Source organism: Pseudomonas sp. NC02, from assembly GCF_002874965.1.
Lineage (GTDB): Bacteria > Pseudomonadota > Gammaproteobacteria > Pseudomonadales > Pseudomonadaceae > Aquipseudomonas.
On record NZ_CP025624.1, the window covers coordinates 4393642 to 4451312 of the forward strand.

Annotated in this window: 27 protein-coding genes (2 of these 27 only partly in view); 14 read left to right on the forward strand and 13 right to left on the reverse strand. The window is 63.8% G+C overall.

Annotated features, from left to right (window positions below; all coding sequences use genetic code 11):
- The 11 genes from C0058_RS20710 to C0058_RS20760 form a co-directional block, all read left to right on the forward strand.
- A protein-coding gene (locus tag C0058_RS20710; protein ID WP_087693080.1) for an aldehyde dehydrogenase crosses the window boundary here: on the forward strand, window positions 1-1288 show its 3' portion. 224 nt of this gene lie to the left of the window's left edge; 1288 of the gene's 1512 nt are visible here — the last part of the coding sequence; its start codon lies beyond the left edge, outside the window; its stop codon occupies window positions 1286-1288.
- Window positions 1289-1306: 18 nt separating this feature from the next.
- Complete coding sequence (locus C0058_RS20715; protein WP_003219483.1) at window positions 1307-2383, forward strand: LLM class flavin-dependent oxidoreductase; 1077 nt, start codon at window positions 1307-1309, stop codon at window positions 2381-2383.
- Window positions 2383-3195, forward strand: coding sequence for an alpha/beta fold hydrolase (locus C0058_RS20720; RefSeq protein WP_102369460.1), 813 nt, complete (start codon window positions 2383-2385; stop codon window positions 3193-3195). Before C0058_RS20715 ends, C0058_RS20720 begins: the two co-directional genes overlap by 1 nt.
- The gene (locus C0058_RS20725) at window positions 3188-3583 is read left to right on the forward strand and encodes a carboxymuconolactone decarboxylase family protein (protein WP_003219479.1); all 396 of its coding nucleotides are present in this window, start codon (window positions 3188-3190) and stop codon (window positions 3581-3583) included. The genes C0058_RS20720 and C0058_RS20725 overlap by 8 nt, the downstream gene beginning before the upstream one ends.
- 179 nt (window positions 3584-3762) lie before the next feature.
- Window positions 3763-4959 carry a glycine betaine/L-proline ABC transporter ATP-binding protein gene (locus tag C0058_RS20730; RefSeq protein WP_174717789.1) on the forward strand — a complete coding sequence of 399 codons (1197 nt, stop codon included), beginning with the start codon at window positions 3763-3765 and terminating at the stop codon, window positions 4957-4959.
- Window positions 4952-5848, forward strand: a complete 897-nt coding sequence (locus tag C0058_RS20735) for a proline/glycine betaine ABC transporter permease (protein ID WP_102369461.1) — start codon at window positions 4952-4954, stop codon at window positions 5846-5848. The genes C0058_RS20730 and C0058_RS20735 overlap by 8 nt, the downstream gene beginning before the upstream one ends.
- Before the next feature lie 71 nt (window positions 5849-5919).
- Window positions 5920-6945: a glycine betaine/L-proline ABC transporter substrate-binding protein ProX gene (gene proX / locus C0058_RS20740; protein ID WP_023842851.1), complete on the forward strand. Its 1026-nt coding sequence runs from the start codon at window positions 5920-5922 to the stop codon at window positions 6943-6945.
- A gap of 226 nt (window positions 6946-7171) precedes the next feature.
- A complete protein-coding gene (locus C0058_RS20745) occupies window positions 7172-8659 on the forward strand; it encodes an NAD-dependent succinate-semialdehyde dehydrogenase (RefSeq protein WP_087693083.1) in 1488 nt (495 codons plus the stop codon).
- Window positions 8656-10041 carry an aspartate aminotransferase family protein gene (locus tag C0058_RS20750; protein WP_102369462.1) on the forward strand — a complete coding sequence of 462 codons (1386 nt, stop codon included), beginning with the start codon at window positions 8656-8658 and terminating at the stop codon, window positions 10039-10041. Before C0058_RS20745 ends, C0058_RS20750 begins: the two co-directional genes overlap by 4 nt.
- Before the next feature lie 139 nt (window positions 10042-10180).
- Window positions 10181-10669, forward strand: a complete 489-nt coding sequence (locus C0058_RS20755; RefSeq protein WP_003219468.1) for an Lrp/AsnC family transcriptional regulator — start codon at window positions 10181-10183, stop codon at window positions 10667-10669.
- Window positions 10670-10708: 39 nt separating this feature from the next.
- On the forward strand, window positions 10709-11290 hold the full coding sequence (locus C0058_RS20760) for a GNAT family N-acetyltransferase (protein WP_003219466.1): 582 nt from the start codon (window positions 10709-10711) through the stop codon (window positions 11288-11290).
- On the opposite strand, the gene C0058_RS20765 is transcribed toward C0058_RS20760, so the two are convergent.
- A complete protein-coding gene (locus tag C0058_RS20765; protein WP_087693085.1) occupies window positions 11268-12152 on the reverse strand; it encodes an EamA family transporter in 885 nt (294 codons plus the stop codon). The genes C0058_RS20760 and C0058_RS20765 overlap by 23 nt on opposite strands.
- A gap of 115 nt (window positions 12153-12267) precedes the next feature.
- Between C0058_RS20765 and C0058_RS20770 the strand changes: the two genes are divergently transcribed.
- Window positions 12268-13077, forward strand: a complete 810-nt coding sequence (locus C0058_RS20770; protein ID WP_102369463.1) for a helix-turn-helix transcriptional regulator — start codon at window positions 12268-12270, stop codon at window positions 13075-13077.
- 589 nt (window positions 13078-13666) lie between these two features.
- On the opposite strand, the gene C0058_RS20775 is transcribed toward C0058_RS20770, so the two are convergent.
- From C0058_RS20775 to C0058_RS20815, 7 genes are all read right to left on the reverse strand, one after another.
- Window positions 13667-15022, reverse strand: a complete 1356-nt coding sequence (locus C0058_RS20775) for an MATE family efflux transporter (protein WP_087693088.1) — start codon at window positions 15020-15022, stop codon at window positions 13667-13669.
- Between the two features lie 22 nt (window positions 15023-15044).
- Window positions 15045-15608 carry a DUF2239 family protein gene (locus C0058_RS20780; protein ID WP_102369464.1) on the reverse strand — a complete coding sequence of 188 codons (564 nt, stop codon included), beginning with the start codon at window positions 15606-15608 and terminating at the stop codon, window positions 15045-15047.
- A gap of 50 nt (window positions 15609-15658) precedes the next feature.
- A complete protein-coding gene (locus C0058_RS20785) occupies window positions 15659-16615 on the reverse strand; it encodes an AAA family ATPase (protein WP_102369465.1) in 957 nt (318 codons plus the stop codon).
- 3 nt (window positions 16616-16618) lie between these two features.
- Window positions 16619-17662, reverse strand: coding sequence for an aliphatic amidase (locus C0058_RS20790; RefSeq protein ID WP_003218599.1), 1044 nt, complete (start codon window positions 17660-17662; stop codon window positions 16619-16621).
- A 15-nt stretch (window positions 17663-17677) separates the two neighbouring features.
- Entirely contained in the window at window positions 17678-18025 is a 348-nt protein-coding gene (locus C0058_RS20795; RefSeq protein ID WP_008432727.1) for a zinc ribbon domain-containing protein, read from the reverse strand.
- 2 nt (window positions 18026-18027) lie between these two features.
- A complete protein-coding gene (gene fmdA, locus C0058_RS20800) occupies window positions 18028-19257 on the reverse strand; it encodes a formamidase (protein WP_076016701.1) in 1230 nt (409 codons plus the stop codon).
- Between the two features lie 900 nt (window positions 19258-20157).
- The gene (locus C0058_RS20815; RefSeq protein WP_008430161.1) at window positions 20158-20628 is read right to left on the reverse strand and encodes an Lrp/AsnC family transcriptional regulator; all 471 of its coding nucleotides are present in this window, start codon (window positions 20626-20628) and stop codon (window positions 20158-20160) included.
- A 124-nt stretch (window positions 20629-20752) separates the two neighbouring features.
- Between C0058_RS20815 and C0058_RS20820 the strand changes: the two genes are divergently transcribed.
- Entirely contained in the window at window positions 20753-21997 is a 1245-nt protein-coding gene (locus tag C0058_RS20820; protein ID WP_102369466.1) for a methionine gamma-lyase, read from the forward strand.
- Window positions 21998-22182: 185 nt separating this feature from the next.
- The gene (locus C0058_RS20825; protein ID WP_102369467.1) at window positions 22183-22872 is read left to right on the forward strand and encodes a helix-turn-helix transcriptional regulator; all 690 of its coding nucleotides are present in this window, start codon (window positions 22183-22185) and stop codon (window positions 22870-22872) included.
- Window positions 22873-22997: 125 nt separating this feature from the next.
- On the opposite strand, the gene C0058_RS20830 is transcribed toward C0058_RS20825, so the two are convergent.
- From C0058_RS20830 to C0058_RS20865, 5 genes are all read right to left on the reverse strand, one after another.
- Window positions 22998-24956, reverse strand: coding sequence for a MacB family efflux pump subunit (locus C0058_RS20830; protein WP_003212489.1), 1959 nt, complete (start codon window positions 24954-24956; stop codon window positions 22998-23000).
- A 3-nt stretch (window positions 24957-24959) separates the two neighbouring features.
- On the reverse strand, window positions 24960-26111 hold the full coding sequence (macA, locus tag C0058_RS20835) for a macrolide transporter subunit MacA (protein ID WP_032898521.1): 1152 nt from the start codon (window positions 26109-26111) through the stop codon (window positions 24960-24962).
- 839 nt (window positions 26112-26950) lie between these two features.
- Window positions 26951-38368, reverse strand: a complete 11418-nt coding sequence (locus C0058_RS20845; RefSeq protein WP_102369468.1) for a non-ribosomal peptide synthetase — start codon at window positions 38366-38368, stop codon at window positions 26951-26953.
- A complete protein-coding gene (locus tag C0058_RS20850; RefSeq protein ID WP_102369469.1) occupies window positions 38365-51288 on the reverse strand; it encodes a non-ribosomal peptide synthetase in 12924 nt (4307 codons plus the stop codon). Before C0058_RS20850 ends, C0058_RS20845 begins: the two co-directional genes overlap by 4 nt.
- Window positions 51289-52345: 1057 nt before the next feature.
- Window positions 52346-57671, reverse strand: partial view of a non-ribosomal peptide synthetase gene (locus C0058_RS20865; protein ID WP_102369470.1) — the 3' portion only. The gene runs 956 nt beyond the window's last position; 5326 of the gene's 6282 nt are visible here — the last part of the coding sequence; its start codon lies beyond the right edge, outside the window; its stop codon occupies window positions 52346-52348.

Below are 57671 nucleotides of genomic sequence, written 5' to 3' on the forward strand. Positions count from 1 at the left end.
ACGCGGCAAATTGTTGTATCGCCTGGCCCAACTGGTGGCCGAGCACGCCGAAGAACTGGCGCTGCTGGAAACCCGCGACAACGGCAAGCTGCTGCGGGAAATGCGCGCGCAAATGAGCGCCCTGCCCGATGCCTACGTCTACTTCGCCGGCATGGCCGACAAGCTGCAAGGCGAGGTGATCCCGGTCAACAAGCTCAACCAGCTCAACTACAGCAGCCGCGAGCCGTTGGGCGTGGTCGGCATGATCACCCCGTGGAACTCGCCGCTGATGCTGCTCACCGGCACCCTCGCACCGTGCCTGGCCATCGGCAACACGGTGGTGATCAAGCCCTCGGAACACGCCAGCGCCTCCACACTGGCGCTGGCCGAACTGATCATCGAAGCCGGCTTCCCGGCGGGTGTGGTCAACGTAGTCACCGGCAACGGCGCCGTCACCGGCGAGGCCCTGACCCGCCATCCCGACATCGCCAAATACGTGTTCACCGGCAGCACCGAAACCGGTCGGCGTATCGCTGGCAACGCCGCCAATAACCTGGTGCCGTGCCAGATGGAACTGGGCGGCAAATCGCCCCACGTGGTGTTTGCCGATGTGGATATCGAGAAGGCCGTGAACGGCGTGGTCTCCGGGATCTTCGCCGCCGCCGGGCAAAGTTGCGTGGCCGGTTCGCGCTGCTTTGTCGAAGCGCCGATCTACGACAAGTTCGTCGAGGCCCTGGTGGCCCGCACCCAACAGATCAGCGTCGGCCACCCGATGGAAGAACACACCGACATCGGCCCGCTGGCCCTGCAAGCCCAACTGCAAAAGCTCGAAGGCTACATCGCCAGCGGCGCCCAACAAGGCGCGCAGATCGCCGTCGGCGGCAAGCGCCCCAGCGCCGCGCACCTGTCCGAAGGCTGGTACTTCGAGCCCACGGTGATGGCCAACGCCACCAACGACATGCCGTTCATGCGCGACGAATTGTTCGGTCCGGTAGTGGGTGTGATGCCCTTCACCACCGAAGAGCAAATGCTCAGCCTGGCCAACGATACCCACTACGGCCTGGCGTCCGGAATCTGGACCCAGAACATCGACCGCGCGATGCGCTTTGCCAACCGCATCGACGCCGGCACGGTGTGGATCAACACCTACCGCAGCTCGGCCTACATGTCCGCCAACGGCGGCTTCAAGCACAGCGGATATGGCCGTCGCGGCGGCTTTGACGTGATGCGCGAATTTTCCCGGGCCAAGAACGTGGTCATCGATTACTCCGGCGAAATGCAGGACCCCTTCGTCATTCGCCTGCGCTGATTATTCAAGGAGCATCTTATGAAATTCGCCGTATCCCTGAGCATGGAACGCTTCTCGCCAGACGTGCCGATGCAGACCGTCATGGCCAACCTGCTGGAGCTGGCAAAGATCGCCGATGCCGGCGGCTTTGAAACCCTGTGGACCTCCGAACACCACACCCTGGAATGCACCATCGCGCCCAACCCGTTCCAGACCCTGACCTGGCTCGGCCAGCACACCGAGCGTATCCGCCTGGGCACCGCAACCCTCGCTGCCGCCTATTGGCATCCGATCCGCCTTGCCGGTGAAGCCGCGCTGTGTGATCACCTGACCCACGGCCGCCTGGAATTCGGCATCGCCCGCGGTTCCTACCAGTACGAGTTCGACCGCATGACCCCCGGCCTGCAACAGCAGGAAGGTGTGGGCTACATGAAGGAACTGGTGCCGGCGGTGCAAAAGCTCTGGACCGGCGACTACGCCCACGACGGCCACTACTGGAAATTCCCGCAGACCGCCGCCGTACCGAAGCCGCTGCAAAAAGGCCACCCGCCGATCTGGGTCGCCGCACGGGACCCGGGCACCTTCGACTGGGCAGTGAGCATTGGCGCCAACATCCTGTCCACCCCGCTCTCGCTGCCGGCGGCCGAAATCGCGGTGCTCGGCGAAAAATTCAACAAGGCCGTGGCCGACAACCCCCACGTGCCGCGCCCGCGCTTCATGATGCAGCGCCGCACCTGCGTGTACGCCAACGCCAACGACTGGGAACTGCCGGTCAAGCACAGCATGGATTTTGGCCGCGCCTTCGAGAACCTGATGCAGAACATCGGCACCGTGCACAACGGCTTCCCCGAGCCGGTGCCGTTTGAAAGCGTGCGCGGCAAAGACAACTACAACCCGGAAAACCTGCGGCGCAACTTGATGTTCGGCACCCCGGAAGAAATCATCGAAAAGCTGCTCGACTACGAAGCCGCCGGTGTCGACCAGTATTGCCTGGGCCTGACCTTCAACTTGCCGTTCGAACTGCAGAAGCAGACCCTGCGCCTGTTCATCGATGAAGTGATGCCATTCTTCGCCGAGCGCGAACGCGCCAGACAACGCAACCAGGTCAGCGCGTGATGGGCCAGGCACAACGTTTCAGCGTGGCCAACGTCACGCTCAATTATCGCCTGGACGGGCATGGACCGCGCCCGCTGGTGTGCATCCATGGCGTGGGTTCCAGCCTTGAGGCGTGGGCTGAAACGGTGGCGGGTCTGCAGGAGCAATTCACCGTGCTGACCTTCGACCTGCGCGGCCACGGCCAGTCGTCCCGCACGCCCGGGCGTTATGAGATTGATCATTTGGTGGGTGAGGCGCTGGCCCTGGCGGATCACGTGGGCTTCAAGCAGTTCGACCTGGCCGGGTTCTCGTTGGGCGGGCTGATCGCCCAACGCATGGCCCTGACTCATCCGTCGCGGGTTCACCGGTTGGTGCTGCTGTCGACCGTCGCCGGGCGTAACGCCGAGGAGCGCGAGCGGGTACACGCGCGCCTCGCCGCCTTGCAGGCCGGGGAGCCGGTGGCTCACTACGAGGCATCGCTGTCGCGTTGGCTGACCGAGGATTTTCAGGCGCGCAATCCCGAGGCTGTTACCCGTCTGCGCCAACTGAATGCCGACAACGACCCGGGCTGTTATGCCGCGGCGTATCGCATCCTGGCCGAGTCGGATTTCGGCGAACAGCTGTCACGGATCCGCTGCCCCACGCTGATTGCCACCGGTGCCGAAGACGCCGGCTCCAACCCACGGATGGCGACGTTCATGCACGATCGCATCGAGGGTTCGCAACTGCGGATTCTGCCTGGGCTGCGCCATTGCATCCTGATCGAGGCGCCGCAACAGGTGGCCGCCCTGATACGCGATTTTCTAACCCCTTCGGAGACTCACCATGGATAAATCATTGCAGGCCCAAGGCGAAAGCGTTCGCCGCCAAGTCCTCGGGGATAGCTACGTCGACCAGGCCCTGGGCCGCGCCGACGACTTTTCCCGGCCCTTCCAGGCGGTGCTCAACGAGTACTGCTGGGGCATGGTCTGGACCGACGACAGCCTGGACCTCAAGCAACGCAGTCTGCTCAACCTGGGAATGCTCGCGGCGCTGGGGCGCATGGACGAATTCGGTACGCATTTCTGCGGCGCCCTGCGCAACGGACTGAGCGACGACGAACTGCGCGCCGCCCTCGTGCAGATCGCGGTGTACTGCGGCGTGCCGGCGGGTGTCGAGGCGTTTCGCGTGGCCCGCAAAGCCCGGGAAAGCATGGCTCCATCGGATTCAACGACCGGTTGACGCCCAACCCTTGCACTCGCCACACCGCTCATGCTGTAAGTGCCTTGGCACCACAACAAGAAATTTTTGCGACTGCGCCTTGCGTCGCCTTAGCTCGAAGATTTTTAACTGCCAGTAGCCCAAAAATTTCTATTGATGAAGTTTTCCGCAGATTGCAAAACAACAATTGGAGGCAATTGGTGAGCGAACGACTAAAGATTGAGAACCTCTACAAGGTCTTTTCCTCAACCCCGGACAAGGCCATGCAGCTCTTGACCGCCGGGGCCAGCAAAGACCGGATCCTGGCCGAGACCGCCACCGTGGTCGGCCTCAATAACGTATCGCTGTCGATCCCCAGCGGGGCGATCTACATGATCATGGGCCTCTCGGGCTCGGGCAAATCCACCCTGGCGCGCTGTATCAACCGCCTGAATGAACCGACCGCGGGCAAGATCCTGCTGGACGGCGAAGACCTGGTGAGCCTCGACGAAAACCAACTGCGGGAAGTGCGCCGCACACGTATCTCCATGGTGTTCCAGCACTTCGCGCTGCTGCCGAATAAAACCGTGATCGAGAACACCGAGTTCGGCCTCAAGCTGCGCGGTGTCTCGGCGGCCGAGCGGCGCAAGCGGGCCCTGGAAGTACTGGCGATTGTCGGCCTGGCCAAGTGGGCCGACCACCATCCCAACGAGCTGTCCGGCGGCATGCGCCAGCGCGTCGGCCTGGCCCGCGCACTGGCCACCGACGCCGACGTGCTGATCATGGACGAGGCCTTCAGTGCCCTCGACCCATTGATCCGCACCGAGATGCAGGACGAGTTGCTGCGCCTGCAACGCACCCTGAAAAAAACCATCCTGTTCATCACCCACGACTTCCAGGAAGCCCTGAAGCTGGGCACACGCATCGCGATCATGGCCGACGGCCAAGTGGTGCGCGAGGGCACGCCCCAGGAAATCGTGATGGACCCGGGCAGCGATTACGTCGCGGCGTTCACCCGGGAGGTGGACCGTTCGCGGCTGTTCGATGCGCGCTCGATCATGGAAAAAGCCCACACGCTGCTGGTGCAGGGTGACACCCGGGTGGTGGGCAATGACGGCACGGCTGCATTCGTACTGAACACCAGCGGCAAGGCGGTCGGCGTGCTGGACTCGGCAGCGCTGCTGGCCGTGGGCGGCGGCGCCGACGCACTGCAACGGCTGTCGAGCCAGTTCGTTTGCGTGCCGGCCAGCGCCAAGCTGGTGGAAGCCGCGCGCCTGCTCAAACCGGGTTTGCCGGTGGCGGTGGTGGATGGCGACGGGCAGTTCGTCGGCACCCTCAACAGCGCGCACATTCTTGATTGCATAGCCAGCGTCCCGGCCCCGCGCCCTGCCGCTGCGGAGGTTGCACAGCATGCTTAGTTCAGAAGACCTCGCGGTTTTACCCGTAGACCAGTGGATCAGCCAGGGTGTGGAGTGGCTGGGGATTCACCTGCGGCCAATGTTCCAGGCGATTCGCTGGCCGGTGGAGCATTTGCTGGGGCTGAGTGACACGGTGATCCACGCGATCCCGTTCCCGGTCATGGTGTTGCTGATGTTCCTGATCGCCTACCGTGCGGCGAGCCTGGGGGTGGCGCTGTTCAGCGCCGTGGCCCTGGTGGTGATCGCCGCGTTGGGGGTGTGGGACGAGGCCATGACCACCTTGTCGCTGATCACCACGGCGATTGTGATCTGCATGGTGGTGGGCATTCCGGTGGGCATCTGGTGCGCCCGCAGCGAGCGGGTGTGGGGCGTGATGCGGCCGATCCTCGACATCATGCAAACCACCCCGACCTTCGTGTACCTGGTGCCGGTGGTGATGCTGTTTGGCGTCGGCACGGTGTCGGGTGAAGTGGCGGTGGTGATCTCCGCCTGCCCGCCGCTGATTCGCTTTACCTACCTGGGCATCCGCATGGTCGACACCGAACTGGTGGAAGCCGGCCACGCCTTTGGTGCGGACAAGCGCCAATTGCTCTGGGAAATCCAGCTGCCCCTGGCGATCCCGACGATCCTCGGCGGCCTCAACCAGACCGTGCTCACGGCCATGGTGATGTCGGTGGTGGTGGCGATGATCGGCGCCGAAGGCCTCGGCCTGGTGGTGCTGCAAGGCCTAGGCCGGATGGACGTGGGCCGCGCGGCGGTGGGCGGGATTGCCATTGTGCTGCTGGCGATGATGCTCGACCGGATCACCCAGAACCTGGCGCAACCGACCATGCGCAAGCGCAAGTCGCTGTTCAAGCGACTGCTCAATCCGAACCCGGTAAACGCATAACAAAAAGAACCTCATGAATGCCCGTTGTTGACTGCCAACCCTAACCATAACGAGAAAAAAAAGAGGAAATCATGATGCATCCATTCAAAGCCTTGCTTGGATTTGCAGCAGTGTTGTACCTGGCAAGTACGCAGGTGTGGGCCGAGGATTTGCCGGGCACCGGCAAGACCATCCGCTTCGTGCAATCGGAAAGCACCGGCGGCAACTACGTACTGACCAAAATCGCGATCGAGGCCACCAAGCGCCTGGGCTACGCGAGCAAGTTGAGCACCGTCAACACCACCCTGTTCTTCCCCGCCGCGGCCCAGGGCGACCTGGACCTGTCGATGGACGTGACCTTGCCGATGCTGCAACCGAGCTTTGACAAGGTGAAGGACCGTACCGAAGTGGTGGGCTCGGGCTTCATTACGGGCGCTGGCTATAACGGCTACATGATCGACAAGAAAACCGCCGACGCGTACGGCATCACCAGCCTGGAACAAATGAAGGACCCGAAAATCGCCGGGTTGTTCGGCAAGGACGGCAAGGCCAACCTGATCAGTTGTGATCCGGGCTGGGGCTGTGGCGATGTGGTGGATTACCAGCTCGACAAGTTCGGTCTCAAGGACACGGTTAACCCGGTACGCGGCAAATACGAAGCACTGATGTTCGAAAACGTCGCCCGGCTGAAACGTGGCGAGCCGGTGTTTTTCTATGCGTGGGCACCGTCGTGGATGACCAACACCATGGTGCCGGGCAAGGACGTGGTGTGGCTGCCGACGCCGTTTGATGCGTTGCCGGGCAATGTGCCGAGCACCACTTCGGCACTGACGCCCGGGGTTGCCGGGTGCGCCGGCGGGGCTGATCCATGCCGCATGGCGATGGCGGCGTGGAACTGGTATGCGATTGGCAACAAGCAATTCATCGCGGCGAATCCGGCGATCAAGAAGTTGGTGGAGCAGATGACGTTTTCCCAGGCAACCTGGAGTTATTGGGAAAAAACCATCAGCGCCGACGGCTCCAGCGAACGCAACATTCGCAAGCTGGCGGAGGACTGGATGAAGGAAAACAAAGCGACGTTTGACGGCTGGGTGGCCACCGCAAAAACCGCCAAGTAGCACCGATTCAATGTGGGAGCTGGCTTGCCTGCGATAGCGATGTTGAATTCACCGTCGCCATCGCAGGCAAGCCAGCTCCCACAGTCGATTTTCACCCGCCGCAAAAATAACTGTTTTGGCGGGCGCAATCAGAAAAAACCCACTGCCCCACCCCCACCAAACCACCAATCCCGCGCCTGCTCCTGCCCTAGCATTGCACCCACTCAGCCCATCCGGAGTGACCCCGATGACCTACAAACACCCGCTGCTGTTCAAAGCCCTGTGCTACGTCGACGGCCATTGGGTCCACAGCGCCAGTGCCAGCACCATCGCCGTACATGACCCGGCGAACCAACAGTTGATCGGCCACGTGCCGATGCTGGAAAAACCGCAAATTGTCGCCGCAATCGACGCCGCCCACCGCGCGTTTTCCGCCTGGCGTGAACAGAACCTCGATGCCCGCGCCACGATCCTGCGGCGCTGGGCGGCACTGATCCTCGAACACCAGGAGGATCTCGCCCGCATCCTCAGCCAGGAGCAAGGCAAACCGCTGGCCGAAGCCCGCGGCGAAATCGCCTATGCCGCAAGCTTCATCCCGTGGTTCGCCGAAGAAGCCCGCCGCCTGTACGGCCAGAATATCCCCAGCCATATCCCCGGTGCGCACCTGGGCACAGTCAAGGAACCCGTAGGCGTCTGCGCCCTGCTGACCCCATGGAACTTCCCCTCGGCCATGATCACCCGCAAGGCCGCCGCCGCCCTCGCCGCCGGGTGCACGGTGGTGGTCAAGCCGGCCCATGAAACGCCCTACTCGGCGTTGGCCCTCGCGCAACTGGCCGAAGAAGCCGGCTTCCCGCCGGGCGTGTTCAACGTGGTGCTGGGCGAGCCACAGATGGCCATGCAAACCCTGGTGCAGGACACCCGCGTGCGCTCGGTAAGCTTCACCGGCTCGACCCGGGTCGGCAAGCTGGTACTGCAGGCGGCGGCCCAGGACGTGAAGAAGGTCTCGCTGGAACTGGGCGGCAATGCGCCATTTATTGTCTGCGCCGACGCCAACCTTGAGCTGGCAGTGAGAGTCGCGGTCGAGGCCAAGTTCCAGACCTCCGGCCAGGACTGCTGCGCGGCCAACCGGATCATGGTCGACCGTTCGATCTACTCCGAATTCCTCAGCCGCTTCGCTGCCGCCGTGCGTGAGTTGCGGGTCGGCCCGGCATTGGTCGACGGGCAAGAGCAAAGCGTCGACATCGGCCCGTTGATGCACCAGGCCGCCTTCGACGTCACCGCCGAACGCGTGGCCGACGCCCTGGAGCTGGGCGCGCAACGCCTGGTGGGCTGCGAAGGCCACGCCCTGGGCGGGCTGTTTTACCAGCCAACGGTACTCGCCGACGTGACCCCACAAATGCGCATCTACCGCGAAGAAAACTTCGCGCCGATTGCCGGGGTGCTGCCGTTCGACTCGATTGACCAGGCCATCGAAATGGCCAACGACACCGAGTACGGCCTGGCCGCCTACATTTGTTCCAACCGCCTGGACCTGATCTACCCGCTGATCCGCCGCCTCGACCACGCCATGATCGCGGTCAACGGGGTGAAATTCACCGGTCACCCGATTCCCTTCGGCGGCATGAAAGCCTCGGGCCTGGGCCGTGAAGGCGCCGCCGAGGGCTTCGAAGCCTTTGTCGAAACCAAATACTTTTGCCTGCATCACCAAGGCCAATTCCAAGGAGAGCAACCATGAGCCAAGCATTCAACAGCCTGTTCGAACAAGACCGCGCGCACTTCATGCACCCATCCACCCACGCCCATGATCACGCCAGCGGCGCACTCAAGGGCCGCATCATCAAGAGCGCCTCGGGCATCCGCATTCGCGACCAGGAAGGCCGCGAATTCATCGATGCGTTTGCCGGCCTGTACTGTGTGAACATCGGCTATGGCCGCACCGAAGTTGCCGACGCCATCTACAAGCAAGCCAAGGAGCTGGCCTACTACCACACCTATGTCGGTCACTCGACCGAGGCAATCATCGAGCTGTCGAGCCGCATCATGGACTGGGCGCCCGAAGGCATGAAAAAGGTCTACTACGGCCTGTCCGGCTCAGACGCCAACGAAACCCAGATCAAGCTGGTGCGTTACTACAACAACGTACTGGGCCGTCCGCAGAAGAAGAAAATCATCTCCCGCGATCGCGGCTATCACGGCTCAGGCATCATGACCGGCAGCCTCACGGGCCTCGCCGCCTTCCATCAGCATTTCGACCTCCCGGAAAAAGGCATCCAGCACACCATTTGCCCGCACTGGTACCGCAAGGCACCGGCGGGCATGGACGAGGCTGCGTTCGTGCGTCACTGCGCCGATGAGCTGGAAAAAATGATCCTCGCCGAAGGCCCGGACACGGTCGCGGCGTTCATTGGCGAACCGGTAATGGGCACCGGTGGCATCGTGGTGCCCCCGGCCGGTTACTGGGCGGCGATCCAGGCGGTACTGAACAAGTACGATGTGTTGTTGATCGCTGACGAAGTGGTCTGCGCGTTCGGCCGGCTGGGCTCGAAAATGGGCAGCCAGCGCTACAGCATGCGCCCGGACCTGATCACCACGGCCAAGGGCCTGACCAGCGCCTATGCCCCGCTGTCAGCGGTGATCATCGGTGAGAAGGTGTGGGACGTGATTGAAAAGGCCTCGACCCACGAAGGCGCCATGGGCCACGGCTGGACCTACTCCGGGCACCCGATCTGCGCCGCGGCGGCGCTGGCAAACCTGGATATCCTGGAACGGGAGAACCTCACGGCGAACGCCGACGAAGTCGGTGGGTACCTGAACCGTCGCCTGCGGGAAACCCTCGAAGGTCACCCGCTGGTGGGCGAAGTACGCGGCGACGGCCTGCTCGCCGCCGTGGAATTCATGGCCGACCGTGAGCAACGCACGCCGTTTGATCCTGCGCTCAAGGTCGGCCCCAAAGTCTCGGCGGCCTGCCTGGAACGCGGGATGATCGCCCGGGCCATGCCACACGGCGACATCCTCGGCTTTGCGCCGCCGCTGATTTTGACCAGGGCGGAGGCAGACCTGATCGTCGACATCACCAAAGGCGCGATCGACCAGGTGGCCGGGGAAGTGTTGGGCTGATGAGTTTCCCTTAGGAGCAAGCTTGCTCGCGATGGTCGTGAACGATAACGTGCTAATCCTGAATTAACGCGTCGTCCTCAGGCTCATCGCGAGCAAGCTCGCTCCTACAGGGTCCGTGCGCCTTTGGAGTTCGTTGCCGATGCACAAGCTTGACCGCTACGACCTGAAAATCCTGCGTATCCTCTCCGAGGACGGGCGCATCACCAAATCGAGCCTGGCCGAGGCCATCAACCTTTCGGTAACGCCCGCCTGGGAGCGCGTGCGCAAGCTGGAAAGCGCCGGCCTGGTCAAGGGCTACCGCGCGGTGATCGACTGGAATCAGGTGTTCAAGAGTCAGCAACTGCTGGTGGAAATCACCCTCGCCCGGCACACCGCCCAGGACATGCGCCGCTTCGAACAACGCATGAGCGACGCCCCCGACGTGGAGTTCTGCTACGCCACCGGCGGCGGCGTGGACTACATCGCAATGATCCGCGCAGCCGACATCGACCAGTACCAGCGTTTCATCGATCAACTGCTGATGGAAGACCTGGCCATCGAGCGCTACTTCACCTATATCGTCACCAAAACCATCAAGACCACCGGCGCGCTGCCGGCCCAGGCGCTGGACGATACGGCCTGTTCCTGATGCTTGTATAACGCCCGTAATCCCGGCAGGATTGCGCCCGTGATCTTCACGGACGAGCACATGATGACCCTGCCCTTTTTCGCCCCCGTACTTCTCACCACCGAACGCCTGGGCCTGCGCCCTCCCCATCAGGATGACTGGCGCGCGCTGTTTGCCATTTGGTCCGACCCCGAGGCCATGCGCTACTTTTCCTTTCCCACCATGACCCGCGCCGAGCAAGCCGTTGAACGCTTCGGCCAACTGATGGAGGCATCGATTGCCGGTGAAGACCTGGTGTGCATGGTGGAGTTGCTGGCCACCGGCGAGGTGATCGGCAGTTGCGACCTGTTCAATGTCGACGAGCAATGCCGCCGCGCTGAAATCGGCTTTACCCTGGGCCGCCAGCATTGGGGCAAGGGCTACATGAGCGAAGCCGCCCGCGCCGTGATCGACCATGGGTTCAACACCGCCGGGCTGCGCCGCCTTGAAGCCGACATTGACCCACGCAACCTGGGCTCCGCGAAGCTGCTTGAGCGCCTGGGTTTCGTCCGCGAAGGCTTGCTGCGCGAGCGCTGGGTGGTCGGCGACGAGATCTCGGACAGCGCGCTGTATGGCCTGCTCAAGCGTGACCGTCCTGCCTGACCCACAACGGGCGCCCCTTCTTCAGGCCGACGATCAGGGCCAAGAGGATCAAGCCCATGGCCTGCCACTGCGAAACCCCGGGGCGCTCACCCAGGATCAGCATTGAGCTGACGATGCCGAACACCGGGATCAGCAGTGACAGGGGCGCCACCCGGGAAACCGGGTACTCGCGCAACAGCAGGTTCCAGCCCCAGTAACAGAAGTGCGTCGCGCCATACACCTGAAACGCCAGCGAGAACAACGCCACGCCGTTCAGTTGAGCAGGCAAAGCGATAAAGGCTTGCGAGCCATCCAGCAGCCACGTCAACAGCACCAGCGGCAACGGCGCAAACAGGCTGGCCCAGACTACGAAGGCAAAGATCTCCCGCACCCCGGAGACCTTGATGATGATATTGCCGATGCTCCAGGCCAACGCGCTGAACAGCACCAAGGCAAACCCCAGCAGCGTGGCCGCGCCCTGCACACTCAACAGCATGCCCACCAGGCCCATGGCCGCCAGCGCCACGCTGATCAATTGCGGCACGGACAGGCTTTCACGAAACAGCAGCACGCCCCAGCCCATGGTGAAAAATGCGCTGAACTGGATCAGCAACGACGCGCTGCCGGGCGGCACGCCCATGGCGATCCCGAGGTTGATCAAGGCCCACATCGCCACCCCGAATATCAAGCCATAGGCCGCCAGCCACTTCACCGCGACCTGGGGCCGGCGCACCAGAAACACCCAGGGCAACGCCGCCAGGGTGAACCGCAGGGCCGTCAGCAACAGCGGGTTGATCTCGGCCAGGCCGAGTTTGGTAATGGGGAAATTGAGTCCCCACACAGCCGTCACCAGGACGGCCAGTAACAGGTGTTTTTGCTTCATCGTGACGGGTCCATTGACTCGGTGGCACGACAGGAGGCCGTGCATCCGACAGATTTTTTCGTAAACCGCGATGGCCCGCCTGCGATTGTGGGTCAACAAAGGCTAGAATCAGGCCATGCCCGATATTCATCCCTACGAAAACACCCCGCGCGACGTGGTCGTGACCGCCATCGACTATGCCGACGGCGAGCTGTTCCCCGCCCACGCGCACCCGCGAGGTCAGTTGGCCTATGCCAGCCAGGGTGTCATTACCGTCTACAGCGCCACCGGTAACTGGGTGGTGCCGCCTCGCCGCGCGATCTGGGTGCCGCCGCATGTGTCCCACGCCATGCTGATGCGCGGGCCGGTGACGATGCTCAACACCTACATTCGCCCGCAGGCGGCGCGGCGGCTGGAGTTGCCGCAACAGTGCCAGGTGTTGGATGTGTCGCCGCTGCTTGGGCAGTTGCTGGAGAAGGCCGTCGAGGTACCTGCGCGTTACGCGATGGGTGGCCGCGACAGCTATTTGATGGGCTTGCTGCTGCACGAGATCGCCCGGATGCCGGTGCTACCGCTGTGTGCGCCGTTGCCGGCCGAGCCTCGATTGGCGAAGGCCTGCGAAGAGTTCCTGGCCGGGCCTTCGATGGAAATCGGCATTGATGCCATGGCCCTCTGCGCGGGTATGAGCCGCCGGACTTTTACCCGCCAGTTCCGCCAGGCCACGGGGATCAGTTACCTGCAATGGCGCCAGCAAGCCTGTTTGCTGGCGGCGATTGTGCGGCTGGGCAAAGGGGAACCGGTGACCAGGGTGGCGCTGGATCTGGGGTATAGCAGCCCGAGTGCGTTTGCCACGGTGTTCAAGCGTGTGTTGGGTGAGGTACCAAGCCGTTATTTCACCAGGGAGTTGCGGGGGGTGGGTCGCGGTACATATCCGTTATTTAGGTAACAACCACCTAGGATTCCGCTCTTACAGCGGCTCACTTTTGAACAGCCGGAATGCGGCCCAGTCAAAAGCAAGCAAAACGCTCTTGCCCCACCACTCGGCACCTCGCCTAGGCTCGGTGTGCCTAAGATCAAAATCAAAAGCTAAAGCGGGCACGGTTCAAATGTGGGAGCTGGCTTGTCGGGTCGCCGCATCGCTGCGATGGCATCAACTGGGTGTACCTGATGCACCGAGGTGTCTGCATCGCCGGCAAGCCAGCTCCTACAGAAGAGCAGCTCTACCTTCGCTCTGGCTTTTGATCTGGCTTTCAACACTCAGGTCGGCTTTCAGGCCGCCGTGCTTTTGATCTTGATCTTGATCTGACTGCCCCAATAAGCCCGAGGCCGAACGCAGGTATTGCGGAGCGGGTAAACCGGCAGGACGCCGGTTTAGCCGCGCCGGGCCATGGATGGCCCGTCGCGGCGGCCCGCTTCGTGCTGCCGGAGTGAGGGAACACCGAGCCTAGGCGAGGTGCCGACAGGCGGGGCAGAGCGCTTTGGTTACTTTGCCGCTTTTTGTACACCCCGCCCCGCCCCGCCCCGCCAAAAAAACCTCACACCAACCGCTTGATCTGCTTATGCCGCCAAACCAGCCGGTAATACGCCGTCTGCAACCCCAACATCGCCAGATACGTCACCGGAAACGCCATCCACACCCCTTCCAGCCCAAACCGCGTATTCAGCAGATACGCCACCGGCAACTCCACCCCCAACACGCAAACGATCGAGATCCCCACCGGCACCAGCACCACCCCGCTGGCCCGCATGATCCCGCCCACCACGGCCTGGAAGCCGAACACCAGGATGCTCCAGAGCATGATATGCAGCAGGTGCTCGGCCTTGACCCGCGCATCCACGTCGGTAATGAACAACCCCAGCAGCCAGTGCGACAACACATACCCCAGCACTATCAACCCACCCGTCAGGCACAGGTTGATCAAAATCCCCGTACGCAGGATCGGCCCGATCCGCTCCAGGCGCCCCGCCCCGATCGCCTGCGCCCCCAGAATCGACGCCGTGATCGCAATCGACAACGCCGGAAACTGCACATAGTTGACGATCTGCGTCACCGCCCCATACGCCGCCGTCGCCTGGGAACCATGGCTGTTGACCAGCGCCAGAATCACCAGCTCCGACAACGACAGCACCACCATCTGCAACCCGGTGGGCAACCCGATACGCAGGACCTTGCCCAGGATCACCCGATCCAGCCGCAGCGCCGCCATCAACTGGCGATCCGGCGCCATCACGTGGTTTTTATGGCGCAGGCGCAGCACCAGGAACGTCATCGCCAGGGCATTACCCACCAACCCCGCCACCACCGCGCTCTGGATACCCATCGGCGGCAGGCCCAGCCAACCCTTGATCAGCGCAGGGGTCAGCACCAGGCCCACGGTGGTCGACACCATCAGCGCCAATAAGGGCGACACCGTGTCACTCACGCCCCGCAGCAGTTGGGTGAACAGGATGAACACCAGCAACAGCGGCATGATCAGCATCATCATCTGCGCATAACCCACCGCGTCATCCAGCACATCCACCGGTGTGCCCAGGGCCTGCATTGCCGGGCGCGCAAACACGCTGCCCAGCACCGCTGCGATCACCCCGATCAGGGCGCCGAGGGTCAGGGTGGCGCCGGTGATCGACTTGACCATCGAGGTTTCCTGCGCGCCCCACGCCTGGCCGATCAGCACCGAAGCGCCCGCCCCCAGGCCGATCACCAGGGCGATAAAGAAAAACACGATGGGGAACATCCCCGACACCGCCGCCAACGCCTGGGTGCCGAGCATCTGCCCGACATAGATCCCGTTCAGCGTGCCGGAAAAGCTCTGGAGGAAATTGGACAGCACCATGGGTGCCAGAAAGATCAGGTAGATCTGCCACAACGGTCGTTGCTGGGTGACTTCCATGAAGGTTCGGATCTCAATGCAATTAGGCAGGGAAAGCGTTGCGTGACAACCAGGCCAGGTACAACTTCACATCCACCGGCCAGTGCGCAATCCTGTTGGAAAATTCCGCGCCGTCCTGGGCAAACAACGCCCGCGAGGCTTCTTCAAAACCTGGCAGGTCGCCGCCGATGGCGCTCATGAAACGATAGCTGGACTCCTTCGCCTGGCGCCGCTCATCGTGCTCGGCATGGGCGTTGCGCGCTTCGTCCACCAACCGGCGCAAGGCCGCCGAGGCGCCGCCGCGTTGTTGTCCCAGCCACTCCCAGTGCCTCGGCAACAAGGTCACTTCACGGGCGACCACCCCCAGCTTCGGACGGCCTACAGTAGGTGACGCCGGCACGTCGGCCTCCGTCACCGCGAGGGTCGGTTGCTGCGGTGCGTAACCGGCGGGCCAGGGATAGTCGACTTGAACACCGCTGGCGTCATCAAACACCAGCAAGCTGCCCGTCGCCAGGTCGAGGCTTTTCAGGTTTTTGGCGACGTCGGCATAAGAGCCGGCAGCCACGCGTTGGTGGCCAAGGAAGGCGGTGCAGTGTGATGCGCTCATGACTTTTACCCGGATTATTTTGTTTTACCCGGATCATATTAGTCTGAAATTTATTGGATGCAAGCCGCTTGTTGCGAAACCACCAAACGATCACCGTCGACAGTCGCGCCCATGGGGCCCACACCCGGGTCGCGCAATACGCATTCGGCAATCGCCGGCTCCAGCTCCACCCGCAATCGGCGGCCCAAGGCGCGGGCGCCGAACCGTACGTCATGGTCGCGGCACAGCCAGGCACGTGCCGATTCATCCAGCACCAATGATCGGTGCTGCGCCGCCAGGCGTTGATTGAGTTTGCCGAGTTCCACCTTGAGCAGCGCCTCAAGCCACTGATGGTCGATGGGCTCGAACATCAGGATACGATCGATGCGATTGAGAAATTCCGGCTCGAAGTGGCGGTGCAAGGCGTCCTCCAACACCCCCGCTTCACCGCGCCCCCACCAGCGCAACGGGGCAAAGCGTTGCCGGTGCCGACGCGCCTGCTGGGCGCCGATATTGCTGGTCATGAAGATCAGGCTGTTGCGAAAGTCCAGCGTACGAGCGCCGCCCGCCAGCGTCAGCTGGCCGTTTTCAAGGATGCCCAGCAGGCTGCGCACCACTTCCTGGCTGGCTTTCTCCAACTCGTCGAATAGCACGATACCAGGGCGGCTGTAGCTACCCTGGATCAGTTCGCTGTTGAACAGGCTGATGCCCTCCTTGCTGCCGACATAACCCGGCGGTGCACCGGTGAGTGCGGCGGCATAATGCTCCTGGGCCAGGGTGTGCATGTCGATACGGCAGAACCCGTCGGCACGCCCGTGCAACGCCTGCGCCAGCAGCCGGACGATTTCCGTCTTGCCGACCCCGGTAGGCCCCATGAACAGGTTGACGCTCAACGGCCGCTCACGCTCACCGATATCGGCCTTGACCACCTTGAGCAACCCTTCCATTTGGGCCAGGGCTGCGTCCTGGCCAACGATACGGCTGCGCAGCAAGGCCATGACCTGGGCCGGTTCAAAAGTAAACCGCATGCCTCAACCCGCCGTTTTTTCTTTACCGCCATGGGGCAACTGCCCCACCGGGCATTCGGCGACACCGACGGTGCTGCGGGTGAAGGCCTCGACATTCTCTTGGGCCTTTTGCGCGTCCAGCACCCAGGTGCGATAGAACTCGAATGGGCAATCCGCCACGCCCTTGTCCCCATCGCCCGAGGCATGCATGCCGGTGTAGCCACGGTGCAGCAACTTGAACAGATGGTTCTGCGACTGGTCGTTGGCCCGCGCATCGCGGATCTGCGACACCGACAGCTGGGCGTACTGAATGCCCATCTCTTCCTCGCCGCACTCGCCCAAAGTACGGCCATCGAAGCCGATGATCGCCGAGTGCCCGAAGTACGAATACACCCCGTCGAACCCCGCCGCATTCGCCACCGCCACGTAGCAGTTATTGGCCCAGGCCATGCTCTTGGACATCTGCACCTGCTGCTCCTTGGCCGGGTACATATAGCCCTGGCAGCGCACGATCAGCTCGGCGCCTTTCATCGCACAGTCACGCCAGATCTCCGGGTAGTTGCCGTCGTCGCAGATGATCAGGCTGACCTTCATGCCCTTGGGCCCGTCGCACACGTAGGTGCGGTCGCCGGGATACCAACCTTCGATCGGACACCACGGAATGCACTTGCGATAACGCTGGACGATCTCGCCGAGGTTATTGATCAGCACCAGCGTGTTGTACGGCGCCTTGTGCGGGTGCTCCTCGTGGCGTTCACCGGTCAGGGAAAACACGCCCCAGGTATTGGCCTGGCGGCAGGCCGCGGAGAAAATCGCCGTCTCCTCGCCGGGAATACTCGCGGCGGTCGCCATCATCTCGTCGTGGTCGTACATGATCCCCATGGTGCTGTATTCGGGGAACACCACCAGGTCCATGCCGGGCAAACCCTGCTTCATGCCGACAATAATCTCGGCAATCTTCTTCGCGTTATCAATGACCTCGGCCTTGCTGTGCAGGCGCGGCATCTTGTAGTTCACGACAGCAACGCCGACCGTATCCGGGCTGCTGGAAATGTCGCCATGGCGCATTGCAAATCTCCTCGGTCAGTGACTGATCATCCAGGGCCGTGGCCCGGTCCTGGTCTTGAGCCCCAGCGGGTTGGCCTTGCTCGGCACCACCGGCTTGCTGGTGCCACAGCAACTGCAGCCCGCCGGGTGCTTGCGCGCTGCCTGATATTCGCCGACGGTTTGCGGCGCATGGGCGCTGCGCTCGTTACCGGCTATGGCCTTGCGCTGATTGGCCGACAGCGTGGTCAGCGCCGGCGCCGACAGCAGCAACTGCCCGCCCGGGCCGTCGCAATACGGACATTGGCTGGGTTCGTGACGCTGGGCCATGGGCCGCAGCATCGTGAAGGTGCCGCAGGACTCACAGGCATATTCGTAGGTCGGCATGGCTACAGGTCCGGTGCGATGGGCAGGTCAATGCTGCCGTCGAGGAATTGGGTCGGGCCGTTGGCGTTGGGGTTGATGTCGAACTCGAAGATTTCAGTCGGCAGCCACAACGTCGCGCAGGCGTTGGGGATGTCCACCACGCCGCTGATATGCCCCTGCACCGGCGCCGAGCCGAGCAACGCATACCCCTGGGCCGGCGAGTAGCCGAACTTGGTCAGGTAGTTGATCGCATTCAGGCAGGCCTGACGGTAAGCGACATTGACGTCCAGGTAATGCTGCTGGCCCTGTTCGTCGACGGAGATGCCTTCGAAGATCAGGTAGTTCTTGTAGTTCGGGGTGATCGGGCTTGGCTTGAACACCGGGTTCTTGATCCCGTATTTGGCCATGCCGCCCTTGATCAGCTCGACCTTCATGTGCACCCAGCCGGCCATTTCGATGGCGCCGCAAAAGGTGATTTCGCCGTCGCCCTGGCTGAAGTGCAAGTCGCCCACCGACAGGCCGGCGCCGTTGACGTACACCGGGAAATAGATCTTCGAGCCGCGGGACAAATCCTTGATATCGCAGTTGCCGCCATGCTCACGGGGCGGCACGGTGCGGGCACCGGTGGCCGCGGCATCATCACGGGCCGAGCCCTTGAGTTTGCCCATGTGCGCGGTGGCGGCCAGCGGGGCGTTGGCCAGGGGTGGGACGCGGGTCGGGTTGGTGTCGATCAGCTCCTGCTCGCGACGATTCCAGTCGGCGAGCATCACCGGGTCGGGCAGGCAGCCGATCAGGCCGGGGTGGATCAGGCCCGCAAAATTGACGCCCGGGATGTGCCGGGAACTGGTGAACATACCCTTGAAATCCCAGATGGCTTTTTGCGCGCTGGGGAAGTGATCGGTGAGAAAGCCGCCGCCGTTCTGGCGCGAGAAGAAGCCGTTGAAGCCCCACTGGGAGTCGGCCTTGGCGCCGATGTCGAGCAGGTCGACCACCAGCAAGTCGCCGGGTTCGGCGCCGTGTACGCCCACCGGACCGGAGAGGTAATGCACGGTGGAGAGGTCGACGTCGCGCACGTCGCTGGCGTCGTCGTTGTTCTTGATGGCGCCGGCGGTCCAGTCGTAGGTTTCGAGGATGAAGTCATCGCCGGGTTTGACCCAGCAAGCCATCGGGATGTCCGGGTGCCAACGGTTGTGGATCTGTTCGTTTTCGGTGACGGGTTGGTTGAGGTCGACTTTGATCAGGGTGTCGGTCATCGAGGTGCTCCCGGAGGGTGGGTTGGCTGTCGGGAGCAGTCTCACGGGGATGGGGTTGGGCGGGGAATACGTTGGATGACGTATGCGTCTTTGGGGTTGGGGGGCATATCCGTTTTTTGGGTGATGGCTGATATCGGTTCCGCTCTTACAGCGGCTCACTTTTGAACAGCGCAAAAGTAAGCAAAACGCTCTTGCCCCACCACTCGGCACCTCGCTTAGGCTCGGTGTGCCCTCACTCCGGCTTTGGACCGTGGGCCGCCGTCATGGGCCATCCTTGGCCCAGGACGGCTAACCCGGCGTCCTGCCGGGTTACCCACGCTCCAAAGCCTGCGTTCGGCCAGCGTGGTTTAACGGGGCGCCCAAGATCAAGATCAAAAGCAGATCAACAGCACAGCGGCCTACCGGCCGGCTTGAGTGTTTAAAAGCCAAATCAAAAGCTAAAGCGGGCACGGTCCACTGTAGGAGCTGGCTTGCCGGCGATGGCATCAACTGGGTGTGCCTGATGCACCGAGGTGTCTGCATCGCCGGCAAGCCAGCTCCTACAGAAAAGCAGCTCTGCTTTCGCTCTGGTTTTTGATCTGGCTTTTAACACTCAGGTCGGCTTTCAGGCCGCCGTGCTCTTGCTTTTGATCTTGATCTGACTGCCCCAATAAGCCCGAGGCCGAACGCAGGTATTGCGCAGCGGGTAAACCGGCAGGACGCCGGTTTAGCCGCGCCGGGCCATGGATGGCCCGTCGCGGCGGCCCGCGGAGTAATGCCGGAGTGAGGGCACACCGAGCCTAGGCGAGGTGCCGACAGGCGGGGCAGAGCGCTTTGGTTACTTTGCCGCTTTTGCAAAGTGACTCGCTGTAAGAGCGAAACCATAAGCAGCCGTTACCCAAATAACGGATATGCACACCATCACTCCGGCAAAGGAATCACCCGCAACGGCCGCACCGACTTATAAGAAAAACTCGAGTAAATCTCCTTAACACACGGCAACCCCTGCAACACCTCCCGCGCAAACTCTCCAAACGACTCCAGATCCTTCGCCACCACTTCCAACAAAAAATCATACCGCCCCGAAACGTTATGACACGCCACAATCTCGGGAATCTCCAGCAACCTTTGCTCAAACGCCCGGGCAACTTCCCGGGAGTGCGTATCCATCATGATGCTGACAAACGCCGTCACCCCATACCCCAGCGCCTTGGGCGACAGGATCGCCTGATAACCGCCGATCACCCCGCTGTCCTCAAGGTTCTTCACCCGCCGCCAACACGGCGAAGTGGTCAGCGACACCCGCTCCGCCAACTCCGCCACCGTCAACCGCGCATTACCCTGCAAGGCGTTTAAAAGTGCCTTGTCAGTCCGATCCAGATGCATGGGCATATCTTGCCTCAAAACGTCGTTTTTATTGTTTTTCATCCCAATCTACCGGCCTTTCCCAGCAAACTATGGAACGTTCGGCCGCCGTTATAAGCATAGCATTGTAGGAAATAAGGAGCGTCCGACCATGAAAAATAAACACAACACGTTCGGCTTTTCCACCCGCGCCATCCATCACGGCTATGACCCCCAGGACCACCACGGCGCCCTCGTGCCGCCCATCTACCTGTCGGCAACCTTCGCCTTCCCCACCGCCGAATACGGAGCCGCGTGCTTCGCCGGCGAAGAGAGCGGACACTTCTACACCCGCATCTCCAACCCCACCCTGGCCCTGCTGGAATCGCGCATGGCTACCCTGGAAAACGGCGAAGCCGCCGTCGCCTTCAGCTCCGGCATGGGCGCAATTGCCGCGACGTTCTGGACCCTGCTGCGCCCCGGTGATGAAATCATCGTCAGCCAGACCCTCTACGGCTGCACCTTCGCCCTGCTGCACCACGGCATCGGCGAATTCGGCATCAAGGTGCGCCACGTCGACCTCACCGACCTGAACGCCCTGAGCGAGGCCATCAACCCGGCCACGCGCATGATCTACTTCGAAACCCCGGCCAACCCCAACCTGCAACTGGTGGACATCGCCGCCGTCGCCGAGATCGCCCACCGGCAACCCGGGATCACCGTGGTGGTGGACAACACCTACTGCACGCCCTACCTGCAACGCCCGCTGGAAATGGGCGCCGACGTGGTGGTGCACTCGGCCACCAAATACCTCAGTGGCCACGGCGATATCACCGCCGGCATCGCCGTCAGCAGCCAGGCCCTGGCCCAGCGCATTCGCCTGCAAGGGCTCAAGGACCTGACCGGTGCGGTGATGTCACCCCAGGACGCCGCCCTGCTGATGCGCGGCCTCAAGACCCTGGCCCTGCGCATGGACCGCCATTGCAGCAACGCCCTGGCCATCGCCGAAGCCTTGCAGGCCCATCCCCTGGTGGAATGGGTGACCTACCCCGGCCTGCGCTCCTTCCCTCAATACGAACTGGCCGCGCGGCAGATGAAACAATCCGGCGGCATGATCGCGTTTGAACTCAAGGGCGGCATCGACATGGGCCGACGCTTCATGAACGCCCTCAAGCTGTTCACCCGGGCCGTGAGCCTGGGGGACGCCGAGTCACTGGCCCAGCACCCGGCCAGCATGACCCACTCCACCTACACCCCGGAGCAGCGCGCCCACCACGGGATTTCCGAAGGGCTGGTGCGACTCTCGGCGGGCCTTGAGGATGTCGCCGACCTGCTGGCCGACGTTGCCCAAGCCCTGGAGGCCTGTGCCGTAAAGCCGAAATCCCGGGCGGTGCAACACAACGTTCATCACGCTTGAAGTAAATTCACAGGCAGGCGCGACGTTTATCAATAGCCCGGCCTGAAAAGGTCGGGCTTCTCCCGTTGCGCCCTGCACCGCAAAAAATTTGATCCATTCATTGGCCCGTTTGCGAAAGCCTGTACTAGCATACGAGGCGGCAGTCATGGAGATCACTGCCCTGTACGCCGCCCTCATTGAAACTCATGGATGAAATGATGAACTCACACCTGTTCCCCCACATTGGCAAAGTCATCGCCAGCACCGGCAGCCGACATTTCCCGCGCATGCTGCACGACCTGATCCTCACCCAACTGGCGGTCGACGCCACGCACATCACGCAAATGCCTGTGAGTTCACCGCGCAAGGCAGGCAGTTCGCGAATGACGGGGATCAGCCCGGTGTACACCGACCCGCTGCCAGGGCAGGAAGAGGCCCAGGCCGCCGCCCAACTGCACCTGACCCGGCGCAAGGATGACGTCAGCTACGTGCTGTCGGTGTATCGCTCCAACCCCTGCGAAAGTTTTTCCCAGCAGGAGCGGATCATCCTGCAAGACTTCTCCTCCCTGCTGCTGCCGATGGTTGAAAAACACATCAGCGCCCTGCAACCCAGCGGTCCGGACAGCGAAGCGCCGCAGCAACAAGGCATCGACACCTTGCGCCGGCGCTTTGAAGAGCGCCTCGCGCAATCGGGGCTGGCCCTGTCCACCCGGGAGCTTGAGGTGTGCGTGGGGCTGCTGGCCGGGCGTACCGCACCGGAACTGGCGGAGCAGTTGGCACTGAAGGTCAATACCATCGAGAGCTACCTCAAGCGGGCAGCGATCAAGATGGGCATCAGTGGCCGGCATTCATTGATGCGGTGGATGTATTCCACAGAAGAAAACGCCACTCTCTAGAACACCGAGGAACAAATGTGGGAGCGGGCTTGCTCGCGAATGCGCAGTGTCAGTCAATACATGTGTGACTGATCCAGCGCATTTGCGAGCAAGCCCGCTCCCACATTTTTTGATCTCTTCCCGGCCTAATCCCGGGCCAGGGCTTCAATCGGATCCAACCGCGCCGCATTCCGCGCCGGCACAAACCCGAACACAATCCCGATCAACGTTGAACACGCAAACGCCGTCACCACCGACCCCAGGGAAAACACCATTTCCCACTCTTTCACAAACAACGAAAACAGATAGCCGATGGCGAATGACAGCGAGATGCCGATCATCCCGCCAATCAGGCAGACCATCACCGCTTCCACCAGGAACTGCTGGCGAATATCCGATTGCCGCGCGCCCACTGCCATGCGAATCCCGATTTCGCGGGTGCGTTCGGTCACCGACACCAGCATGATATTCATCACCCCGATGCCGCCCACCAGCAACGAAATCACTGCAATCAACGACAGCAGCAACGCCAGGGAACGGCTGGTTTTCTGCACCGTCTGCATGATGCTGTCGAGGTTGTTGGTAAAGAAGTCCTTGGTGCCGTGACGTTGCAACATCAGCTTGGTGACGTTCTCTTCCACCACCTTGCTCGGCTGGCCGTCCTTGATGCGCACCGTGATGCTGTCCAGATGACGCTGGCCCAACAGCCGCCCCGCTGCCGTCTCGTACGGCACCCACACGTTCAACGCCTTGCTGGCGGCGAACATGTTTTTGTTGTCGGCCGTCACCCCGATCACCGTACAGGGCAGATTGCCCACCAGGATCACCTGACCCAGCGGATCCACGCCTGGCGCGAACAGTCGATGGCGCGCGTTGTGGTCGATCACCACTACCTGGGCCTGGCGCCGGGCGTCGCTTTCGCTGAAGGTAATTCCAGCTTCGAGCTTCAGGCCCTTGACCTGGAAATAGCGATCGCTGACCCCATTGACCTGGGCGTCCAGGTCGATATTGCCGTAACGCAGCAACAGGTTGCGCCCCACCACCGGCGTGGCGCTGTCGACGTAATACAGCTGGTTCAGCGCATCCACATCCGACGGCAACAACGTCTCGATGGCTGACGCACGGCTGTCACCAAAACTCTTGCCGGGAAAGATATCAATGGTGTTACTGCCAATGGCCTGGATGTCCTTGAGCACATAGCGCTTGGCGCCTTCGCCGATGGCCGAGATCGACACCACCGAGGTGATGCCGATGACAATGCCGAGCATGGTCAGCAAGGTGCGCATGCGATGAGAAATCAGCGCGACCCAGGCCATGTTGAAGGCCTCCTTGAACAGCCCGAGGCTCGCCACCAACTTGCGCGCACCGCTGCGCTTGGGCTCGATGGGCGCTTCGGTGGGCAGGTCGAGGCCGACACTCTGATTGGCGCGGTCACTGACGATCTCGCCATCGCGCACCTCAATGATCCGCTGGGCATTGGCCGCGACTTTCGGGTCATGGGTAACGATGATCACCGTGTGCCCGGCGGCGTGCAGCTCGGCCAGGATGCGCATCACCTCCTTGCCGCTGTGGGTATCGAGGGCGCCGGTGGGTTCGTCGGCGAGGATCACTTCGCCGCCGTTCATCAAGGCCCGGGCGATACTCACGCGCTGTTGCTGGCCGCCGGACAGCTGGCTCGGGCGATGGGTCAAATGCCCCGACAACCCCAGGCGTGCCAGCAATTCCCCGGCGCGGCTATGCCTGGCGGTTTCCGGCGTACCGGCATAAATCGCCGGCATTTCCACGTTGTGCAACGCGCTCAGGTGCGCCAGCAAGTGGTAACGCTGAAAGATAAAACCGAAGTAGTCGCGGCGCAGCTCGGCCAGTTGCTCATCCCCCAGGGTGCGGGTTTCGATGCCATTGATCTTGTAGCTGCCGGCGGTGGCGTAGTCGAGGCCACCGAGGATGTTCATCAGGGTGGATTTACCCGAACCCGAGGCCCCGGTGATCGCGACCATTTCCCCGGCGTGGATGGTCAGGTCGATGCCCTTGAGCGCAATGAATTCGCGGTCACCGGCCATGAAACTGCGCACGATGCCTTTAAGCTCCAGCAGTGGCTGAGTCATCAATCAGCCCCCCGCCACGGCAGGCGATGGGTCGCCGATCACCACCTTGTCGCCTTCGGCCAGGCCATCGAGGATCTGCACCTTGACGTTGTTGTTGATGCCCGTCTGCACCTGCCGCGTGTTGGCCTTGCCCTTGGCGTCCAGCACCCGCACCGGGAAACTGCCATCGGCATTGCGCGGGCCGAGTGCGGCCACCGGCACGGTCAGTGCGGCCTTGGCGGTGTCGAGCACGATGCGCACCTGGGCGGTCATGGCGATGCGCAGGCGGTGGTCGGGGTTGGGTACGTCGAACAGCGCGTTGTAGAACACCGCGGTGTTTTGCTTGGGGGTGCCGGCGGTCTGGGTTTCGAGGAAATTCTGCGGGGCAGGTTCGGTACCGCGCAATTTGGCGTAGTAGCGTTTGTCGGCCTCGCCGAGGATGGTGAAATACACCTGCTGGCCCGGACTGATGTGGATCACGTCCGCTTCGGAGACCTGGGCCTTGACGGTCATGGTGTCCAGGTCGGCGAGCTTGAGCAGCACCGGTGCCAGTTGGCTGGCGATCACGGTCTGGCCTTCCTGGGTGACGATGCCCACTACATCGCCGTCGATTGGCGCGACGATGCGGGTGTAGGCCAGGTTGATCTTGGCGGTGTCGATCTGGATGTGGGCGCTTTTGATCTGGGCGTCGAGGGACATCAGGTTGGCGCGCTGTACCTCGTAGTTGGACTCGGCGGTTTCGAAGTCCTGGCGGGACACGGATTCGTCCTCTTGCAGGCCCTGATAGCGTTCGTAGACGGATTTGGTTTCCTTGAGTTGCGCGGCGGTGGCGCGGCGTTGGGCCTGGAGGTTTTCTTCGTCGACCTGGGCTTTGCGCAGGGTGTTCTGCAGGATCAACGGGTCGATTTCGGCCAGCCATTGGCCCTTCTTGACCTTGTCGCCGACCTTGACCTTCAGGGATTTGAGTTGGCCGGAAACCTGGGCGCCGACATCGACCTGCTTGACGCCTTCGAGCAGGCCGGTGGCCAGGACGGCGTTTTCGATGTCACTGCGTTCGGCGGTGGCGGTCAGGTATTGCGGCGCGTCTGCGGGGGCCTGCACGGTGTAGATGGTCAGGGCGGCGGCGATTGCCAGGGCCAGGGCCATTCCTGTTTTGCGAAGCTTTGACTTTTCCATAAGTGACCACAGAAGACGTTGAAGTTGGTCCGGCTTTTGGCTCGGAGTACATATCCGTTTTTTTGGTAACGGCTGATATTGGTTCCGCTCTTACAGCGGCTCACTTTTGAACAGCGCAAAAGTAAGCAAAACGCTCTTGCCCCACCACTCGGCACCTCGCCTAGGCTCGGTGTGCCCTCACTCCGGCTTTGGACCGTGGGCCGCCGTCATGGGCCATCCCTGGCCCAGGACGGCTAACCCGGCGTCCTGCCGGGTTACCCACGCTCCAAAGCCTGCGTTCGGCCAGCGTGGTTTAACGGGGCGCCCAAGATCAAAATCAAGATCAAAAGCAAGAGCACAGCGGCCTGAGAGCCGGCTTGAGTGTGGTGAAGCAAAGGCACAAGCCAAATCAAGAGCGGGCACGGTCAAATGTGGGAGCTGGCTTGCCTGCGATGGCATCAACTGGGTCTGCCTGATCCACCGAGGTGTCTGCATCGCAGGCAAGCCAGCTCCTACAGAAAAGCAGCTTTTGCCTTTGCTTCTAACACTCAGGTCGGCTTTCAGGCCGCCGTGCTTTTGATCTTGATCTTGATCTGCGGGCCCCGTTAACCACGATGGCCGCAAGTAGGCACGGTGGAGCGGGTAAATCGGCAAGGATGCCGATTTAGCCGCGCCGGGCCATGGATGGCCCGTCGCGGCGGCCCGCGCAAGCGTGCCGGAGTGCGGGCATGCCGAGCCTAGGCGAGGCACCGAGTGGTGGGGCAAAGACCTTTTGGTTACTTTTGGGGCGTTTGCCAAAAGTGACCCGCTGTAAGAGCGAAACCCTAAGTGGCCGTTACCGCAGCAACGGATATGTACACTCACGAAACCCGCTCCCCAACCACAACCCCATCCCGCCACCAAGCCGCCAAACTAAAGACGTTCGGCGCCTTGAGCAGCGAAAAATGATTCCCCGGCCCATGCCAAACCTCCAACACCCCCACGCACCCGCGCCACCCCTCAACCATCAACCCCTGCTCCCGCTGATTCCCCGCCGCATCCAGGGTCGGGTCCTCCGCCAACACCAACCGCACCACCCCCTCATACCGCCGGGCAGGCCGATAAACCGTACGCAACGCCGACGCATACGTGCGCGCCGGCCCATCCATCGCCTCCACCGAAGACCGCGCAGGCAACAACCCAACCCCCACCATCCCCCCATGCAACAACCGCCGCTGCTCCACTTCATCGCGCCCGGCAAAATCCACCGCATCAATCCCAAGCGACTTACCCGAAGCCACCTGCATCGACTCCACCAACCGCAACAACGCCGCCGTCGTGGTATAGGGCCGGCCCACCACCCCATTGCCCCCGGGCGCCTCGCTGTCGATCAATGTCAACGACGCCACCTCACGCCCCTGAGCCTGCAACCGCGTGGCCATCTCGAACACCACCCAACCGCCAAACGAATGCCCCACCAAATGCACCGGCCCCGAAGGACATTCCTGCTCCAGGGCCTGCAAATAACAGCGCGCCGCCGCCTCAACCTGGCTATGGGGCACCACCTCCCCATCCAGCCCACGGGGCTGCAAGCCAAAGATCGGCCAGTCCCGGCCCAACGCCTCGGTCAACCCCACAAACCCGGTCACGCTATCCCCCGCCCCCGGCACACAGAAGATCGGTGCCTGCCCGGCGCGACCACTCTGGATCCGCAACAACGGCTGATGCACCGCCACCGCCGGCGCCTCACTCAACGCCAGGGCCTCAACCATCGCCTGCCCCAGCGCCTGGATATGCGGTGCCTGCATCATGCTCTGGTGATCCCCCGGCACCTCAATGCGGCGCAATTGCCCCGCGGCCAGTGCCTCATCCCATCCCAAATCCAGGCTGCGCCGCGACAGCTCCGTCGGCCGCTCGGCGGCGCTGAACAAGTGCACCGCCAACGGCATCGGGAACAGGCTGTAATGCGCCAACGCATGCCCATGCCCGACTTCCCGCTGGATAAAACTCAACAGGTCCGCGTCCGAAGCCGCCGCCATCTGCGCGTACAACAAATGCCGATCGCGGCAGCGTTGCAGCAAACCCGCAAAGTCCAGCTGTCCAATGTCCGCTTCCAGTTGCTCAAGGCTCGCCAACTCATCCACACCTCCCTGTGCCTTCCAATACGCCGTGCACTGCAACAGCAAATGCCGCTTGAGGGCATCCGGCCCGCTCCAGCGCGCCTTGCCCTGGTCGGTCATGCGCGGCACGTAGCTGTCGATCAACCCGAGGAATGCCACCGGTTCGTCCAGCCCCTGCAGTTGCATCGCCACTTCATAGGCCAACACCCCGCCGAACGACCAACCCGCCAGCCGATACGGCCCATGGGGCTGCACCGAGCGGATAATCCCCACCAGCCGCGCCGCCAGGCCTTCCATGGTCTGCAACTGCACCTCGCCAAGGGGTGCACCGGGCAGGCCATAGATCGGGTAGTCCCCCGGCAGGTGCCGACCCAGCGCCGGGAAATACACGTCCATGCCGCTGAACTCATGCACCAGGAACAACGGCGGCTGGCTGCCGCTGGCGCGTACGGTGATCAGCGAGCTGTTGTCCTCCCGCGCCGTGCGCTGACCGAGCATCGAGGCAACCGAGGCCACGCTGGCGTGCTGGAACAGCTCGGCCAACGACACCTCAAGCCCCGCCTCTTCCATCAGGTTGACCAGCCGGATCGCCAGCAACGAATGGCCACCCAGTTCAAAGAAACTGTCATGCCGACCGACCTGCTCCAGCCGCAACACCTCGGCCCAGAGGCGTGCCAGGGTCTGTTCCAGCTCGTTCGCCGGCGCCTCGAACACGCGGCTCGCCGATGCCTCCAGCGCGGGCACCGGCAGGGCCTTGCGGTCGACCTTGCCGTTGGCTGTCAGGGGCATTTTTTCCAGCGGTACATAGGCCGATGGCACCATGTAGTCCGGCAGGTGCTGCAGCAGATGACTGCGCAACACTTCGATGGCCAGCGGCTCGCCGGTGTAGTACGCCACCAGGCGCTTGTCCCCCGGCGCATCTTCTCGTGCCAGCACCACCACATCCTTGATGCCGCTGCAGGTGGCCAGGCGTGCTTCGATCTCGCCCAACTCGATGCGGAAGCCGCGGATCTTCACCTGGTCGTCATTACGCCCGATGCACTCCAGCAGTCCGTCCGCCGACCAGCGCCCAAGGTCGCCGGTGCGGTACAACAAGCCATCGCCAAACGGATCATCGACAAACTTCTCGGCCGTCAGCTCCGGCCGGTTCAGGTACCCCTTGGCCACGCCATGCCCGCCAATGCAGATTTCCCCGACCACGCCCAGCGGCACCGGCTGCAAGTGCGCATCCAGCAGGTGGATTTGCGTGTTGGCAATCGGCCTGCCGATCGGCACGCTTTCAGCATCGGCGGCGATGGCCTGCACTTCATGCGTGGTGGCGTAAGTGGTGGTTTCCGTCGGGCCGTAGCAATGCACCAGCCGCAGTGCCGGCGCCTGGGCCAGCAGGCTGCGGAACGCCGCCGGATCGGCCCGTTCGCCGCCGCACAACAGGATGCGCAGCCCGGCCAACGCGTCGGGAATCAATTGCACGTACTGGTTGAACAGCGCAGTGGTGACGAACAGGATCGTCGCCCCGCCCGCCTTCAGTGCCCGGCCAAACGCGCCGGGGTCGAGCAAGGTCGCATGGTCGATCACCAGCACCTGGCCACCGTTGAGCAGGGGGCCCCACACGTCCATGGTGCTCGCGTCGAACGCCGGGTTGGAAGCGAACGCCACGCGGTCATGGGCGTTGAAATCGGCGTAGCCGTTATTGATCACCAGCCGCGTGACGCCCCGGTGCGGTACCAGCACACCCTTGGGGGTGCCGGTGGAACCGGAGGTGTACATGATGTACGCCACGCGCTCCGAGGACTGCGACAGGTCCGGGTTGTGGCTCGGTTGCGGGTCCAGCGCCAGGGTGTCGAGGTCGATACGTCGGGCCGGGTAAGCGACAGGCTCGCTGCTGTGGGTCAACAGCCACACTGCGCCACTGTCCTGCACCATAAAGGCCTGGCGCTCGGCCGGGGCGTTGATGTCCAGCGGCACGTAGGCCGCCGCGCATTTGAGGATTGCCAGTTGGCTGAGCAACAGGTCAATCGAGCGCGGCAACAGGATCGCCACATGGTCGCCGGGCTGCACGCCCAGGTTGCGCAGGTGGTGCGCCAACTGGTTGGCTCGGGTGTTCAGCGCGCCGTAACTCAGGGTGTGTTCACCATGCACCACTGCGATAGCACCCGGGCGTGCCTGGGCCTGGGCTTCGAACAAACGCTGCACCGTATGTTCGTGAGGGAATTCGCGCTGGGTGGCGTTGAATTCCATCCGCAGTTTTTCACGCTCCGCCGCCGGCAGAATCGACAGTTGGCTGATTGAGCCCCCTGCATTCTGTTCCAGGGCCTGCACCAGTTGCTCCAGGGCAACATGCAGGTACTCGCAGAGGCGTGGCGCGCCCTGCCCCATGGCGTCAAAGCCAAACCCGTCGCCCAGGTCATCGACACTCAGGGACAGCGCAAAGTTGGTACGTTCCTCGGCCTTGAGCACCTGCATGCCCTGCCACGCCTCGGCTACGCCGCCAGCGTGCGGGGCGCTGTGGCGATAGTTGAACAGCACGCTGAACAGCGGCGTATTGGCCGGCAGCCCGCTGCAACGCTGGGCCAGGGCCAGTGGCGCATGTTCGTGACTGAGCAACCGGGTCAGGCTTGCGTGGGTGGCCATCAGCGCTGCGTGCACCGTGCGTTCACCCAGGTCGACCCGCAGCGGCAAGGTGTTGATGAACACACCCAAGGCACGTTCGGCGCCTTCGCCGCCTTGCAGCCGGCCCAGCAATACGGTGCCGAACACCACCTGCTCGCGGCCGGAAACCTTGCCCAGCACTTGCGCCCAGGCCAGGTGCATCAGGCTCGCAGCACTCACCCCAAGCTGCCGTGCCAGGGTGCGCAGGCGCCCGTTCAACAGCGGGTCGACGCGCAAATGTGCCTGTTGCGCTTCACCCGGTGCACTCAATGCCAGCGTCGGCTCATCGACCTCCCCGAGCATCTCGCGGAAGAACGCTTCGTGCTCTTCCTCGCGCATGCCCAACCGCGTCTGCGCCACATAATTGCGATACGGCACCGCCACACCCAACTGCTCGCGCCGGCCGAGCAAGCACGCCTGCATCTCGTGCTGCAGCACCTCCAGCGCAACGTGGTCCATCACCAGATGATGGAACAGCAACAACGCAACCACCCGCTGGTTGGCCGGGTCCTCGGCGTACACCAGGCGCATCAGCGGTGCCTGAGCCAAGTTCAGCCGATGCTGTTCGAAGCGCACCTGCAATTGCTCCAGCACATTGCCCGTCGCCTGAATCGCCTCAACCCGCAGCGAGGCCTGGCGCCACACCACCTGCACCGGTTCTTCCAGCCCGTCCCAGTGCATCGACGAGCGCAGGATATCCTGCCGCTCGATCACCGCCTGCAACGCCTGGGCAAACGCTTCAAGGCGCTCGACGCTGGCGAAGGCAAACTGCGCCTGTAACAGGTACGCGTCACCCTGTTGCACTGCGCGGTGGTGATACAGGATCCCGGCCTGCAACGGCGCCAGCGGGTAAATGTCCTGAACGTTGGCTGCGCCGCCGGGAATGCTCGCGACAAGGCGGTCGATGGCGGGTTGCTTCAGGTTCACCAGCGGGAGCATGTCCGGGGTGATCCGCGTGCAATCCGCGGCGATCCCATTGGCTGGCACCACCACTTCGCGACCACCACCCACGGCACCCGCCAAGGCTGCAAGGGTGGGTTGACCAAACAGGACTTTCACATCCGCCGACAACCCGACCCGACGCATGCGGCCGATCAGGCTGGCGGCCAGCAGCGAATGGCCGCCCAGCTCGAAGAAATGGTCGTGCCGACCGACACGCTCCACCTTGAGCAAATCCGCCCAGAGGCCGGCCAGGGTGATTTCGGTTTCCCCCACAGGCGCGACGTACTCCCGGGCGCTCACCGATTCCAGGCCCGGCGCCGGCAGTGCCTTGCGGTCAAGCTTGCCATTGGGGCTCAGGGGCAAGGCCTCCAGGTGCATGAAGGTCGCCGGCACCATGTAGTCCGGCAACTGCTCCAGCAGATGGCTGCGCAGGGCGTCGATGTCGGCCTGCGTGCCGGTGTAGTAAGCCACCAGCCGTGAATCGCGGGCGACCACGGCGGCTTCGTTGATCTGCGGGAATTGCAGCAGTCGCGCCTGGATCTCCCCCAGTTCGATGCGCAAGCCACGGATTTTCACCTGGTCGTCATTGCGGCCCAGGTACTCGATGGTGCCGTCCGGCAGGTAGCGCCCGACGTCGCCAGCGCGATACATCCGGCCCGCGCTGAACGGGTCCTTGAGGAAGCGCTCGGCGGTCAGCTCAGGACGGTGCAGGTAACCCCGCGCCACTTGCACGCCACCGATGAACAGCTCGCCCACCACACCCAACGGAACAGGCTGCAACTGCCCGTCCAGCAGGTACATGCGGGTGTTGGCAATCGGCTTGCCGATGGGGGTGTTGTCCGGCGTGACGGGCCCGGCACAATCCCACGCCGTCACGTCCACCGCCGCCTCGGTCGGGCCATAAAGGTTGTACAAACCGATGCCCGGCAACTGCTGCTTGAAACGGCGCACCAGGTTGCCGGGGAGCGCTTCACCACTGCACATCACCCGCACCAGCCCGACGCCCTGGCTGACGTCGCCGTGGGCCAGGAACACATCGAGCATCGATGGCACAAAGTGCAGCGTGGTGATCTGCTCCGCCTCGATCACCTCACACAGGTAGGCCGGGTCTTTATGCCCGCCAGGACGCGCCATCACCAACCGCGCGCCGGTGAACAGCGGCCAGAAGAACTCCCACACCGAGACGTCGAAGCTGAATGGGGTTTTCTGCAACACCCTGTCCTGGGCAGTCAGTCCGTACTCGTCCTGCATCCACAGCAGGCGGTTGACCACGCCCGCGTGCTCGTTGATCACGCCTTTCGGTTGGCCGGTAGAACCCGAGGTGTAGATCACGTAGGCCTGATGCTGCGCGGTCAGCCCATCCACTCGTGGGTTGGACGTTGATTGGTGCTGCCAGGTGTTCCGGTCCAGGTCCACCAGCGGCACCGTGACGTCGCCCAGCAACGAACGGGTTTCGCCCTGCACCAGCACGGCGGCCGGGGCGCAGTCCTTGAGCATGTAGGCGATACGTTCCAGCGGATACGCCGGGTCCAGCGGCACATAACCGCCGCCCGCCTTGAGGATTGCGAACAGGCCGATGACCATCTCCAGGCCGCGCTCGACGCAAATCGCCACCCGCGAATCCGGCTGTACACCCAGCTCCCGCAGATGGTGCGCCAACTGATTGGCCCGTTCGTTCAGCTCGCGATAGCTCAGGCACTCCGAGCCCGTCTTCACCGCAAGCGCATCCGGCGTTCTCGCCACCTGGGCTTCGAACATACCGTGCAGCGTCTGGTCGAGGTTGTAATCCACTGTGGTGTTATTGAAGTCGAACAGCAGATGCTGGCGCTCCTGATCGTCCAGCAAGTCAGCCTGCTCCAGCACCGCCTGATCGTTATCCACCATGGCCTGCAGCACGCGGGTGAAATAGCCGACATAGCGTTGCATGGTCGACTCGTCGAACAACGCGATGGCGTATTCCAGGGTGCCGCGAATTTCGCCCCGGGTCTCGCCGAGGTTCAGGGACAGGTCGAACTTGGCAAAGTGACTGTCCTCCACGATTCCTTCAAGGCTCAGGTCGCCGAGGGCCAGCACCGGCGCGTCACTGTCCTGCCAGGTCAACATCGTCTGGAACAGCGGGCTATGGGCCAGGCTGCGCAATGGCCGGGTGATTTCCACCACCTGCTCAAACGGCAGATCCTGATGAGCCTGGGCGTCCAGCGCCAGCCCCTTGACCCGCGCCAGCAGCGCCTCGGCGCTCAGCTCGCCCGAGGTATCAATGCGCACTGCCAGGGTGTTGACGAACAACCCGATCAGGCCTTCCACCTCGGCCCGCTGGCGGTTGGCGACCGGCGAGCCGATCACCACTTCCTCCTGCCCGGCCAAACGCGCGAGCAACGAGGCCCACGCCGTCATCATCACCATGTACAGCGTGGTGCCGTGGCGCTGGCTGAGGGCCTTGAGCCCGGCGCTCAGGCGCTCATCCAGGTGCACCTCGACGCTGCTGCCGGCGTAGTCCTGCTGGGCCGGGCGTGGGCGGTCGGTCGGCAACATCAGCAACGCCGGCGCACCGGCCAGGGTGTGTTGCCAGTAGCTGCTCTGGCGATGCAGCACTTCGCCGCTCAGCCACAGGCGCTGCCATACGGCAAAGTCGCTGTACTGGATCGGCAACGGCGGCAGTGGGTCAGCCTCACCGTGGCTGAACGCCTGGTACAGCGCCATCAGTTCGCGGGTCAGCACGCCCATGGACCAGCCATCGGACACGATGTGGTGGATAGTCAGCAGCAACACGTGGTGATCGTCGGCCATGATCACCAGGCGCCCGCGCAACAGCGGGCCGCGCTGCAAATCAAAAGGCGCCGAGGCTTCGCCCTGGATCAACGCGTCGAGCACCTGCTGTGCTTCGGGGTGGCGGCGCAGGTCCTGGACTTGCAGGGGCATCACTTCTTCAGGCGGCACGATCAGCACCTGGGCGTCGTCATCCTGCTGGGCAAACCGGCTGCGCAAGGTCTCATGCCGCGCGACGATCCGTGCCAGGGCCCGTTGCAGCGCGTCGACGTGCAACTGCCCGCGCAGGCGCAGGCCGATGGGAATGTTGTAGGCGGTGTTGGCGCCCTCCATCAACGCCAGGAACCACAGGCGTTGCTGGGCAAACGACAACGGCAACTCCGTGTCCCGCGCCGCCGGCAGGATATCCGGCAAGGTGCTGCGCCCGGCCTGGGCCACGACCTGCGCCACCGCCGCCAGTTCGGCATTGGCGAACAGTTCGCCCAGTGCCAGGTCGACCCCCAGTTGCTGGCGAACCTGGGACACCATGCGCATGGCCAGCAACGAATGGCCGCCCAACTCAAAGAAATGATCCTGGCGCCCCACGCGCTGCACCTGCAGCACATCCGCCCAGATCTGCGCCAGCATGGTTTCGATGTCGCCGTGGGGCGCCTCGTATTCGCGGGTGAAGACGGCGGCCAGGTCCGGCTTTGGCAGGGCCTTGCGGTCCAGTTTGCCGTTGGCGGTCAGGGGCAACGCATCGAGTTTCACGTAGGCCACCGGGACCATGTAGTCCGGCAGGTGCGCCACCAGATGGGCGCGAATCGCGCCCACTTCAAGCGGTTCGAACTGCGGGTTTTCGGTGAAGTAAGCCACCAGCCGGGGCTGGCCCGGTTGGTCTTCACGGGCCAGCACCACGGCTTCCTGGAGACCGGGCAGCTGGTTGAGGCGGGTTTCGATTTCCCCCAGTTCGATGCGCACACCGCGGATTTTCACCTGGTCGTCGTTGCGGCCCAGGTACTCGATATTCCCGTCCGGCAACCAGCGCGCGAGGTCGCCGGTGCGGTACATGCGGCCCGAATTGAATGGGTCATCCAGGAAACGTTCGGCGGTCATTTCCGGGCGATTGAGGTAACCCCGCGCCACGCCCTTGCCGCCCACATACAGTTCACCGGCAACACCCAAGGGCACCGGGCGCTGCTGTTCGTCCAGCAGGTAAACCGTGGCATTGGAAATGGGCTTGCCGATGTGCAACGGCTGCCCGGGCTCGATCCGCCCGGAGGTCGCCACCACCGTGGCTTCGGTGGGGCCGTAGTTGTTGATCACCTCGAAACGCTGGGCCCGGGTGAACTGGCGCAGGCGGTCGCCGCCAATCAGCAAGGTGCGCAGGGTCGGGTGCTCGATGTTCTGGCTGAACGCATATTCGGCCACCGGCGTGGGCAGGAAACACACGTCCAGCGGTTGCGCGCGCCACCAGTCCAGCAGCGCGTCGATATCTTCAGCGCCGTCGTGGGCCGGCGGCAGGTGCAAGGTGGCCCCCACGCACAGTGCCGGCCAGACTTCCCAGGCCATCGCGTCAAAGCCAAACCCGGCAACGCTCGCGGTGTGGCGGCCTGCGCACAGGTCAAACGCCGTGCAATGCCAGTCCACCAGGTTGGCCACGGTGTGATGTTCCACCATCACGCCCTTGGGCAGGCCGGTGGAGCCGGAGGTGTAGATCACGTAGGCCAGGTTGGTGGGCGTGACGGCCACCTGCGGGTTGCTCGCCGAATGGTGGTGCCAGGTAAAACGGTCCAGGTTGATCACCGGCACATCGAGCGCGGGCAGGCGCTCCAGCAATGCATGTTGGGTCAGTACCGCGACCGGGGCGCTGTCGCCGAGCAGGTAGCTCAGGCGCTCGGCCGGGTGCGACGGGTCCACCGGCACATAGCAGGCACCGGCCTTGAGGATCGCCAGCAACCCGGCCAGGGTGTCCAGCCCGCGCCGGGCAACGATGGCCACGCGATCGTCGGGTTTTACCCCCAGCGCCAGCAGGTGATGGGCCAGCAGGTTGGCTTGTTGATTCAACTCGGCATAGGTCAGCTGGCGGCCTTGATACACCGCGGCCACCGCGTCCGGGGTCAGCAGGGTCTGGGCCTCGATACGCCCGTGCAGGGTGGTGCCTTGGGGGAAGTCGATGGCTGTCGCGTTGAACTGCTCCAGCAAGTGCCGCTGCTCCGCCTCGGGCAACACCGACAAGCGATTCAAGGGTGTTTCGGGTGCCTGTTCCAGCGCCTGTACCAAATTCTCCAGGGCAGTTTGCAGATAAGCGCACACCCGCTGAGAATCAACCTGGGCACTGGCCAACAGGCTCAGGCTGAAGTCTTCGCCCAGGTCGTCGACGCTCAGGGTCAACGGGTAGTTGGTGCGTTCCTCGGAGCGCAACGCTTGAATACCCTGCCAGGCCGAGACCGCTTCGGCGCTCGCGCCGCCTGCGCTATGGCGGTAGTTGAGCAACGCGCTGAACAGCGGCGTCGGCGCCACTACACCGCTGCAACGCTGGGCCAGGGCCAGCGCCGCGTGTTCGTGACGCAGCAAGGTGGTCAGCCGGGCATGGGTCGCCTTGACCCCGGTGCGCACGTCTTCGGCGCCTACATCCACCCGCAATGGCAAGGTGTTGATAAAGATCCCCAGGGCACGGTCGGTGTCGTGGCTGCCCTGCATGCGGCCCATCAGCACCGTGCCGAACACCACCTGTTCCTTGCCCGCCAGCACTCCCAGCACCTGGGCCCAGCCCATGTGGAACAGGCTCGCGGCGCTGACGCCCAACTGCCGGGCCTGGGCGCGCAAGCGCCGGCTCAACTGCGGGGCCAGCGGCAGGCTGATCTCCTGGATGTTATCGCCATCGCCCTGCACATCCTGCAGGCCGTAGGGCAAGGTCGGCTCGCTGATGTCGCCGAGCATCTGCCGGAAGAACCCTTCGTGCTCCTGCTCGCTGATGCCCAGGCGCGCCTGGGCGACATAGTTGCGAAACGGCACCGCCTGGCCCAGTTCAGCCGCCCTGCCCAGCAGGCAGGCTTGCATCTCGTGGCAGACCACTTCCAGCGCGCTGTGGTCCAGGGCCATGTGGTGGAACAACAGCATCGCCACCACCCGTTGGCCGGCTTCATCCCAGGCCCGCACCAGGCGCAGCAGCGGCGCGCGGGTCACGTCCATGCGGTAGTGGCGGCCATCGAACAGGCGATGCAACTGGGCGGCGATATCGCCGTCTGCCGGGTCCAGTTCAATCGCCTGCACCGGCAGGCGCGCCGTGCGCCAGACCACTTGCGACGGCTCTTCCAGGCCTTCCCACACCACGCCGGTCCGCAGGATGTCGTGACGGTCGATCACCTGTTGCAAGGCCAGGGCGAAGCCCTCGAAACGCTCAAGGCTGTCGAAGGCAAACAGCGACTGCATGATGTACGGGTCGCCGTGTTCGGCACTCACATGATGGTAGAGGATGCCCTCCTGCAACGGTGCCAGCGGGTAGATGTCCTGCACATTGGCGACGCCACCCTCGACGGTCTCGAGGATACGGTCGATGGACGCCTGGCTGAGGGTCGACAGGCTCAGCATCTGCGGGGTAATCGAGGTAGCGCCCGGTGGAATGCCATTGGCCGGCACCTGCACGTCACCGGCCTTGGTGGCCGAGTACTCCCCGGCCTTGATCAGCTCGATCAGCGCCGGCTTGTGTTCGCGCAGCGAGGCCACCAGTGCCGCGTCGCTCAGGACCTGCTTGTTGCCTTGCACCGACAACTGATCGCCCTTGAGCGCCAGTTGCACATCCTTGGCCTTGAGTGTCGCCAACAGTTCGATGATGCTCACAGGACGATCTCCATTCGTTCGGTAATTGCGGCGTAGCCGGCCAGGGTCGGCTGTTCGAACAGGCCCCGCACATCGGCTTCCATGCCTTCCTGACGCAAGCGTCCGATCAGACTGACGGCCAGCAACGAGTGCCCGCCCAGCTCGAAAAAGTTGTCGTGTCGCCCGACCCGCTCCACCTTCAGCAGCTCGGTCCACAGCCGCGCCAGGGTGATTTCGGTAGCGCCCACCGGGGCCTCGTACTCGCGCACGATCAGTGATTCCACACCCGGCGTCGGCAAGGCCTTGCGGTCGAGCTTGCCGTTGGGGCTCAGGGGCAGAGCGTCGAGATGGACGAATACCGCGGGCACCATGAAGTCCGGCAAGCGCGCCAGCAGGTGCGCCCGCAACTGTTCGATATCGGCTGGCACGCCGGTGTAGTACGCCACCAGGCGTTCGTCGCGGGCCAACACGGCCGCTTCCTTCACCTGTGGGTACTCGGTCAGCCGCGCCTGGATTTCTCCGAGTTCAATACGCAGGCCACGGATTTTTACCTGGTCGTCATTACGGCCCAGGTACTCGATATTGCCATCCGGCAGGTAGCGCCCGACGTCACCGGTGCGGTACATCCGGCCTGGGTTGAACGGGTCCTTGAGGAAGCGCTCGGCCGTCAGTTCGGGACGGTGCAGGTAACCGCGAGCCACTTGCACACCGGCGATAAACAGCTCGCCCACCACGCCCAGCGGCACCGGTTGCAACCGGGCATCCAGCAGGTACGTGCGGGTGTTGGCAATCGGCTTGCCGATAGGCGTGTTGTCCGGCACCACGGGTCTGGCGCAGTTCCAGGCGGTCACGTCCACCGCGGCTTCCGTCGGGCCATAGAGGTTGTACAAACCGATGCCGGGCAATTGCTGCTTGAAGCGCCGCACCAGGCTGCCGGGCAAGGCTTCGCCGCTGCACATCACCCGCAGCAGTCCGGCGCCCTGGCTGACATCACCGTGGGCCAGGAACACATCGAGCATCGACGGCACGAAGTGCAAGGTGGTGATCTGTTCTGCCGCGATCACCTCGCACAGGTAAGCCGGCTCCTTGTGCCCGCCGGGGCGTGCCATGACCAGCCGCGCACCGGTGAACAGGGGCCAGAAGAACTCCCACACCGACACATCGAAGCTGAACGGGGTTTTCTGCAGTACCGCATCAGTGGCGTTCAGGCCGTAGGCGTCCTGCATCCACAACAAGCGGTTGACCACACCCGCGTGCTCGTTGATCACGCCCTTGGGTTGGCCGGTGGAGCCGGAGGTGTAGATCACGTAGGCCTGGTGCTGCGCGGTCAACCCGGGAACCTGTGGGTTGGACACCGGCTGGTGCGCCCAGGTGTTCTGGTCAAGATCCACCACCGGCACCGTCACGTCGCCCAGCAACGAACGGGTAGCGCCCTGCACCAGCAGCGCCGCGGGCTGGCTGTCTTGCAGCATGTAGGCGAGGCGATCCAGCGGGTACGCCGGGTCCAGCGGCACATAACCACCACCGGCCTTGAGGATCGCAAACAGACCGATGACCATCTCCAGACCACGCTCGACGCAAATCACCACCCGCGAATCCGGCTGCACGCCCAGTTCCCGCAGGTGGTGCGCCAGTTGGTTGGCGCGCTGGTTCAGCTCGGCATAGGTCAGGCATTGCTCACCCGCCTTCACCGCCAATGCATCCGGCGTACGCTCGACCTGGGCCTCGAACAGGCCGTGCAGGGTCTGCGCCAGGTCGTAGTCAACCTCGGTGGCATTGAAATCAAACAGCAGTTGCTGACGCTCTGCATCCCCCAGGATCGGCAGGCGGTCAAGGGCCTGGTGCGGCGCGTGCTCCAGGGCCTCCACCAACTGGGTCAACGCCATCTGCATATAACCGCAGACCCGTTGTGCGCCTACCTGGGCCGGGGTCAACGCGGTGAAGTCATAACCATCACCCAGGTCATCGACGTTCAGGGTCAACGGATAGTTGGTGCGCCCGTCATTGGTCAGGGTCTGCATGCCTTCCCAGGCGTGCTGCGCGTCCTGTGAACGGGTGGCGCCGCCCCGGTGGCGATAATTGAGCATCGAGCTGAACAGCGGCAGCGGCGCCGCCACCCCGCTGCAACGCTGGGCCAGGGCCAGGGAAGCATGTTCATGGCCCAGCAGCGCGGTGAGCCGGGCATGGGTGCTGCGCACGCTGTCGCGCACGCCTTGCCCGTCGATATCCAGGCGCAATGGCAGGGTGTTGATGAACACGCCAAGGGCCCGGTCCGCGCCCTCGCCGCCCTGCATCCGGCCGACCAGCACCGTGCCAAACACCACATTCGGCTTGCCCGACGTCACCGCCAACACCTGCGCCCATGCCAGGTGGAACAGGCTCGCGGCGCTCACGCCCAGCAGGCGTGCCTGGGCCCTGAGGCGCCGGCTGACGGCAGCGTCCAGGTGATGCGTGAATTCTTCGATATCCCGACCATCGCCCTGCACATCCTGCAAGCCAAACGGCAGCGTTGGCTCATGGATATCGCCAAGCATCTCGCGGAAGAACCCTTCATGTTCCTGCTCGCTGACACCCAGTCGCGCCTGCGCCACGTAGTTGCGATAAGGCATCGGCGCGGACTGCGGTGCGGGGTGCCCCAGCAGGTAGCCCTGCATTTCCCGCAGCACCACGTCGAACGCGGTGTGGTCCAGCACGATGTGGTGATACAGCAGCACCGCCACCACCCGCTGATTGGCCGGGTCGTTGGCGTACATCAGGCGGATCAGCGGCGCCTGGGCGATGTCCAGCCGGTAGCGCCGGGCGTCGAAACGCTGATGCAGGCCGGCCAGCACATCACCGTCCAGATGCAGCGCTTCGACCGTCAATCGAGCCTTGCGCCACACCACTTGCACCGGCTGCGCCAAGCCCTCCCAGACCACACCGGTACGCAGGATGTCGTGGCGGTCGATCACCTGCTGCAAGGCCTGGGCGAAGCTGTCCAGGCGCGCCTGGGTATCGAATGCCAGGTGCGATTGCAGCAGGTACGGATCGCCCTGCTCCGCCGTGATGTAGTGGTAAAGAATGCCTTCCTGTAACGGTGCCAGCGGGTAAATATCCTGCACATTGGCGGCGCCACCCGGCACGCTGGCTACGATCTGGTCGATCATCGGCTGATCCAGCTCCACCAATGGCAGCATCGAGGGCGTGATGCGCGGGCAATCGGCGGCGATGGCATTCACCGGCACCACCACTTCCCGGCCACTGCCCACTGCCGCTGCCAATGCCGCCAGCGTCGGCTGGCTGAACAGCACCCGCACATCGGCGCTGAGGCCGGCCTGGCGCATGCGCTCGATCAGGCTTACCGCCAGCAAGGAATGGCCGCCCAGCTCGAAGAAGTGGTCATGGCGACCCACTTGCTCCACCTGCAACACCTCGGCCCAGATCCGCGCCAGGGTGGTCTCGACTTCGCCGCGTGGGGCTTCATATTCCCGGCTGAGTACGGCGGCCTGATCCGGTGCCGGCAGCGCCTTGCGGTCAAGCTTGCCGTTGGCGGTCAACGGCCAGCTGTCGAGTTTGACGTAGGCCACCGGCACCATGGCCTCGGGCAGTTGGCTGTGCAACTCGGCGCGCAGGGTTTCGATAACCAGCGGTTTTTGTTCGGTGAACCAGGCCACCAGGCGGCCGTCGCGCACCAGCACCACGGCTTCCTTGACGCCGTCGACGGCGGCCAGGCGGGTTTCGATTTCTCCCAGCTCGACGCGCACGCCCCGGACTTTTACCTGGTCGTCGTTGCGGCCCAGATATTCAATGTTGCCATCCGGCAGCCAGCGCGCCAGGTCGCCGGTGCGGTACATGCGGCCCGGGTTGAACGGGTCATCGAGGAATCGCTCGGCGGTCAGGTCCGGGCGATTCAGGTAGCCGCGGGCCACGCCGCGGCCGCCTACATACAGCTCACCCGCCACACCCACCGGCACCGGCCGTTGTTGTGCATCCAGCAGGTACACCGTGGCATTGGCCATCGGCTTGCCGATATGCAGCGGCTGGCCGGCGCGCACCCGGCCAGAGGTGGCGACCACCGTGGCTTCGGTGGGGCCGTAGTTGTTGATCACCGCGAAACGTCGCTCATGGCTGAACTGGCGCAGGCGATCACCGCCGATCAACAGGGTGCGCAGGCTTGGGTGCTCAAGGTCCTGGCTGAACGCGTACTCGGCCACCGGGGTGGGCAGGAAGCTCACGTCCAGCGGCTGGGCCAGCCACCAGGCCAGCAGTTCGTCGATGTTTTCATTGCCGACATGGGCCGGTGGCAGGTGCAAGGTCGCCCCCACGCACAATGCCGGCCAGACTTCCCAGGCCATGGCATCGAAACCGAAGCCGGCCACGCTGCTGGTGTGGCTGCCGGCCTGCAGGTCGAAGGCTTCACAGTGCCAATGCACCAGGTTTTCCACGGTGCGGTGTTCCACCATCACGCCTTTGGGCTGGCCGGTGGAGCCGGAGGTGTAGATCACATAGGCGAGGTTCGCCGGGGTCAGGCTGGCGACGTGGGGATTGGTGCCGTCGGGATAGGCGCCATGCAGATCGACGATGGCGATATCACCGAGCACGCCACGGGTGCTCTCTTCGGCCAGGACCGCGACCGGTGCGCTGTCTTGCAGCAGGTAAGCGATGCGCTCGGCCGGATAGGCCGGGTCTACCGGGACGTAGGCCGCGCCCGCCTTGAGAATCGCCAGCAGGCCCGCCAGCATCTGCGGGCCGCGTCGGCAGCAGATCGCCACACGGTCGTCGGGCTGTACGCTCAGCGCCAGCAAGTGATGGGCCAATTGGTTGGCGCGTTGGTTGAGCTGTTGGTACGTCAGGTGCTGGCCGTCCTGGCTCACGGCAATCGCCTGCGGCAGACGCAGGGCCTGGGCTTCGAAAGCGCCGTGCAGGGTCTGCCCTTGCGGGTAGTCGCGGGCGGTGGCGTTGAAGCTGCGCAGCAGGTGTTCGCGTTCGCGGGCAGGCAGTACCGGCAACTGATGCAACGGCGTTTGCGGCGCGTGCTCAAGGGCCTCCACCAGTTGCTCCAGCGCACTGTGCATAGAGTCGCACAGGCGCTGCGCGCCGATGGATTCCAGCGCCAGTACCGTCAGGCCGAAGCCCGTACCGAGGTCGTCCACACTCAAGGTCAGCGGGTAGTTGCTGCGTTCTTCGCCGCCGAGCAACTGCACGCCTTCCCAGATACCGTGGCCGTCGCGGGCCATTTCGCCCGGGGTGCTGTGGCGGTAGTTGAGCAAGGCACTGAACAACGGCATCGAGGTCGGCACGCCGCTGCACCGCTGGGCCAGCGCCAGGGACGCATGTTCATGGCCCAGCAAGGCACTGAGCCGGGCGTGGGTCGCCTTGACGCCGGCACGTACCGCGTCGGCACCCACCTCCACCCGCAGCGGCAAGGTGTTGATGAACATGCCCAATGCCCGGTCGGCACCTTCGCCGGCTTGCATGCGGCCCATCAATACGGTGCCGAATACCACGTCCTGACGGCACGACACCAGCCCGAGGACCTGGGCCCACGCGAGGTGCATCAGGCTCGCAGCGCTGACCCCCAGTTGCCGCGCCTGTTCACGAACCCGCAGCGCCAGCCCTGCATCGACGGGCAATTCGGCCTCTTCGATATCCCGGCCATCGCCCTGCACATCCTGCACGCCGAAGGGCAGCGTGGGCTCGTCGACATCGGCGAGCATTTCGCGGAAGAACTGCTCGTGTTCCTGGGCGCTGACACCCAGGCGAGCCTGGGCCACGTAGTGACGGAACGGTGCCGCGGCCGGCAAGTCATCGGCCTGGTTGAACAGGAACGCCCGCATTTCCTGGCCGACCACTTCCATGGCGGTGTGGTCCAGTGCCAGGTGATGGAACAGCAGGATCGCCGCGACCCGCTGGTTGGCCGGGTCCTGCGCATACACCATGCGCAGCAGCGGCGCCTGGGTGATATCCAGGCGATAGTGGCGGGCATCAAAACGCGCGTGCAGTTGTTCGATCACATCACCATCGGCCGGGTCCAGCGGGATGTTCTGCACCACCAGTTCGGCCTGGCGCCACACCACTTGCACCGGGCTGTCCAAGCCTTCCCACACCACGCCGGTGCGCAGGATATCGTGGCGCGCCACGACCTTTTGCAGCGCGCCCATGAAGGCCTGCAAACGCTCGACGCTGTCAAACGCCATGCGCGATTGCAGCAGGTAGGGGTCGCCCTGTTCGGCGCTGATGTGGTGGTAGAGGATGCCTTCCTGCAACGGCGCCAGCGGGTAGATATCCTGCACGTTGGCCGCACCGCCGGGCACCGTCGCCACGATGCGGTCGATGGCCGGCTGGTCCAGCTTGACCAGGGTCAGCATCGACGGCGCGATGTGCTCGCAGCCCGGCGCAATGCCGTTGGCCGGCACCACGATTTCCCGGCCACTGCCCACCGCCGCCGCCAGCGCCGCCAGGCTTGGCTGGTTGAACAGTACCCGCACATCGGCGCTCAGGCCCGCCTGGCGCATGCGCTCGATCAGGCTCACCGCCAGCAACGAATGGCCACCGAGTTCAAAGAAGTGGTCAAAGCGCCCTACCCGCTCGACCTTCAGCACGTCCTGCCAGATTTGCGCCAGCAGGGTTTCCACCTCGCCCTCCGGGGCTTCGAAACCACGGCTGAGCAGGCAGTCCTGATCGGGCGCAGGCAGGCCCTTGCGGTCCAGCTTGCCGTTCGCGGTCAGCGGTAACAGTTCCAGCCAGACATAGGCCGACGGCACCATGTAGTCCGGCAGCCGGCTTTGCAGGTGCGCACGCAACGCTTCAATGCCCAGCGGCGCCTGGGCGGTGTAGTAAGCCACCAGGCGCTTGTCGCCTGGCTCATCTTCACGGGCCAGCACCACCGTGTCTTTGACGCCGGAAACGCTGGCGAGGCAGCTTTCGATTTCACCCGGCTCGATACGGAAACCCCGGATTTTCAGCTGATGGTCGTTGCGGCCCTGGTACAGCAAGGTGCCGTCCGCCTGCCAGCTCGCCAGGTCGCCGGTGCGGTACAGCAGCCCATCGCCGAACGGGTCGACGATAAATTTCTCTGCGGTCAATTGCGGCTGGTTCAGGTACCCCTTGGCCACACCCGCGCCACCGATGTACAGCTCGCCAACCACGCCCAACGCCACCGGCTGCTGCCGCGCATCCAGCACGTAGGCACGGCTGTTGCCAATCGGTCGACCAATCGGAATACCGCCCTCACCCACCGACTTGATCTCGAAGGTGGTGGAAAACGTCGTGGCTTCGGTGGGGCCATAGCCATTCAGCAGGTGCTGCGGCGCGCCGTGCTCAAGCACCCGGGCGATCACCTGCGGGTCGAGCACATCGCCGCCGACGATCAGGTAGCGCAGTTGCCGGAACATCGGCATCAACCCGTCGGCGTACTGATGGAACAGCCCGGCGGTCATCCACAACACGCTGACGGATTGCTCCTGCAACAGGGCGCCAAACGCGGCCTGGGACAGCAACGTGGCATGCTCGACCACCACCACGCAGCCGCCGTTGAGCAACGGCGCCCACACATCGAGGGTGCTGGCGTCGAACGCCGGGTTCGAGGCGAAGGCCACCCGGTCGCGGTGATTGAAGTCGGCATAACCGTTGTTGATCACCAATCGAGAGACGGCGCGATGGGGCACCTGCACGCCCTTGGGCGCACCGGTTGAGCCGGAGGTGTACATGATGTACGCCACGCTTTCGGCAGACTGGGACAGGTTCGGATTATGGGCCGGCTGATTGTCGAGGTTCAGCCCGTCGAGATCACGCAGCACCTGCCCGGCATGACTGTCCTGCACCATGAACGCCTGGCGTTCGTCCGGCGCATTGATATCCAGCGGCACATACACCGCCGCGCACTTGAGGATGGCCAGTTGGCTGACCAGCAGGTCGATGGAACGTGGCATCGCGATAGCCACGCTGTCGCCCGGTTTTACACCCTGGTCGATCAAATAGTGGGCCAGGCGATTGGCCCGCAGGTTGAGTTCGCGGTAAGTAAGCGACACGTCGCCGTGCACCACCGCCAGCGCGTCGGGGCTGGTCAGGACGCTGGCTTCGAAGATCCCGTGCACGGTGTGCGCAGCCGGGTAGGCGCGGGCAGTGGCGTTGAAGTCCACCAGCACTTGATGCCGCTCGGCGGGTGGCAGGATCGACACTTGATGCAGCGGTGTGGTCGGCGCCTGTTGCAGTGCCGTGGCCAGGTTGCGCAAGGCGCTGAGCATGTAGTCGCCGACGCGCCGCACATCCACCTCCGCCACGCCTTGCACGGTCAGGGCAAAACCTGCGCCGAGGTCGTCGACGTTCAGCACCAGCGGGTAGTTGCTGCGCTCCTCGGAACTGAGGATTTCGATCCCGGCGTCGGCGAACGGGCTGGCGCCCGGCGCTTCACCCGGCGCGCTGTGGCGGTAGTTGAGCAAGGTGCTGAACAACGGCAGCGCACCGGACACGCCACTGCATCGCTGGGCCAGGGACAAGGAGGCATGTTCATGCCCCAGCAACTGTGCCAGCCGCGCATGGGTGGCGCGCACGCCAGCCTGCACGCCCACCGCGCCGACACTGACCCGCAACGGCAAGGTATTGATGAACATTCCCAGCGCCCGGTCGGCGCCCTCGCCGCCGTGCAGCCGGCCCAGCAGCACGGTGCCGAAGACCACGTCGTCCTGGCCCGAGACCTGGCCGAGGACCTGGGCCCATGCCAGATGCACCAGGCTTGCGGCACTCACCCCCAGTTGCCGGGCCTGCTCGCGAAGGCCCAGGCTGAGGGCCGGTTCCAATGCCACGTGCGCTTCGCGCACACCGCTGCCGTCGCGGTTCACGTCCTGCAAGCCGAAGGCCAGGGTCGGCTCGTCGATGTCGCCGAGCATTTCGCTGAAGAACGCCTCATGCTGCGCAGCGCTCACACCGAGGCGCGCCTGGGCCACGTAGTTGCGGTACTGCACGGCGTCGGGCAGCAAGCCGGTTTCGCCTGCAAGGCTCGCGCTCATTTCCTCCACCAGCACCTGCAACGCGGTGTGGTCCAGCAGGATGTGGTGCAGCAGCAGGATGCCGACGTAACGGCCCTGATCCTCGGCGTAGGCAAACCGCATCAACGAGGCGCGGGACAGGTCGAGGCGGTAGTGGCGTGGGTCGAAGCGTTCCTGCAGTTGCGCCAATACGGCACTGAAAGGATCGGCTTCAACCTGCTCAACCACCAGCAGCGCCTGGCGCAAGACCACCTGCACCGGCTCGTCCAGGCCTTCCCAGACAATCCCGGTACGCAGGATATCGTTGCGCTCGATCACACTTTGCAGCGCACGGATAAACGCCTCAACCGGCTCATGGCCGCTGAAGCTGAACTGCACCTGCAACACGTAGGGATCGCCTTCGGTGGTTGCCAGGTGGTGGTAGAGGATGCCGGCCTGCAACGGGGCCAGGCCGTAGATGTCCTGCACGTTGGCGATGCCGCCGGGGACACTGGCGATGATATGGTCGATGGCCTGCTGGTCGAGATTCACCAGCGGCAGCATGTCCGGGGTGATGTGCCGCGTCGCTTCGCCGATCAGGTTGGCCGGGACCTGCACTTCATGTTGCCCGCCCACCGCAGCGGCCAGCGCAGCCAGAGTCGGCTGGCCGAACAGCACCCGCACATCGGCGCTCAGCTCGAGCTGGCGCATGCGCTCGATCAGCTTGACCGCCAGCAACGAATGGCCGCCCAGCTCGAAAAAGTTGTCCTGGCGCCCGACCCGGTCGACCTTGAGCAGGTCTTGCCAGAGATTCGCGATCGCGGTTTCCACCGCGCCTTGTGGCGCTTCATAACCACGACGGGCCAGGGCATCGGCGTCCGGTGCCGGCAAGGCCTTGCGGTCGAGCTTGCCGTTGGTGGTAAGCGGGAACGCGTCGAGCAGCACAAAGGCGCTGGGCACCATGTACTCGGCGAGGGACAGCAGCAGGTGGTCACGCAGCTCAGCGGCAGTGGGCGTGTGTTCAGGCTGGGCAATCACGTAGGCCACCAGCCGCTTGTCGCCCGGTTCGTCTTCGCGGGCAATCACCACGGCTTCGCGCACACCTTCGCAGGTGGCCAGGCGTGCTTCGATTTCCCCCAGTTCGATACGGAAACCGCGAATCTTCACCTGGTCGTCGTTGCGCCCCAGGTACTCGACACTGCCGTCGGCCAGCATCCGGCCGAGGTCACCGGTCTTGTACAGGCGCAGGCCGGTTGCGGGATCCGTCAGAAAACGTTCGGCCGTCAGTTCATCGCGGTTGAGATAACCCCGCGCCACGCCGGCACCGCCGACGTACAACTCCCCGACTACGCCGCTCGGCACCGGTTCGCGGCGGGCGTCCAGCACATACAGTTGCAAGTCGGGAATGCGCACGCCAATCGGGCTCACGCCCACCCGCTGCGCATCCGCCGCCTCCAGGGCACGGTAGGTCACATGCACGGTGGTTTCGGTGATGCCATACATGTTGACCAACCGCGTACCGGCGTTGGTCACCCGGGCGTACCACGGCTTGAGAATCCCCGGTTCCAGGGCTTCACCGCCGAAGATCACCTGGCGCAGCGAGTGCAGTTGCTGGCTGCGGCCCTGCGCCGCGATCAACTGGCGGAACGCGCTCGGCGTCTGGTTGAGAATACTGACGCCGGCTTCGCACAGCAGTGCGTAACACTCGTCCGGCGAGCGGCTGACCAGCTGCGGCACCACCAGCAACTGCCCGCCATGCATCAGCGCGCCCCAGATCTCCCACACCGAGAAGTCGAAGGCAAACGAGTGGAACAGCGCCCAGGTGTCATTGGCGTTGAACTTGAACCAGTGCTCGGTGGCGCTGAACAGTCGCGCGACGTTGCGGTGTTCGATCATCACGCCCTTGGGCAGGCCGGTGGAGCCGGAGGTGTAGATCACATAGGCCAGGCTGGACGCGCTGATTGCAACGTTGGGGTTGACGATGGGCTCGTGCTGCAGGCTGTTGAGGTCGATCGACGTGACGTCGCCCACCAAGTGGCGGGTGTCGTCCTGCACCAGCACCGCCAGCGGCGCGCTGTCTTTCAGGGTGTAGGCGATACGGTCCAGCGGGTAGGCCGGATCGATCGGCACATAACCCGCCCCAGCCTTGAGAATCCCCAGCAGGCCAATGATCATTTCCAGCCCGCGTTCGACACAGATCGCCACCCGGTCGTCGGGGCGGATGCCATGCTTGAGCAGGCAATGCGCAACCTGGTTGGCGCGCTCGTTCAGCTCGCGGTAGCTCAGGTGTTCGTGTTCAAAGCGCAGCGCGATGGCTTCGGGATGGCTGGCGGCATGAGCTTCGACTTGCTGGTGGATCAGGGCTGAATCGGCGTAGTGCTGGGTGCTGGCGTTAAGGCCATGCAGCAGATGCTGGCGTTCGGCGGCAGGCAGGATGCCCAGGTTGTGCAACGGTGCATCTGGCGTTTGTTCCAGGGCCAGCACCAGGTTTTCCAGGGCGGTGTGCAGGTAACCGGCAATGCGCGTCGCGCCGATGGAGGCGTCCACCATCACGGTAAAGGCAAAGCCTTCGCCCAGGTCATCGACGTTGACCGTCAGCGGGTAGTTGGTGCGTTCTTCGGCGCCCAGCACCTGGATGCCTTCGGCGATGTCGATCACCGCCTGGGTGTCCGAGGCATCGCTGTGACGGTAATTGAGGATGGCACTGAACAACGGCGTGGGTGCGGCCACACCGCTGCAACGCTGGGCCAGGGCCAGGGAGGCGTGTTCGTGATCGAGCAATTCGGTCAGGCGTTTATGGGTGGTTTGTACGCCCTCGCGCACGCTTTGTTCGCCTACATCTACCCGTAGCGGCAGGGTGTTGATGAACATGCCCAGGGCCTGGTCGGAGCCCTCGCCTGCGCCCATGCGGCCGAGCATCACGCTGCCAAATACCACGGCTTCGCGAGCCGAGACCTTGCCCAGCACCTGGGCCAGCGCCAGGTGCATCACACTGGCGGGACTGACACCCAACGGTCTCGCCTGGGCCCTTAGACGGCGACTTAGATCGCCGTCGACGGCAATGCGGGTTTCGTCGATGCCATGCCCGTCACCCTGCACATCCTGCAGGCCGAACGGCAGGGTTGGCTCGTCGATATCGGCGAGCATCTCGCGGAAGAACGCTTCGTGAGCCTGTTCGCTGACGCCATGGCGGACCTGGGCGATGTAGTTGCGAAACGGCACCGGTGCACTGGCGTGTTCGGTCTGGCCGGCGAGGTGCAGCTGGATCTCCCGGCGCACTACGTCGAGGGCGGTGTGGTCGAGGATGGTGTGGTGGAACAGCAGCATGGCGACCACACGCTGGTTGCGCGGGTCTTCGGCGAACACCAGGCGCAGCAGTGGGGCCTGGCCGAGGTCCATGCGGTAGTTGCGGGCGTCGTAGAGGGCTTGCAGTTGGGTCAGTACATCGCCGTCGAGGCGGGCTTCTTCGCAGGCCAGCGAGGCCTTGCGCCAGACGACTTGCAGGGGTTCGTCGAGGCGATCCCAGGCCATCGAGGTGCGCAGGATATCGTGGCGGTCGATGACCCATTGCAAGGCCTGGGCGAAGGTTTCAAGACGGGCGCGGCTGTCGAACACGAACTGCGCGTGCAGCACGTAGGGGTCGCCCTGGTGCGCTGACAGATGGTGGTAGAGCATGCCTTCCTGGAGCGGCGCCAAGGGGTAGATATCTTGCACATTCGCCGCCCCGCCGGGGATCGCGGCGACGATGCGGTCGATGGCGGGTTGGTCGAGGTTGACCAGGGGCAGCATGTCCGGGGTGATGCGATAGGCCGGGCTGAGCCAGTCGCCGCCGTGTTGGGCGACGAGGTCGAGCAGTTGGGGTTTGTGGGCGATCAGTTGGTCCCATAGGGCGTCATCCAGCGCGTCGTCGTCACCCAGGATGATCAGGTCGCCTTCGTCCATTTGCAGGCGGATCGGGTGGGTGGAAAGAGCTGCCAGTAATTTGCTGAACTGCATGGGGTAACCTGCTTTTTTGAGTCGGATACGGTTGAGGAGAAAGTCCGTTTTCAGCTGTCGCGTAAGTGCCTGGGAGGCCCGGTTTAAAGCGCGGGCGCAGTCGTGGGCCGGGAGGCTTCCCGCAGGGTTGGGAAATTAGAGGATTCGGGGGGTGGGGGGTGACATGGGAAGCGGGGACAAAGCGGCTGGCGTGGGGGAACTTTCGTATTTGTTGGATGGGGGGCATATCCGTTATTTGGGTGATGGCTTCGATTGGTTCCGCTCTTACAGCGGCTCACTTTTGAAGAGCGCAAAAGTAAGCAAAACGCTCTTGCCCCACCACTCGGCACCTCGCCTGGGCTCGGTGTGCCCTCACTCCGGCTTTGGACCGTGGGCCGCCGTCATGGGCCATCCTTGGCCCAGGACGGCTAACCTGGCGTCCTGCCAGGTTACCCACGCTCCAAAGCCTGCGTTCGGCCAGCGTGGTTTAACGGGGCGCCTAAGATCAAAATCAAGATCAAAAGCAAGAGCACAGCGGCCTACCGGCCGGCTTGAGTGTTGAAGAGCAAAATCAAAATCTAAAGCGGGCACGGTCCAAAAAATGTGGGAGCGGGCTTGCTCGCGAAGGTCGTTAACGATGACGCGGGCATCCTGAATGAACGCGGCGGTCTCAGGTTTTTCGCGAGCAAGCCCGCTCCCACAGAAAAGCAGATCTGTTTTCGCTCTGGCTTTTGATCTGGCTTTTAACACTCAAGCCGGCCGGGAGGCCGCTGTGCTTTTGCTTTTGCTTTTGCTTTTGATCTGACTGCCCCAATAAGCCCGAGGCCGAACGCAGGTATTGCGGAGCGGGTAAACCGGCAGGACGCCGGTTTAGCCGCGCCGGGCCATGGATGGCCCGTCGCGGCGGCCCGCGGAGCAATGCCGGAGTGAGGGAACACCGAGCCTAGGCGAGGTGCCGACAGGCGGGGCAGAGCCCTTTGCTTACTTTGGGGCTTTTCCAAAGTGAGCCGCTGTAAGAGCGGAACCATAGGTGGCCGTTACCGAAGAAACGGATATGCACACCACACCACACCACCACTCAAATCCTACGTCTACGCCCCAACTGCGGAATCCCCAAAGCAGGCACCACCTCCACCCGCTCCACCCGCTTCCCAACCACCCCCGCCAACCCCACCACCGTCGGCTGACTGAACAACGACCGGGCATCCACCTCCAACCCCGCCTTACGCAGCCGCGCCACCACCCCCACGGCCAACAACGAATGCCCCCCCAACTCAAAGAAATGATCCTGACGCCCCACCCGATCCAGCTTCAGCACCTGCGCCCAAACCCCAGCAATCACCGTCTCCACCTCCCCCTGAGGCGGTTCATAGGCGCGACTCAACACCGCCTCCACCCCAGGCTCCGGCAACCCCTTGCGATCCAGCTTCCCCGCCGGATTAAGCGGCCACACCTCCACCCGCACAAACGCCGAAGGCACCATGTACTCAGGCAACCCCTCCACCATGTAACTGCGCAACGCCTCAAGCCCCGGCACCGCATCACGAACAGTGAAATACGCCACCAACCGCTCATCCCGAATCAACGCCGCCACCTCGCGCAATGCAGGATGCGCCGCCAACCGCGCCTCAACCTCCCCCAGCTCCAGCCGCACCCCACGCAGCTTCACCTGAAAGTCATTGCGCCCCAGAAACTCCAGGTTCCCGTCCGGCAAATACCGCACCAGATCCCCCGTGCGATACAACCGATCCCCCGCCACAAACGGGCTATCGATAAACCGCTCCGCCGTCATCTGCGCCAACCCCAGATACCCGCGAGCCACGCCCACCCCGCCGATATGCAACTGCCCACTGCACCCCAGCGGCACCGGCCGATCATGCTCATCCAATACGTAAAGCCGGGTATTACTGATGGCCCGCCCAATCGGCAACTGCAACCCCGGCACCGGCGCACCCGGCTCCAGCGTCCAGGCACTGCTGTCCACCGTCGCCTCGGTCGGTCCGTAGACGTTATGCAAGCGCACCTTGGGCAATCGCGCCTGAACCCCACGGGCCAAGGCCTCTGTCAGCTCCCCACCACCGCATAAAACGTCGGTAAGGCTGGTACAAAGCGCAGACTCCTCCAGCTCCAGAAACTGCTGCAACATCGCCGGCACAAACTTGATCACGCTGACCTGTTGCTCACGAATCACCTGCGCCAGGTACGCCGGTTCACGGTGCCCATCGGGACGCGCCAGGACCAGGCGCATGCCATTGGTCAGCGGCCAGAACAGCTCCCACACCGAACCGTCAAAACTGAACGGCGCCCGCTGCAACAACGCGCCACCCTCGGCATTCGGGCACAGTTGCGAGCCCCAGTGCATCAGGTTGCCCAGGCCCCGATGCTCGATCATCACGCCCTTGGGCGTGCCGGTGGAGCCGGAGGTGTACATCACGTACGCCAGGTTGCGTACGCTCAGCCCCGGCACTCGCGGGTTGCCTTCAGGCGCCTGCTGCCAGGCGCCGTGGTCGAGGTCGATCACCGGTATCGACACCGCCCCCGGCAAATCCCGGGTCGCGCCGTGTACCAGCAAGGCGACCGGCGCGCTGTCTTGCAGCATGTAGGCGAGACGCTCGCGAGGGTAGCCCGGGTCCAACGGTACATAGGCGCCCCCCGCCTTGAGGATGGCCAGCAAGCCCACCACCAGGTCCAACCCGCGCTCGACACACAAGGCCACCCGCGAATCCGGCTGCACGCCGCGCTCGCGCAGGTGATAGGCCAGGCGGTTGGCGCGCTCGTTGAGCTGGCGGTAAGTCAGTTGCTGCTCACCGGCCTGCACCGCCACCGCGTGAGGTGTGTGCCGGGCATGGGCTTCGAACAGGGCGTGGACGGTCTGGTCCACGGGGTAGTCGGTTTCGCTGGCGTTGAAGTCCACCAGTTGCTGTTGCAGTTCGGTCGCGGGCAGCACCTGCACATCGAACAGCGGCGCCTCGGGCGTCTCCACCAATCCCGCCAGCACCGTGCCAAGGTAGTCCAGCAGGCGCTGGGCACCGACCTTGCGGGGCGCCTTGGCCTTGAGCCGGAAACCGCTGGCCAGGTCGTCCACCGTCAGCATCAGTGGGTAGCTGAGGATGTCTTCGCTGCTGAGCAATTCGATGCCGGGCTGCAGCACCTCGAGTGCCTCGACCGAGACATGCCGGTAATTCAGCAGGCTGTTGAACAGCGGTGTGACGCCGATGCAACGCTGGGCCAACGCCAGGGACGCTTGCTCGTGGGCGAGCAAGGCGCTGAGTTGCTGCTGCGTCTGCCTGATCGCCTCGCGCACCGTCACCCCGGCCAGGCGTACCCGCAGTGGCAAGGTGTTGATGAACATGCCCAGGGCACGGTCCGCGCCCTCACCGGCCTGCAGGCGTCCCAGCAGAACCGTACCGAACACCACATCGTCACGGCCCGAGACGCGACCCAGTACCTGGGCCCACGCCAGATGAAACAGGCTCGCCGCGCTGACACCCAAGGTGCGGGCCTGCTCGCGCAACAACTGGCCGAGTGCGTCGGGAAGCAGCACGTCGGCTTCCTCGGTGTCACGGCGATCCGCCTGGCGTTCCTGTAAACCGAAGGCCAGGGTCGGCTCGTCGACATCCGCCAGCCGCTCGCGAAAGAACGCTTCGTGCCCGGCCTGGCGTTCCGCTGACCGGGCCTGGGCGACCACGTTGCGATAGGGCACCGGCGCCGGCAATTGCTGTTGCTGGCCAAGCAGATGGGCCTGGATTTCCGCCATCAGTACTTGCGTCGATGTGGCGTCGTTCACCAGGTGATGGAAACGCAGCATGCCCACCCAACGGCGGTTCTGCCGGTCTTCGGCGTAATCCAGGGCCATCAGCGGCGCCTTGCGCAAGTCCAGTGGCCGCTGGCGTTCGCGCAGTTGTTCGAGAATTGAGTCCCCCTGGAGGGCCACCGGTTGCACGTCCAGAATCGCCTTGCGCCACACCACTTGCATCGGTTGTTCGAGGGCATCCCACGCCAGGCTGGTGCGCAGGATGTCATGGCGGTCGATCACCTGTTGCAGCGCCTGGGCGAACGCTTCCAGCTGTTCACGGCGGGCAAAGCTGAACATCGCGTGTTGCTGGTACGGATCGCGCTCGTCAGTGATGTGGTGATACAGCAGGCCTTCCTGCAACGGCGCCAGCGGGTAGATCTCCTGCACATTGGCGGCGCCACCGGGGATCGCGGCGACGATGCGTTCTATCGTCGGCGGGTCCAGTTCGGCCAGCGCCAGCAGGTCCGGAGTAATCAATTGGCAACCCGCCGGAACACGGTTGGCCGGCACATCAAGCTCGGTGCCCTGGCCAACCGCTGCCGCCAGTGCGGCCAGGGTCGGCTGGCCGAACAGCACCTGCACGTCGGCCTGCAACCCGACCTGGCGCATGTGCTGCACCAACTGGACCGCCAACAGCGAATGGCCGCCCAACTCGAAGAAATGGTCATGCCGCCCCACCCGCTCGACGTGCAGTACATCGGCCCAGATCTGCGCCAGGGCGATTTCCGTAGGCCCTTCGGGGGCTTCGTAAATTCGACTGACAAATGCATCGGCACCGGGTGCCGGCAAGGCCTTGCGGTCGAGTTTGCCGTTGGCCGTCAGGGGCAACGCGTCCAGCTTTACGTAGGCCTGCGGCACCATGTAATCCGGCAAGCGTGATTTAAGATGGGCGCGAAGCGCTTCAATCGCTACCGGCGCATGCTCGGTGAACCAGGCCAATAGCTGCCCCTCGCGTACCAGCACCACCGCTTCGGTGACCCCTTCATGACCCGCCAGGGCGGACTCGATTTCCCCCGGCTCGATACGCACGCCGCGAATTTTTACCTGGTCGTCGTTGCGGCCCAAATATTCAATATTCCCATCCGGCAGCCAACGCGCCAGGTCGCCGGTGCGGTACATGCGGCCCGTGTTGAATGGGTCATCAAGAAAACGCTCTGCGGTCATGTCCGGGCGGTTCAAATAGCCCCGCGCCACGCCTTTCCCGCCGACGTACAACTCGCCTGCAGTACCGATGGGCACCGGCCGCTGTTGCTCATCCAGCAGGTAGACCGCGGCATTCGCGATGGGTTTGCCGATGTGCAGCGCCTGCCCGGCCTCAACGAGGCCCGAGGTGGCAACCACGGTGGCTTCAGTGGGACCGTAGTTGTTGATCACCGCGAAACTGCGCGCCTGGTTGAACTGGCGCAGGCGGTCGCCACCAATCAGCAGCGTGCGCAAAGTCGGGTGTTCGATATTCTGGCTGAACGCATACTCGGCCACCGGCGTGGGCAGGAAGCATACGTCCAGTGGTTGCGCGCGCCACCAGGCCAGCAGCGCGTCGATGTCTTCGGCGCCGTCGTGGGCCGGCGGCAAGTGCAAGGTCGCGCCCACGCACAGCGCTGGCCAGACCTCCCAGGCCATGGCGTCAAACCCGAAACCGGCAACGCTGGCGGTATGGCTGCCCGCGTGCAAATCGAAGGCCTGGCAATGCCAGTCCACCAGGTTGGCCACGGTGTGGTGCTCCACCATCACGCCCTTGGGCAGGCCGGTGGAGCCTGAGGTGTAGATCACATAAGCGAGGTTGGCGGGTGTCATCGCCACTTGCGGGTTGCGCGCCAACTGCGCCGTGGCGTGATCCAGATTGATGACCGGCACGCTCAATACCGGTAGCCGCTCGAGCAAATCCGTCTGCGTCAGCACCGCCACCGGCGCGCTGTCATCGAGCAGGTAGTGCAGGCGCTCGGCAGGATGGGCCGGGTCCACCGGGACATAACAGGCGCCGGACTTGAGAATCCCCAGCAAGCCCACCAGCGTCTCCAGGCCGCGCCGGGCGACGATCGCCACACGGTCGTCGGGCTTTACCCCGAGCACCAATAGCTGCCGCGCCAGGGCATTGGCCCGTTGATTCAATTGGTCATACGTCAATCGCTGCCCCTGATACACCGCCGCCACCGCATGCGGGGTCACCGCGGCCTGGGCCTCGACGCGCCCATGCAGGGTTTGCGCTGCGGGATAGGCCTGGGCGGTGGCGTTCCAGCGTTGCAACTGCGCGGTTTCCTCGGGCGTTATCAGCGAGAAGTCAGCCAGGGGCAGCGCGGTGTTTTCCAGCCCCTGCTCCAGCACATACACCAGGCGATCGGCCAGGGCCTGCACCTCGTGTGCCTGGAAATACGCCTCGTTGTAGACGCAGTGCAGGCACGCCGTGTCGTGGTAGCGATTGCTGCGCAAGTGAATCGCCAGCGGCAACGGCTCATGGTGGTTGGACACCTTGATCGCCCGGGCCGATGCCTGGCCGTAGCGAAATTCATGGTCGTCCTGCTCATAGGACACCGACAGGTCGAACAGTTGGCCGCGGTCGGCGCGCAGCAAACCCAGCTCGCGATTCATCTCGCTCAGCGGGAAACGTTGA

Coding starts and splice junctions, on each gene's coding strand:
- C0058_RS20715 (WP_003219483.1), top strand. CDS start 1,307: ATGAAATTCGCCGTATCCCTGAGCATGGAACGCTTCTCGCCAGACGTG.
- C0058_RS20720 (WP_102369460.1), top strand. CDS start 2,383: ATGGGCCAGGCACAACGTTTCAGCGTGGCCAACGTCACGCTCAATTAT.
- C0058_RS20725 (WP_003219479.1), top strand. CDS start 3,188: ATGGATAAATCATTGCAGGCCCAAGGCGAAAGCGTTCGCCGCCAAGTC.
- C0058_RS20735 (WP_102369461.1), top strand. CDS start 4,952: ATGCTTAGTTCAGAAGACCTCGCGGTTTTACCCGTAGACCAGTGGATC.
- proX (WP_023842851.1), top strand. CDS start 5,920: ATGATGCATCCATTCAAAGCCTTGCTTGGATTTGCAGCAGTGTTGTAC.
- C0058_RS20745 (WP_087693083.1), top strand. CDS start 7,172: ATGACCTACAAACACCCGCTGCTGTTCAAAGCCCTGTGCTACGTCGAC.
- C0058_RS20750 (WP_102369462.1), top strand. CDS start 8,656: ATGAGCCAAGCATTCAACAGCCTGTTCGAACAAGACCGCGCGCACTTC.
- C0058_RS20755 (WP_003219468.1), top strand. CDS start 10,181: ATGCACAAGCTTGACCGCTACGACCTGAAAATCCTGCGTATCCTCTCC.
- C0058_RS20765 (WP_087693085.1), bottom strand. CDS start 12,152: ATGAAGCAAAAACACCTGTTACTGGCCGTCCTGGTGACGGCTGTGTGG.
- C0058_RS20770 (WP_102369463.1), top strand. CDS start 12,268: ATGCCCGATATTCATCCCTACGAAAACACCCCGCGCGACGTGGTCGTG.
- C0058_RS20775 (WP_087693088.1), bottom strand. CDS start 15,022: ATGGAAGTCACCCAGCAACGACCGTTGTGGCAGATCTACCTGATCTTT.
- C0058_RS20780 (WP_102369464.1), bottom strand. CDS start 15,608: ATGAGCGCATCACACTGCACCGCCTTCCTTGGCCACCAACGCGTGGCT.
- C0058_RS20785 (WP_102369465.1), bottom strand. CDS start 16,615: ATGCGGTTTACTTTTGAACCGGCCCAGGTCATGGCCTTGCTGCGCAGC.
- C0058_RS20790 (WP_003218599.1), bottom strand. CDS start 17,662: ATGCGCCATGGCGACATTTCCAGCAGCCCGGATACGGTCGGCGTTGCT.
- C0058_RS20795 (WP_008432727.1), bottom strand. CDS start 18,025: ATGCCGACCTACGAATATGCCTGTGAGTCCTGCGGCACCTTCACGATG.
- fmdA (WP_076016701.1), bottom strand. CDS start 19,257: ATGACCGACACCCTGATCAAAGTCGACCTCAACCAACCCGTCACCGAA.
- C0058_RS20815 (WP_008430161.1), bottom strand. CDS start 20,628: ATGCCCATGCATCTGGATCGGACTGACAAGGCACTTTTAAACGCCTTG.
- C0058_RS20820 (WP_102369466.1), top strand. CDS start 20,753: ATGAAAAATAAACACAACACGTTCGGCTTTTCCACCCGCGCCATCCAT.
- C0058_RS20825 (WP_102369467.1), top strand. CDS start 22,183: ATGGATGAAATGATGAACTCACACCTGTTCCCCCACATTGGCAAAGTC.
- C0058_RS20830 (WP_003212489.1), bottom strand. CDS start 24,956: ATGACTCAGCCACTGCTGGAGCTTAAAGGCATCGTGCGCAGTTTCATG.
- macA (WP_032898521.1), bottom strand. CDS start 26,111: ATGGAAAAGTCAAAGCTTCGCAAAACAGGAATGGCCCTGGCCCTGGCA.
- C0058_RS20850 (WP_102369469.1), bottom strand. CDS start 51,288: ATGCAGTTCAGCAAATTACTGGCAGCTCTTTCCACCCACCCGATCCGC.